The organism is Bradyrhizobium sp. USDA 4449, assembly GCF_054056275.1.
The window spans coordinates 4,265,439-4,320,261 of record NZ_JBSRYD010000001.1; the positions used below are offsets into that span (position 1 = coordinate 4,265,439).

The following is a 54,823-nucleotide window of genomic DNA, read 5'->3' on the forward strand; positions in this document are numbered from 1 at the left end:
CCAGACAAGCCCGCCGTCAGCAAGCCGGCGGAGGTTGCGCCGCCTCCCGAGAAGCAGCTGTCGGCCTGTCGATCGGCGCTGACCGAAGACATCGCGATCGCGCCTTCCATTCCCGATATCCGCGGCCCAGGCGCCTGCGGCGGTGTGGATCTGGTGCGGCTGGAGGCGATCGTGCTGCCGGACAAGCGCAGGGTCGCGGTCAAGCCGGCCGCGATCCTGCGCTGCACGATGGCCTCGGCGATCGCGGATTGGGTGCGTACCGACATGGTGCCGCTGGCCACAAGCCTCGGCTCGACCATCACCGAACTCGACAATTTCGATAGCTTCGAGTGCCGCGGCCGCAACCGCGTCGTCGGCGCGATGCTGTCCGAGCACGGCAAGGCCAATGCACTCGACGTCCGTTCGCTGAAACTAGCCAACGGGCAGTCGATCGGTCTGACTGACCGCACCGTATCGCGCGATGTGCGCGAGCGCGTGCTGCATTCGGTCTGCTCGCGTTTTTCCACGGTGCTAGGGCCCGGCTCGGACTGGTACCACGAGGACCACATCCATCTCGATCTCGCGCAGCGCCGCAACGACTACCGGATCTGCCAGTGGAACGTCTGGGATCCCTTGCCCCAGGTTGCCCCCCTCCTGCCGGCCGAGCGCCCCGAGGAGGCCCCGCCGCGCGAGGTCGCAGCAAAATCCGAGGGCAGCAAGGATGGAGCCGACGATCGGGACAGCACCAACCCTGCTGCGCCGGCGGACAAACCGGCAGCCGAGTCCGGCAGGAGCAAGCCGACAGCAAAAAGGCGCCGGTAAACCGGCGCTTTTCAAAAATCTTTTGATCAGCCGAAGGTTAGTTCGGCGTCGGAACACCGCCGCCCTGGAGCGCGAGACGCGAATTATAGGGCGAGTCGCCGTGCTTCGGCTCCAGCACCACGACGATGGTGCCGATCTTGACGCGGTTATAGAGGTCGATCGCGTCCTCGTTGGTCAGGCGGATGCAGCCCGAGGAGATCGAGGCGCCGATATATTCAGGCTGGTTGGTGCCGTGAATGCGGAACAGCGTGTCCTTGCCGCCCGAGTACAGGTACATCGCGCGCGAGCCCATCGGATTGTCCGGACCGGGGGCGACGTAGGTCGGAACGCCGAGGCGCGAGATCTCGCCCGGGGTCGGGTGCCACGCCGGCCATTCGGTCATGCTGCCGACCTTGGCAATGCCGGACCAGGCCATGGCCTCTTCGCCGACGGTGATGCCGTAGCGGATCGCCTTGCCGCCATCCATGACGTAATAGAGGTAGTGGTTGTCGGAATCGACCACGATCGAGCCCGGCGACTCCTTGCGGTGGTAGTCAACGATGGCACGACGGAAAGGCTCTGCGACCGGCGTATTCTCGTACCGGATCTTGGCAAGGAGTTCCTTGTCCTTCGGCTTGAAATTCTGAGTGTTGGTGGCTTCGTAATGCGTGGCCTGCATGCAGCCCGACAGCATGAAGCCGGCAGCCAAAACTCCCAACATAACCTTCAGCGACGACATGGTTTGGTTCCAATCAAGACAATACCGCGCAGGTCCTCAAGCGTAGCGCCAAGGCCTTCGACTCCGTTGATTTCATTATCTTTGAAATCTGCCACAATTCCAGCATTTAGGGGCTTATCCCGCGCTGCGAGACCCAACCTGTGGCTTTTTTGCCGCAAGTTTTGCGTCTTTAGGCGGCCTTTTTGGCGCGAAAAGCACAGCTGTCGATTCCGTGCCACAGTTACGCCGCTTTGTCGCCACAAATGCAGCCGCCCCGTTAATGTGCTTGTCATCATGAACTTGTCAGAATCGCGCTAAGGGGCTGTCATTCTGTCGCAGGCGCTCTCCTGGAGTTGTTCATGTTTTCTGTGTTCGTTCCCTCCGACTCCTCCCTGAAGAAGGCCGTCGTCGACGATCTCGAGGCCGTGCCTGATCACGCCGTGTGGGTTGATCTGGTCAACCCGACCGCGGCCGAGGACAAGGCTGTGGAGCGCCTCCTGGGCATTGCGATCCCGACCCGGGAGGACATGCAGGAAATCGAGATCTCCAGCCGCCTCTATATCGAGAACAGCGCGCGCTACATGACCGCGACGCTGATGTGCCACTCCGATACCGACATGCCCCGCACCACGGCGGTGACCTTCATCCTCGGCGACCACCGCCTGGTCACGGTGCGCTACGACCAGCCCAAGCCGTTCGCCCTGGTCGAAAACAAGCTGGCGCGGTCCTGCACCCCCGCGATCACAGGCGAGATGGTGCTGATGGAGCTCCTGGATGCCGTAATCGACCGCTGCGCCGATATTCTCGAACGCTGCGGCATGGAGATCGACCAGGTCAGCCACGACATCTTCGAGCCCGAGAGCGAGCGGCACGGCCACGCCAAGCAATACTCGCAGATCCTGATCTCGATCGGCCGCAAGGGCGATCTGACCTCCAAGGTTCGCGAGAGCCTGGTCTCGATCGGCCGCGTCGTCACCTTCCTCTCCGCGGTCGTGGAGGGCGTGAAATGGTCCAAGGACATGCGCGAGCAGCTCAAGACCATGCAGCGCGACGTCGCTTCCCTGACCGACCACGCCTCCTATCTCTCCAGCAAGATCACCTTCGTGCTCGACGCCATGCTCGGCGTCGTCAATCTCGAGCAGAACAACATCATCAAGCTGTTTTCGGTCATGGCTGTTGTCCTGATGCCCCCGACGCTGATCGCCTCGATCTACGGCATGAACTTCAAGTCGATGCCGGAGCTGGAATGGGCGCACGGCTATCCGTTCGCGCTGGTGCTGATGGTGTTTGCCGCGATCGTCCCGTACTGGATCTTCAAGTGGAAGAAGTGGCTGTGAGCGTGCGCTTTCGAAAATAGTGAGCGAGACCTTACGCCGGTTGCAGAGACAGGGCGGATGGTGTCGCAGAATAGATCGTCATTGCGGCTGCGCCGTGATGTGTGGGCCGTGCCCCAATTCCTCCGGTAAAATTTGAGCGGTGGGCTGAACGTTTGCGCGAAACTTGTCTGCGATAAGCAGCCGGTTAGCCGCGAGGAACAGCCATGGTTGAAAAACAAATAACGACGCCCCGCAACGTCATTGATCTGACGAGCTATCGCCAGCTCATGGCGAGCGGCAAGGCGCCGTCGTTGTCGACGCGCATGTGCCGGCACTGTGGTGCGCCGCTGCTCGATGGCGAGAGCGATGACGACTGTTCGACGGCATTCAACGAAGCTGCACCACGGTTGCGCGACCGGTCGCGTCGCATTCGCCTGGATTGAGCAGCGGAAGGAACGGCAGGCGATCCAGTGTTGCGGCGGCGTTCTCTGGATGGCCTGGCTTCCCCGACCACGTCACCATTCGTCATTGCGAGTAGCGAGAAGCAATCCAGACTGTCTCCGTTGAGGCCGTCTGGATTGCTTCGCTTCGCTCGCAGTGACCAGACCCTAGACGTGCTGGCCGCCGTTGATGTGGATCTCGGCGCCGTTCACGTAGGAGCTGGTGTCCGTGCACAGCACGTAGATGATCTTGGCGACCTCGTCGGGCGTACCAAGGCGGTGCATCGGAATCTGCTGGTCGACGATCTTCTCGGTGCCCGGCGACAGGATGGAGGTATCGATCTCGCCCGGCGCGATCGCGTTGACGCGGACACCGATGCGGCCGAAGTCCGAGGCCATCTCGCGCGTCAGCGATGCGAGCGCGGCCTTCGAGGTTGCATACGCCGCGCCCGCGAAGGGATGCACGCGCGAGCCCGCGATCGAGGTGACGTTCACGACCGAGCCCTTGGCCGCCTTCAATTCATCGATCAATCCGCGCGCGATCATGATTGGCGCGAAGAAGTTGACGTGGAAGACATGCGTCCAGGTATCGAGATCGGTGTCGACGGAACCGAGCCTTGAGCCGCCGGGACCTTTCGGCGAGATCGCGGCGTTGTTGACCAGCGCGTGCAACATGCCGCCTTCGAGCCGGTTGCGGATGTCGGAGATCGCGCGAGCGGTGTCGGCGGGGTTGCCGAGGTCGACCTGGATGTGGTCCTCGGGGCCTGCATCCCACGGGCAATCCTCCGGGAACGGATGCCGCGAGCAGGTGATGACGCGCCAGCCCGCCGACGAGAAGCGGATCACCGTGGCGTGGCCGATACCGCGGCTCGCTCCGGTCAGGAGCAGCGTGCGGCGCGGCGCATTGGACGAATGCGGCATGGACATCTTTCAGGTCGGCCCAAAGATCAAGATGAGGATCGAGAGAAGGCGCTAGGGATACATCCGTGTCTTGGACCATTTCTGGCCGGCCGCGTCACGACGAAATTCGATGCGGTCGTGCAGGCGGAATGGGCGGTCGTGCCAGAACTCGATGCGCGAAGGCACAATACGCCAGCCGCTCCAGCCCGGCGGCCGCGGCACCTCGCCGATCACGTGCCTGGCCGCGACCTTGGCGATGGCCTGCTCGAAGGCGAAACGGCTCTCCAGCTCTTGCGACTGCTTGCTGGCCCAGGCGCCGATCTGTGCCTGCTTTGGGCGCGTCGCGAAATAGGCGTCGGCCTCGGCATCGGTCACCGGCGTCACGTTGCCGCGGATGCGGACCTGACGGCGCAGCGACTTCCAGTGAAACAGTAACGCTGCCTTAGGGTTTGCGGCGAGTTCGCGGCCCTTCTGGCTCGCGATGTGGCTGTAGAAGACGAAACCCCCGGTATCGAAGCCTTTCATCAGCACCATGCGTACGTCAGGCAGGCCCTCCGGATCGACGGTTGCGAGCGCCATTGCGTTGGGATCGTTCGGCTCGCTCTTGATCGCCTCGTTCAGCCAGGCCTCGAACAGCGCGAACGGCTCGTCGGCGGCGGTAAAATCACCGGATGTTAAGGGTGTCTGGTGTTTCATCGAGGTCGTGTCGGTCATGCCTGGAGTCCGAATTGCGTCCCGCGGCCCAAAGCGCGCTGTTGTCGGCTACTGCCCTATATAGGGCATGGGAACGCGTTGGCCTATCGGCGATGCGGCTTTCGAGCCTCGCCATGGCGATGATTCTGGTCGGGCTCGGCGCCGGCGGCTGCAGCCTGTCCCGCCCGGACATCAATGCCTACGCCAAGACCGACGGCAACGACCTCACCGGCTCGATCTCGCGACGGGCGAAGGATGCTCCGCCAACCGAGAGCGATCTCGCCTTCGCCCGCAACGCCGCATCGGACGTGCTGAGCATGGGCGACAAGGACGCCAGCCAGCACTGGGAGAATCCGGAAACCGGCGCGCGCGGTTCGGTGACGCCGATCGCGCAGTCCTATGCCGCCGAGGACGGTCGCAGGTGCCGCGACTTCCTGGCGAGCTACGTCAACGGCAACACCGAAAGCTGGCTCGAGGGCGCGGGCTGCCAAAGCAGCCATGGCCGTTGGGAGATTCATACGCTAAAGCCGTGGCGCAGCTAGGATTCGGCTCGACTGACTAGTTGCAAAAATACCACTCAAACCCCACATTGATCGCAGGTGGGGCGGCGAGCCCTTTGAACAATTCGATTTCTTGAAGGAGACGTGACGGATGCGCGACCCCTATGAGGTCTTGGGGGTGCCGCGGAGCGCGAACGCTGCCGCGATCAAGAGCGCCTATCGCAAGCTGGCCAAGAAGCATCATCCCGACAGTAACAAGGGTGATCCCAAGGCCGCAGAGCGCTTCTCCGAGATCAATTCGGCCAACGAGATCATCGGCGACGAGGACAAGCGCAAGCAGTTCGATCGCGGCGAGATCGACGCCGAGGGCAAGCCGCGCTTCCAGGGCTTTCCGGGCGGCGGGCCGCGCGGACGTGCGGGTCCCGGCGGGTTCGAAAGCTACAGTTTCCGTGGCGGCGGCGCGGGCCCCGGCCAGGGCGCGGGCGCGTTCGAGGATATCCTCAACAGCATGTTCGGCGGCGGGATGCGCGGTGCACGGCCCGGGGCCGGCGGCGCCCAGTTCGAATTCGATACCGGCGGGATCGGTCTCGATCTCGACGTCAACGTCGCGATGTCCGTCACGCTGGAAGAGTCGGTCAAGGGCGGCGAGAAGCGCGTCCGGTTGCCGAATGGCAAGGAACTGAACGTCAAGATTCCGGCCGGCGTCATCGAGGGTCAGCAGATCCGGTTGCGGGGGCAGGGCGAGACCGCACAGGGCCATCCGCCCGGCGATCTCCTGATCACCATCGGCATCGCGCCGCACCCGTTCTTCAAGGTCGAGGGCGCCGATCTCAGGATCGAGCTGCCGGTCACGCTCTACGAGGCCGTCCTCGGGGCCAAGGTCCGCGTGCCTACGCTCGGCAATGCGGTGGAACTGTCGGTCCCGAAAAATACCTCCAGCGGCCGGACCTTCCGCCTCAAAGGTAAGGGCTTGCCGAAATCCGGCGGAACCGGGGATCTTTTTGTCACCGTCAGGATTATGCTACCGGACGGGAACGACGCCGAGCTTGAAGCATTGATGGAGAAGTGGCGGAACCAGCACCCCTACAATCCACGTAGCGGGCTTGGCTAGAGATCGACCCAAGGGGTTCTCCTAAAGGCCTACGGCATCATCCGGGACATGATGCTGATCATATGCCTGAAGCGTGGTAGCGCTTCATGTACTCGACCTATCGGCTGTCCGGCGGGGCCGCCGACAAAAAGGTGCGGCCTCGAGAGGGGGACCAGCGCGGTACCAAAAACCCCAATCGAGGCCGCCCGCGTCGATCGGCGGATCGAACGCCACTCATATCGCGTGAGCACCCGGTGCGATAATGAGACGCATACATGTCTTGATTCCAAATTTTCGATGACGGAATCAGGGCATTGCGCTTGCGCAGTTGTCTAGCCGCCGTTCTTCTCGGCTTGGTCGTACACGGACTGCGCCACCTTGGTCAGCCGATCGCGATCGGTGCCGCCAGTGACGACATAGCCGACGCCGCGATCCGCCCAGAACAGCGATCCGTCCTTGTCCTCCCTGGCATAGCGCATCTGGGTGGCACCGCTCTCGGTCTTGGCGGTGTAGATCGTAAAGCGCTCGCCGGAGGGACCCTCATACATCAGGAACGACGCCGGGCCGCTCGGCCCCGGCAGCAGCCGGCCGCCGACGAGCTTCAACCCGCTCGCCTCGAGGTTCGGTGCGAACACTGTCCAGCCGCACCGCTTGGTCAGCCAGGCCTGGAGATGGTCGCGCTCATTGCCGGGCACCTCGACGGGGTGGCGGACCTCCACGACATACAGGCGGTGAGCGTCGAGCGCGTCCTCCGTGAAGCTCTGAAAGGTCGATGGGGCGGCCTTGACGCCATGCGCGACCCAGCCGGCCGTGCCGCCGGCGACGAAAGCGACGAGCACGGCGGCTGCGGCGCGGTAGAACCATTGCCGGGGACGGCGCTCCAGCCGTTCCAGCTCAAGCCGGACTGGTACCGGCTCCTGGGCCACGCTGTCGTAGCGCGCGTGCAGCATCTCGGCCATGGCGCGCCATGACTGCACCCGCTCGGCATCCTCGGGATGGGCGGCGAGCCAGGCCTCGACGTCTGCGCGGCGCTCGGCCGGCAGCTCGCCGTCGACATAGGCGTGGAGTTCGTCCTCGGTCACTGAAATTCGTTGGTCGTTCATATCGGTCGTCTCTGGCTCTGCGGCCCAAAATATTCCACGCGGTTCGACTGCGCTGCTTCTCGCTTCGCGCAGCGCATGCGGCGTGCGCGGCGCATCAATCCTGCCATCATTTCACCCGCCTGAGTGCGGGGCGCTCACCCTCCAGAGAGGCTTTGACGTGGGCGCGGGCGCGCGCCAGGCGCGACATGACCGTGCCGATCGGCACGGCCTGGATGTCGGCGACCTCGCGGTAGCTCATGCCTTCCAGCATCACCAGCAGCAGCACCGAGCGTTGCTCCTCGACCAGGGTCGAGAGTGCCCGTTCGATATCGCGTCCTTCGGCCTCCGTCCCGCTGGCATCCGGATTGTTCTCCGTCAGCTGCATGAATTGCGGGCGCCTTGCCAGCGAGCGCCGCCGGTTCTTGTTGAGGTTGGTCAGGATCGTGTAGAGCCAGCTCCTGACGTCGCCTCCGAGAAACAATCGCTCCGAGCGCAATGCGCGCACCAGCGTGTCCTGCACCAGATCGTCGGCCGCATCCGCGTCGCGCGTGAGCGCGCGGGCGTAACGGCGCAACGCCGGGATCATGGCTTCCACGCTCTGGCGAAACGCACTCATTGCCTTGATGACGTCCTTCACATCAGGCGCGAGCGCCCATAGCGATCATAACACCCGAACGGAACGCCTATTCCGGCGCTGGAAACAGCGTTAACGCCGCGTATTAGGACTGTACCGCAGGGGAGGGCTGGTGTACCTCCAAACCTCGATCCAGCTCGACGGGACATGAAGAAATGGCGCAGAATTCAGGTCTGATGCAGGGCAAGCGCGGGGTCATCCTCGGCGTTGCCAACAACCGCTCGATCGCCTGGGGCATCGCCAAGGCATGCCAGGCGGCCGGCGCCGAGATCGCGCTCACCTATCAGGGCGATGCGCTGAAGAAGCGCGTCGAGCCGCTGGCCGCCGAGCTCGGCGCGCTCATGCTCGGCCATTGCGACGTCACCGATGCCGCGACCATCGATGCGGTGTTCGACGTGGTGAAGGAGAAATGGGGCAAGATCGATTTCGTCGTGCACGCGATCGCGTTCGCCGACAAGGATCAGCTCGAGGGCCGCTACGTCGACACCACCGCCGACAATTTCTCCAAGTCGATGCTGATCTCCTGCTACTCGCTGACTGCGGTGGCGCAGCGTGCCGAGAAGCTGATGCCCGACGGCGGCTCCATCATCACGCTGAGCTATTACGGTTCCGAGAAGTGGATGCCGAACTACAACGTCATGGGCGTTGCCAAGGCGGCGCTGGAGGCGAGCGTTCGCTATCTGGCCGCCGATCTCGGCGAGAAGGCGATCCGCGTCAACGCGATCTCGGCGGGCCCGATCAAGACGCTGGCGTTCGCCGGCATCGCGGATTCACGCCTTCTGCTCAAATACAACGAGGTGAACGCGCCGCTGCGCCGCAACGTGACGATCGAGGAGGTCGGTGACAGTTCGCTGTATTTCTTGTCCGACCTGTCGCGCGGCGTCACCGGCGAAGTGCACCACGTCGATGCCGGCTACCACGTGCTCGGCATGAAGCGGCCCGACGCGCCTGATGTCTCGCTCGGCGGCAAGGACTGACCGCCACCGGCAATGCCCGTGCCCACGATCTATTATCTTCGCCACGGCGAGACCGAGTGGAATGCGCTCGGACGGCTCCAGGGCACCAGGGACGTTCCGCTGAACGCGCGCGGCCGCGGCCAGGCCTTGCAGGCAGGCGTCATTCTGGCCGATCTCCTCGAGCGCGACGGCCGCGACAAGGCGGCGCTGCGCTATGTGTCGAGCCCGCTCGGCCGTGCGCGCCAAACCATGGAGCTCGCGCGCAGCAAGCTCGAATTGCCAGCGACCGATTATATGCTGGACGATCGCCTGCGCGAGATCGGCTACGGCGTCTGGGAAGGGCTGACGCTCGCCGAGAGCGAAGCGAAGGATCCCGAGATCTACGCGAGACGTCTGGCCGATAAATGGACGGTGGGTCCTGCGGGGGCGGAGACCTATGCCGACGTCCAGGTCCGCGTCCGCGCCTGGTACGACGAAATCCGGACCGACACCGTCGCGGTCGCCCATGGCGGCACCTGCCGGGCCCTGATGGTCTCGCTCGGCCTCGAGACGCCGGCCAGCGCCGCCGAGCTCTACATCGAGCAGGGCGTCGTCTACGTGTTCCGTGACGGCCGGCTGGAGAAGTTCAGCCAGGTCAATTGGCCGTCATGCTAGGGGTTGAACGCCGTGTTTCCCGGCGCTACCACAAATCAGAACTGACTTACGAGCCAGCGAGCAGCAATGTCCTTCAACACCTTCGGCCACATGTTCCGCGTCACCACCTTTGGCGAGAGCCATGGCGTGGCGATTGGCTGCGTGGTCGACGGCTGCCCGCCGATGATCCCGCTCACCGAGGCCGACATTCAGCGGGACCTTGATCGCCGCAAGCCGGGCCAGTCGCGCTTCACGACCCAACGCCAGGAGCCGGACCAGGTCAAGATCCTGTCTGGCGTGATGGCGCATCCGGAGACCGGGGTGCAGGTGACCACGGGCACGCCGATCGGGCTTCTGATCGAGAACACCGACCAGCGCTCGAAGGACTATTCGGAGATCAAGGACAAGTTTCGCCCCGGTCACGCCGACTTCACCTATGAGGCGAAGTACGGCCTGCGCGACTTTCGCGGCGGCGGTCGTTCCTCGGCGCGCGAGACGGCGATGCGCGTCGCGGCCGGTGCGATCGCGCGAAAGGTGCTGCCCGATGTGAAGGTGCGCGGTGCACTGGTGCAGATCGGCCCGCACAAGATCGACCGCGCGAAGTGGGACTGGGACGAGATTGCGAACAATCCTTTCTTCTGTCCTGACAAGGACAAGGCGGCTTTCTTCGAGACCTATCTCGACGGCATCCGCAAGAGCGGTTCCTCGATCGGCGCGGTGCTCGAGATCGTCGCCGAGGGGGTGCCGGCAGGACTTGGCGCGCCGATCTATGCGAAGCTCGATTCCGATCTGGCGGGCGCGATGATGTCCATCAACGCGGTGAAGGGCGTCGAGATCGGCGCCGGCTTTGGCGCCGCCGAGCTCACCGGCGAAGAGAACGCCGACGAGATGCGCACCGGCAATGACGGCACGCGCTTCCTGTCCAATCACGCCGGCGGCGTTCTGGGCGGCATCTCCACGGGACAGCCGATCGTGGTGCGTTTCGCGGTGAAGCCGACCTCGTCGATCCTGCAGCCGCGCCTCACCGTCGATCGCAAGGGCGCCGATACCGAGATCTTCACCAAGGGCCGTCACGACCCCTGCGTCGGCATCCGCGCCGTCCCCGTCGGCGAAGCCATGATGGCCTGCGTGCTGGCCGACCACTTTTTGCGGGACCGCGGGCAGATCGGGCGGTAGCGCATGATCCGCCATGTCATTGAAAGCTCCGGCCGGAGCAACGACCCATCAGCGTCTTGAGAGGTGCGGCTATTCCTCCGGCTCCGTCGTGAACAACAGCGGATAGCCTTTGGTGCGGGCGGCGTCGGTGGCGCGGGTGGCCTTGGTCTCGGCGACGTCCCTGGTGAACACGGCGACGACGCAGGCCCCTAGCTTGTGCGCGGTGATCATGACCTTGTAGGCTTGGTCCTCGGTCATGCGGAATTCCGCCTTGAGGATCATCGTGACGAACTCACGCGGCGTGTAGTCGTCGTTGATCAGGATGACCTTGTGCAGCTTCGGCCGCTCGACCTTGGTCCTGGTCCGCGTCTTGGGTGTGGTGACGGTGTCGTTCATTCCGCCTCCTTGATACGGCGGGGCTCGGTTCCGGGCCGAAGCGATCAGCTCACGGCCCTCGTACCATATTGCAGGACCTTCACCTTCTCCAAGGTGATCAGCCCGCTCGACATCATGCCATCCAGGATGGGCAGGAATGCGTTGATGTTGTCTTCGCTGTCCACGATCTCGATCAGGAGCGGCAGATCCTCCGAGAGCCGCAGGATTTTCGAGGTGTGAAGCCGGCTCGACTTGCCGAAGCCCATGGGACCGCGCAGCACGGTGGCACCGGCGAGATGCCGCTCGCGCGCCGTTGTCACGATGGCTTCATAGAGCGGCCTGCCGCCGTAATGGTCGCTCTCGCCGATGAAGATCCGGAGCGAAAGAGCCTGATTGGGGATTTGCATGGTCAGCTCCTCGTCAAGCGATTGTAGCGATTGGCCATCATATGCCCCGCCCATACCGACACCAGCCAGCAGACGACGGACGCGGCGATATAGGCGAGGGCAGTATATTTCATGCCGCCATGGAATAGGCGGAAGGTCTCGAGGCTGAAGGTCGAGAAGGTGGTGTAGCCACCGCAGAAGCCGGTCATCACGAACTGCCGGTGCTCCGGCCTTGCCAGCACGCGGCCGTCGGGGCCGGTCAGCGTCGCGTAGAACCCGATGACGAGCGAGCCCGTCGCGTTGATGAACAGCGTCGCGAATGGGAAGCCGGGGCCGGTATCGAGGGCAAGCCCGACCAGATAGCGCGTCAGCCCGCCGACGATACTGCCGGCAGAGACCCAGGCATAGAGGATTGCGGTACGCCAGCGGTCGGCGGAGGAGGGCTTCATTTGCCTCTATCCCCCGAGACTGTCTGCAAGGAGGAAACCGCAGCTCACCGCCGCGAGGCACAGTCCAACCGAGAATACGACATTGCCGAGCGCGTGAAGCGGCTCGCCGTTGCGCGCCAGGGTCAGCGTCTGCAGGCTGAACGAGGATACCGTGGTGTAGCAGCCGAGGAAGCCGGTCACCGCGAACAGCCACGGATTGGGCGAGGCGAATACAGAGCCGGGATGTGTCGCCAGCGCGCCGAAAATACCGATCAGGAAGGCGCCGCTGACATTGATCGTCATGGTACCCCAGGGAAACGTCTCGCCCAGCCGCCGCGCGATCGCGCCGGAGACGAAATAGCGGGCGCAGCCGCCCAGCACGCTGCCGATCACGATGGCGATCACCCCGCTCAGCACGATGAATGGTCTCCCGTCATGACTTGTTCTCCATCGCCAGCCCGTTGCCGACGGTAAGCAGTCCCGCCAATGCCGCCAGCACGAAGCCGAGCCCGGCGAGAAACGTGCCCGCCGGACCAAAGGCATCCCATAGCGCGCCGGCGATCACGCTCGCGGCCAGCATTGCAAGGCCAGTGGACAGATTGAAATAGCCGAACGCGGTGCCGCGCAGCGCCGACGGTGCAGTATCGGCGACGAGTGCCGAGAGCAAGCCCTGCGTCAGTCCCATGTGCAGGCCCCACAGGATGACGCCGAGGGCGAGGCCGGGGAGATGAGGCAGCAGCGCCAGCGCGAGGTCGGCGCCGGCAAGACAGACGAGGCCTAGCTGTGGAGCCTCAAGAGGTTGTCCTCAGTCAGACCGAGGCGGCTGATCGGGGTTTGTGACTTTATACCACCATGAGGCCGGTGCCAGTTGTATCGATGCAGCCAGATCGGCAGCTCTTGGGCGCGGCGATTGGAGGTTGGATAGGCTTTGGCATAAGCCCATTCCCGTAGTGCGGTTTGGATGAAGCGCTCTGCCTTGCCATTCGTTCTCGGCGTGTAGGGTTTGGTGCGGATGTGCTTGATGCCCAGGTCGCGGCACGCCTCGCCGAAGGCGTGAGATCGGTAGCAACCGCCATTGTCGGTCATGACGCGCGTGACGGTGACCCCAAGGCCTCCATAATAAGCCACAGCCGCCTTGAGAAAAGACACCGCGCTGTCCACCGTCTCGTCCGGTTTGATCTCCGAGAAAGCGACGCGGGAATGGTCGTCAATGCAGACGTGGACGAACTCCCAGCCGACGCCTCGGCTCCTGTTTGGACCACTTGAATCGCCGGTGATGCGATGACCAACCCGCTCGAAACGCCCCAGCTTTTTGATGTCGATGTGAATGATCTCGCCTGGAGACTCACGCTCATAACGGCGCTCCGGCTCGGCCGGTTCAAGATCGCGGATCCGGTTCAAGCCCAAACGACGAAGCACTCGGCTGACCGTGGCTGGCGACACCTTGACCTCGATTGCGATTTGCTGGCCGGTGTGGCGCTGCCGGCGCAAGGCCTCGATGGCGGTGCACGTGGCCGGCAGGGTTTGGCTCGGCGATGAATGAGGTCGAGACGAGCGGTCGAGCAAGCCAGCCACACCGTTCTCGCGGAAGCGCTTGACCCATTTGGCGACCGTCTTCGGCGTCGTGTTGAAAAGGTCAGCCGCGCCGGCCTGGCTCAACCCACCCTCGACCACGCTTCGCACCATCGCCTCTCGACCTTTGGGCGTCAAAGGCGCATTCTTGTGGACGTTCATCTGGTCTCTCCTTGGAACACTGAAGCTTCGCAACCTCAGCTTCCTCGGTTCAGACCAGATGGACAACCTCTTGAGAGACCACACCTAGCGCGAGCAGGGCGGTCCGGTTGATGCGGTCCGACAGCACGCCCGCCGGATAGGCCGAGAGCGCGTAGGTGACGTTCATCAGCACCAGCACCGCCGGCACCCACATCGCATTGAGGCCGATGTTCTGCGCGCGCAGGATCAGGAAGGCTTCGCTGAAACGAGCGAGCGTGAAGACGACGCCCACCGCGACGACGCGCCAGTAGACGGGCCCGAGTTGCCGCATCGCGGCGGTGTTGAGCGGGTTCTTCGCAGGCTCTCGGTCCGCGTCCGGCTCCGGCTCGCTCACGGCGAACGCGATCAGTCCGAAGGACAGGAACGCGGGCAGCACGGCCACCCAGAACACGGTCGCAAAATGATCCGACGTCCACCACATCAGGCCGATCGCGGCGAGCGGCCCAATGAAGGCCCCGATCGTGTCGAGCGACTGTCGCAGGCCGAAGCTCGCGCCGCGCAGGCCGGCAGGGGATATATCGGCGATCAGCGCATCGCGGGGTGCGCCACGAATGCCCTTGCCGACGCGATCGATGAAACGCGCCGCGACCAGCCAGCCGACGCTGGGGGCCAGCGGGAACAGCGGCTTCGTCGCCGCGGCCAGTCCGTAGCCGAGCGCGGCGAGCAGCTTGCGGCGGCCCAGCCGGTCCGACAGCGCTCCGGAGAAGATCTTCGTGATCGAGGCGGTCGCCTCCGCGACGCCCTCGATGAAGCCGACGGCCAGGGTGGAGGCCCCGAGCACGGTGACGAGATAGACCGGCAGCAGCGCGTGGATCATCTCGGAAGAGATGTCCATCAGCATCGAGACGAGGCCGAGCACCCAGATTGCTCTGGGCAGCCCCGCGCGCGCAGCATTCGATGTGGTCGTCACGTTCGCAGACTTCTCCTTCGCCTACGCTTTCAGGCAACAAAAAACCCGCCAGCTGCGGGTTTGTCCATGCTCCCGCCAAAGAGAGGCCGATGGCCTCACCTCGAGCAGGAGTCATCAGCCCATCACAGTCATTCGACCGCCGGGCGGTTATCGGGGGACTCCATCCCCATCTGTGTCGTCAACGTAGCATGGAATTGGCGGGGAATAAATGGCGGGGGATCTGTCTCCGCATGTCGTTCGGATCGATGCGGCGTATCGCGGGCAATGACGGTGCTCGTGTTTTGCCCGCATATTTCCGCGTCATCGCTATGGCCAAACGACGGGCAACGTGCGGCAGTGATGCACTCGAATGTGAAGCAAGGGCGATCTTCGCGCTTTGCGGCAAGGCGTTTGCATGTCACCATCGCGTCATACGACGGGAGACTGCGATGCGGTTGCTGTTCTCGATCGGGGCTGTGCTGGTGGCCGGCATGCTTGCCGGAGGGGACGTCGCGGGCGTCGCGGCACCAAGTCCCAAACTTGAACCGCCGAAATTCGAACCGCCAATACAGCCGCGACAGGCGGCCGACCGTGATGCGCAAGCGGTCGATATCGAGCTGATCCTCGCGGTCGACGTCTCCTACTCCATGGACATGGATGAGCTTGCGGTCCAGCGCGAGGGTTACGCGCAGGCGATCCAGTCCAAGGAATTCTTGCAGGCGCTGAAGGCCGGGCCCACCGGCAGGATCGCGGTGACCTATTTCGAATGGGCCGCATCCAGCGACCAGAAGATCATCATCCCCTGGCGGCTCATCGACGGGCCGGAGAGCGCGGACGCGGTTGCCGGTGAGATCTTGAAGACGCCGATCCGCCGCGCCTCGCGCACCTCGATATCAGGTGCGATCGGATTTGCGATGCCGCTGTTCGACGAGGATCCCTATCACGGGCTCCGCCGCGTCATCGACATTTCAGGCGATGGCCCCAACAACAGTGGCGGTCCGGTCACCGTCGCACGCGATCTCGCGATCGAGAAGGGCATCATCATCAACGGTCTGCCGATCATGGTGAAGGAGCCGTCCTATTCGACCATGGATATCGACAATCTCGACTACTACTACGAGGATTGCGTCATCGGCGGTCCCGGCTCCTTCGTGATTCCGATCAAGGATCGCGAGAAGTTCAAGGAGGCGATCCGCACCAAGCTGCTGATGGAGGTTGCCGGGCGCATGCCCGAGCGACCGGTGATGCGCGTCGCGGACAAGGAGCCGCGCGTCAGCTGCTTGATCGGCGAGAAGATCTGGTCGGACCGCTCGGGTCGCTGAGCCCATCCCGATAGGACGATTCGCCTCGCGATTATGGCATGCGCGACTTCGACGCGGTCGATGCCGACGGCAACCGGGTCACATTCGGGATGGGGACGGGCGCCGCGGCCCGACATGGTCAGACGGCGGCGTCCAGTGAGGATCAGATCCGTGCTTCCAGGATCAGGTTGAACGGTGTCTCCGCGGCGCGGCGGAAGCGCGACAGGCCGCCTTCGCTGGCGACCTTGCGCAGCCTCGCTTCGCCGGCTTGCGCGCCGAGTGCGAGGCCCACCTCCTGATCGAGCGAGGCCGGCGTGCAGATCATCGTCGACGCCGCGTAATAGACGCGCCCGACCGGGTTGAGGTTGTCCTCGAGACGGTCGCCCGCGAACGGCTCGACCAGCATGCAGGTGCCGTCCTTCGCCATGGTTTGGCGCACATGGCTGATGGCGCCGACGGGATCGCCCATGTCGTGCAGGCAGTCGAAGAAGCAGACGAGATCGTAGCCCTCGGCCGGATAGGTCTTGGCCGAATGAACGGCAAAGCTGACTCGATCACCGAGCTTGGCCTCGCTTGCCGCCTTGCGTGCCGCCTCGATCGAGCCCTCGTGGTAGTCGAAGCCGTAGAAGCGGGAGTTCGGGAAAGCCTCCGCCATCAATCTCGTCGAGACGCCGTGCCCGCAGCCGACATCGGCGACCTTGGCGCCGCGCTTCAGCTTGTCGACGACGCCGTCGAGCGCGGGCAGCCACTCCTGCACGAGGTGATGCATGTAGCCGGTGCGGAAGAAGCGGGCGGTGCCGCAGAACAGGCATTCGCTGCGGCGGTTCCATCCGACGCCCTTGCCGCTCTTGAATGCATCCGAGATCTTCGGCTCGTCGAGAAATGTCGAAGCAATGAGGTTGCCGAAGGCGCCGAGGAAGACCGGACTGTCCTCGTCGGCGAGCGCCATCGCCTGCTCGGGCAGCATCGAGAACTTTCGCGATCCGGAATCGTATTCGATGTAGCCGGATGCCGCCTGGCTCGACAGCCATTCGCGAACATAGCGCTCCGTCGTTCCGGTGGCGCTCGCGAGTTCGGCCGAACTCATCGGCCCCTTGGCGGCGAGAGTGCGGTACAGGCCAAGCTTGTCCCCGAGCAGAACCAGCGATGCGTTCATCGCCGCACCGAATTCGGTGACCATCTTGCCCATAAAGGCATTCAACCTGTCGGAATTGACCTCCATGACAGCCTCCATGCAATGTCAGGCATTTTCAAAGGTCTGCGCAATTGCGCGTGGTCGGACTGTGCCAGGCCCTCTGCGGTCAAAGCCGCGGCCTCAGCTTGCACGTCCTTTCGATGTGTCAGTCCGGCCCGGAAGGAGGTTCAAGCCCCCAGCAAGAACCGATCCGGAACCTGAGGCGTGATCGGCATGATCGCAAACGCTGGCATTCGCACGAGGCTGAGAGTATAATTCGCGCTCACTCCGACGGTTACCTGAATGCCCGGCCTTCTTCGTCCCTGCGGTCTTGCAACCCTTCTCGCAGTGCTCTGCTTCTGCCTCGGTGGAACACCGGCTCATGCGCAGGTCGCGCCCCTGCAATATTGGATTCCGGGCGGGGCATTCGGCTATGGCGGCAGCGCCGACACTTACGGTAATTTTCCCGGCTTCAATACGGGCGACGCCAACAGCGGTTATGAATTCCGCCCCGGCTTCTTTGTCGGAAGCCAACACGCCGATCTCGGCTCGAGCGGTTTCAGCCAGGCAGGATTTTCGGGCAATTTCAGCGCGCTCTCCTACGACAGCACGCGGTTCGGTTACAACATGAAGACCGCGGGCGGCTCGCCCGTGACGTTCTTTGCCGGGGTCGACACCATGAAATACGGCAATGGCATCGGCAGCTCGGTCGCGCCGCTGACCTCCGCGGCCGCGCCTGGCTACGGCGCATTTGCGGGCGTCGAGTTCAAGCCGACCTCCAACCTCAGCCTGTCGTTCGGTGCCGGATTCACCCAGCGGGACTCGGGCCGCATGGACAGCGATATCAGGTCAGACATGCTGCCCGGCGAGTCGCCGGCGCTTGGCGTGCTTCGGCGCTAGCGCGTGAACTTCGCCACCAGTTCGACATGCGGCGTGTGGCGGAACTGGTCGACCGGCACGACGCTCTCGATCTTATAGCCGCCGTCAATCAGCAGCCGCGCGTCGCGCGCGAAAGTGGCGGCGTTGCAGGACACGGCGATCACCACAGGCACCTTGCTCGCCGCGAGTTTCAGCGCCTGCGCCTGTGCGCCCTGGCGCGGCGGGTCGAATACCACGGCGTCGAAATCGCGTAGTTCCGGCGGCACCAGCGGGCGGCGGAACAAATCGCGCGGCTCGGCCCTGATCGGCTTCAGCCCGGGCGTGCGCGCCGCCTTTGCGAGCGCGGCAATCGCGCCGGCATCGTTGTCGTAAGCGGTGAGGCGCGCCTTCTCTGCGAGCCTGAGCGCAAACGGACCGACACCGCAGAAGAGGTCGAGAACGTCCTTGGCCTTGCCGACGCGTTCGGCAACGAGTGCCGCCAGCGTCACTTCGCCCGCAATGGTCGCTTGCAAGAACGAGCCCGGCGGCAGCGCCACCTCCGCGCGGCCCATCGTGACCGTCGCCGGCAGCCGCTGCAGCACCAGCTCGCCATGCCGCGTCAGCCGCGCCAGACGATGCTGCTCGGCAACGCGCGACAGCGCCGCAACCATCGGCGTCGGCAGCGGGCCGGAGCCGCGCAGATCGACATCGAGGCCGTTGGCGGTCGCGGTGACCTGGATGTCGAGCGGCTTCGTCACCGGCATTTTTGACGTCAGCGGCTCGGCGAGGGCCCAGGCGGCATCGAGGGCGCCTTCGAGCGCAGGATCGAGGATCGGGCAGCGATGAATTGGGATGACGTCGTGTGAGCTCGCGGCCGAGAAGCCGACCTTGAGCACGTCATGCGTGCCGAACCGTCCGTGCAGCGTGACGCGCCTGCGGCCCGCGCCATGGGCATCGACCAGCGGCGTCACCTCGCATGCGATGCCGGCCTGCGCCAGCGTCTCGACCACGATGTTGCGCTTCCAGGCTTGATACGGCTCCGCGGCCCAATGCTGGATCGCGCAGCCGCCGCAGATGCCGAAATGCGGACAGAACGGCTCAACGCGCTCGGGGCTTGCCACGTCGACCGCCAGAAGCTTGCGGCGGTCAGGATGATGACCGGCGACGTGATCGACCTCGACGATCTCGCCTCGAAGCGTATAGGGCACATAGACCGCATCGCCCGTCGTGAGCGAGACGCCGTCGCCGCGATGGCCGACGTGATCGATCGTGACGCGTTCAACCACGGCGCGCGCCCAGGAAGAATTCGATGTTGCCGTCGCCGCCTGATATCGAGGAGGGAAACACCTCGATATCGCTGCAGCCGAGCGAAGCGGCAAAGGCCGCGATGTCGTCGCAGATCTCCTTTTGCACGGCGGCGTCGCGGATGATGCCCTTCTTGTTGTGCTTCCGGTCAGCCTCGAACTGCGGCTTGATCAGCGCCAGCAGGCTCATCGGGGCGGCAGCCAGCGATAACGCCACCGGCAGCACTGCCTTGAGCGAGATGAAACTGACGTCGATGACGACGACATCGGGCCGCGTCGGCAGCCGCTTGCCTTCATAGCTGCGAATATCGGTCTCTTCCATCGACACGATTTTTGAATGACCGCGGAGCGAAGCGTGCAGCTGGCTGGTGCCGACGTCGACCGCAAACACCAGGCTCGCGCCATTCGCCAACAGCACCTCGGTAAAGCCTCCGGTGGAGGCGCCGACGTCGAGGCAGACATGGTCCTCGATTTCGATCGGGTACCGCTCCAGCGCGCCGGCGAGCTTGACGCCGCCGCGCGAGACATAGGGGTGCGCTGGCTCAGCCTGGATCACAGCATCCTCGGCGATCGTCTCCGACGGCTTTGCCACCTGCTTGTCGTCAGCCGTGACCAGCCCGGCCTCGATCGCCGCGCGCGCCCGCGCCCGGCTCTCGAACAGGCCACGCTCGACCAGCAGAACATCCGCGCGCTTGCGGGCAGGGGACATCGGATCTCCGACTGAACGATTTATGGTGCGATCAATCGCGCGGCTGCCATCCGGACGCAAGTCTCGAACGCGGCGAGATCGTGCCAGATGTCGACCGGCTGCCTGGCCGGCGTCACCAGCGGGCAGCCATGCAGCTCCAGCGCATGGATCATCATGAGATTGTCGACGAGGCCGAAATCCTCGACCGTCAGCCCCTGCGCATCGACCAGCCGCCCCTCCTCGAAGGCGACATGCATGAAGCGGCCGACGCGGTCGGCATAGGTGGCGCCATCGTTGGAATAGGCCAGGCAAACCCTGCGGCGGCCCGCCATGTAGCCGAGTTCGTAAACGGTGCCAGGATCGGCGCCGGCGCCACGAAACGGGGTGAGGTTGGCGATGATGGCGTCGGCTGCATCCATCATCGCCTCGTTGCCGCAGAAGATCTGCCGCGAGGCGTCGGGCGCAGTGAGGTCGACCGTGTTGTCGAGCGGATAGAGGCCGGTGAGGCCGTAGCGGCCACAGATGGCGGCCTTACGGCGACCGATCTCGACCGCATCCGGCAGGAACACGTCAGGACCTGCCAGATAGATTTTCATGGAGCTAAGCCGGACAAGTTTGGATCAAGGTGCGAGCCGCATCGCGTGCTCTGCTCCCTCTCCCGGTCGCGGGGGAGGGGCGGGAGGGGGCATCTCCGCTCGCGAGACCCCCGGAGGAGAAAACCCTCACCCGGCGCTTTGCGCCGAGCTCTCTCCCGCAAGCGGGAGAGGTGACCAGATCAGGCGAGCTTGACCGTCTCGGCCTTGGCGTCCTTGCCGAGCGCTTCGAACACCTTGGCGACGATGCCCTTGGCGTCGAGGCCGGCGCGAGCGTACATCGCGGTCGGCGTGTCGTGATCCTGGAACACGTCGGGCAGGACCATCGTACGGAACTTGACCAGGCCGGTATCGAGCACGCCCTGATCGGTCAGGTACTGCGCGACATGCGAGCCGAAGCCGCCGATCGAACCTTCCTCGATGGTGATGAGGACGTCGTGGTCGCGGGCGAGCTTGAGCACCAGCTCGGTATCGAGCGGCTTCATGAAGCGCGCGTCGGCAATCGAGGTGGAGAGGCCGTGTGCGGCGAGCTCGTCGGCCGCCTTCTCGCATTCGGCCAGACGCGTGCCGAAGGAGAGCAGGGCGATCTTGTTGCCCTGGCGGATCATGCGGCCCTTGCCGATTTCAAGGGGAACGCCGACGTCGGGCATCTCGATGCCGCGGCCTTCGCCGCGCGGATAGCGCAGCGAGCTAGGACGGTCGTTGATCGCGACCTGGGTCGCCACCATGTGCACGAGCTCGGCTTCATCAGCCGCGGCCATGATCACCATGTTGGGCAGACAGCCGAGATAGGCGTTGTCGAACGAGCCGGCGTGGGTCGCGCCGTCGGCGCCGACGAGGCCGGCGCGGTCGATGGCGAAGCGCACCGGCAGGTTCTGGATCGCGACGTCATGGACGATCTGGTCGTAGCCGCGCTGCAGGAAGGTCGAGTAGATCGCGCAGAACGGCTTGTAGCCCTCGGTCGCAAGGCCGGCGGCGAAGGTCACCGCGTGCTGCTCAGCGATACCGACGTCGAAGGTGCGGTCGGGGAAGGCCTTGTTGAAGATATCGACGCCGGTGCCTGACGGCATCGCCGCGGTGATGGCGACGATCTTGTCGTCCTTCTGCGCTTCCTTGACGAGGCTCTGGCCGAACACGTTCTGGTAGGCCGGCGCGTTCGGCTTGGCTTTCGCCTGGGTGCCGGTGGCGACGTCGAACTTGGCGACGGCGTGGTACTTGTCGGTGGACGCTTCCGCCGGGCCGTAGCCCTTGCCCTTCTGCGTCACGACGTGAACCAGGATCGGGCCGGTCTCCATGTCGCGAACGTTCTTCAGCACGGGCAGAAGATGGTCGAGGTTATGGCCGTCGATCGGGCCGACGTAATAGAAGCCGAGTTCCTCGAACAGCGTGCCGCCGTCCATCATGAAACCGCGGGAATATTCCTCGACGCGGTTGGCGCGGTTGGCGAGGATCTTGGGCAAGCGCTTGTTGATCTGCTTGGCCGCATCGCGCAGCGTGCGATAGGTCTTGCCGGAGTAGAGGCGCGACAGATATGCGCTCATTGCGCCGACCGGCGGTGCGATCGACATGTCGTTGTCGTTGAGGATCACGATCAGGCGCGAGTTCATCGCACCCGCATTGTTCATGGCCTCATAGGCCATGCCCGCCGACATCGCGCCGTCACCGATCACGGCGATGACGTTGTTCTTGCCGCCGGAAAGGTCGCGCGCGACCGCCATGCCGAGGCCGGCCGAGATCGAGGTCGAGGAATGCGCGGCGCCGAACGGATCGTAGTCGCTCTCGGTGCGCTTGGTGAAGCCGGACAGGCCACCGCCGGTGCGGAGTGTGCGGATGCGGTCGCGCCGTCCGGTCAGGATCTTGTGCGGGTAGGCCTGATGGCCGACGTCCCAGATCAGCCGGTCACGCGGGGTATCGAAGACGTAGTGGATCGCGGTGGTCAGCTCGACCACGCCGAGGCCCGCGCCGAAGTGACCGCCGGTCACCGAGACGGCGTCGATGGTCTCTTGACGCAGCTCGTCGGCGACCTGGCGAACCTGCTCGATCTTGAGCTTGCGCAGGTCTTCCGGTGTCCGGATGGTGTCGAGAAGCGGCGTTTTACTGTATGCGTTCACAGCGATTTCCAATTTGTCAGCGCCGGAAGTTCGTTCCGGTGCGCGATGGGTTTGCACAATATCGGCGCAGCGCGAGTCCTTAAACCGTCGGAGCCACCTGCATGGGGCAGAGCCCCGTCTTCAAGCTTAGGTGAGCTTAAGTGCGCTTCGGTTCAGTCTCTGTGATCCCTGTGTGATCCCAGCCATTTAGATCGGCTTCGTCCGTCCCAGCCAATTTCATCAGCAATTTGAAGCGCTTGTCGTCGGAGTTCAATGCCTACGCAAGGCTAACAAAAAGCCACACTGCGCGCAGCTTTACACCAAAGCTTTGCCCAAAGCCAACCCGCCCGGCCGATTACGGGTATGCACCTGCAACCGGCGGGCCAAGTTGGTTAATCGCGGCGCCGGAGGGGAAGTTCCAATCCTGCCAGGTTCCTTGGCAGGATTCTGGCGGGAAGAACAGCATTTTTGGTGGGATTCGCGACGATAAAGGCCGCCGGCGCGGGTATCCTTCAGTCCTGAGGCCGGCTCGCCCGGTCCGAGCCCGGAAACGCGGCGTGTGATCTCGGAAATTGCGGGCTGCCGATGCGCAGGACGGGTGGCTGCTCGCGTCCTTATTGCACGTCGAGTGGTGCGGTGCCGGCGGCCTGGCCGCTTGCATCGGTGGTGATCTTGTCAACGCGGGCTTCGGCCTGACGCAAAAGCTCCTCGCAACGCCGCTTCAGGGCTTCGCCCCGCTCGTAGATCGTCACGGATTCCTCGAGCGGCACCTTGCCGTCTTCGAGCCGCTTCACGATCGTTTCGAGTTCCTCGATCGCGCGCTCGAAGGTGAGCCTGGAGACGTCGATTTGGGTGTTTTCGGCCATATAAGTTTCCGATTGCCCGTTTCGCTGCTGTTGCAAAACAGCAGGGTTTTGCGGGCTTAATGTGGCGGGTCGATCAAGCGCCCATCAAGGCGCCGACATGCGCCGTAACAGATTCTTTCAATCCTTGCAGGTCGTAGCCGCCTTCCAGCACAGAAACAACGCGGCCCCCCGCGCTCTTGTCGGCGAGCTCCATCAGCTTCCTCGTGACCCAGGTGTAATCCTCGGCGCGCAGGTTCAGCGAGGCGAGAGGATCGCGGTAATGCGCGTCGAAGCCGGCTGAGATGATGAGCAGCTCCGGGCTGAACTTCCTCAATTGCGGCAGGATCAGATCCTCGAACGCGGACCGGAATTCGGGACCGCCGTCCTCGGAGGCGAGCGGTGCGTTGACGATGGTGTCGTGATCGCCGCGCTCGCCCTTGGCGCCGGTGCCCGGAAACAGCGGCATCTGGTGCGTCGAGCAGTACATCACTGATGGGTCCGACCAGAAGATGTCTTGCGTGCCGTTGCCGTGATGAACGTCAAAATCGACGATGGCCGCACGTTTGATGCCGTATTTGCGCTGCGCGTGGCGGGCGGCGATCGCGACGTTGTCGAAGAAGCAGAAGCCCATCGGCTTGCCGATCTCGGCGTGATGGCCGGGCGGTCGCACCGCGACGAAGGCGTTGCGGTGCTCGCCATTCATCACGGCTTCGGTCGCCGCCACCGCGCCGCCGACGCCGCGCATCACCGCTTCCCACGTCCCAGGGGACATCGAGGTGTCACCGTCGACATAAACCTGACCGCTGGTCGGCGCGATGTGCCGCAGCTCGGTGACGTAATGCTCGTTGTGGCAGAGCGTGACGAGATCGAGGTCGCCCTCCGGCGCGAGGTCGCGCGCCAGGAACTGGAAGCGTTCGTGCGACAGCGCTTCCTCCACCGCGCGCAGGCGGTCGGGCCTCTCAGGGTGTCCCGGCGGCGTGACATGGTCGAGGCAAGCCTTGTGGGAGAGAAGAAGCGTGCTCATCAGGTCGGCCTCACAGGGAACGAACTCTCGACGTCGCTTGGCGCATCCGGCGCCCGAACGCAATGCCAAACCCAATCTAGGCGTTCCCACGGGAATGGCAAAGAGTGGTCCGCAACCGCCCGTTTGATCCGGATCAATTCACGCGCAGGATGCGGGTCGGCGGCAGCGGACCGATCGGACCGTGTGCCTTGAAGAAGGCAAACAGCGCGTCGGCGTCATAGCCGCCATATTGCGGCGAGGCGCCCTGTTTCGCGGCCGAAAAGCCGTCGCCGCCGGCGGCCAGATAGTCGTTGAGGGTGACGCGATAGCCTGCGGCCGGCTCGATCGGCTTGCCGTTGAGAATCATCTTGTCGGCCATGACGCGCTCGCCGAACGGCTTCGATGCGTCCCAGGTATAACTGAATCCGTTCGACACCTGGAGGATCCGCGGCCGCTTCGGATCGAGCCATTGCTGCTCCAGCAGGTCCTTGAGCTGGCCGCCTGACAGCGTCATGGTGACAAGGCGGTTGCGGAAGGGCTGGCTCGCGAACAAATCGCCGTAGGACACCGCACCGTTCTCCTTCGGGACGAGGTCGGTGCGGATGCCGCCGGGATTGGTGAACGCGATGACGGCGCTTCCATCCTTGGCGTCCCTGGTCGCGGCCAGCTGGGCATCGGCGATCACGTCGCCCAGTGCGCTTTCGCCGGCGTCATCAGGCACGCGGGACAGCGTCTGCGTCACCGATCCGGCCGGACGGTTGGCAATCGGCGCCGAAAGCTTGTCATAGGCGTCGATCAGCGCGGTCTGCTCGGGATCCCTGGCGAGCGAGGCGGTGGCGACGATGATGTTCTCGGCTCTCGCGCCGACGATGTCGCGGGTCACAGGATCGAGCTTGAGGTCGATCGCGGTGACCAGCGTGCCGTATTTGTCGCCGCTGGTGACGAGCCGCCCGTCTATATTGCAGACATAAGCGCGATGCGTATGACCGCTGACGACGAGGTCGACCGCACGGTCGAACTTTTTCACGATGTCGACGATCGGCCCGGTGATATCAGGACATTCATTGTAGTCGCCCGAGGGCTCGCCGCCCTGGTGGATCAGCACCACGATGGCCTCGACGCCGCGGGCCTTCAGTTGCGGCACGAGCGCATTCACCGTCTCGGCCTCGTCGCGAAACTCCAGTCCCGCAATGCCTTTGGGCGAGACGATGCCGGCGGTCTCCTTCAAGGTCAGCCCGATGAAGGCGACCGGGATGCCCTCGAATTCCCGGATCTCGTAGGGCGGCAGCACGCTCTTGCCGGTCGCAGTCTCCACGGTGGACGCCGCGAGATAGTGGAATTTTGCGCCGGTGAAGGGGTGCGGCCCCCGGCAGCCGTCCTCCGGATGGCAGCCGCCGTTCTGCATCCTGAGCAGCTCGGCCTTGCCCTCGTCGAATTCATGGTTGCCGACCGACGTGATCGCTAGCCCCATCATCGAGAGCGACTCGACGGTCGGCTCGTCGTGAAACATCGCCGACAGGAATGGGCTCGCGCCGATCAGGTCGCCGGCCGCGACGAAGATCGTGTTCTTGTGTCCTTCGCGCAATTGCTTCACCAGCGTCGCCATGTATTCGGCGCCCCCGGCGGCCACCATCACCTTTTTGCTCTTGTCTTCCGGGTCATTGATGCGGATGCCGCCCGGCGGCGGACGGAGATTGCCGTGGAAATCGTTGATCGCGAGAATGCGCAACTCGACGGGTGCTGCGGTCTGGGCCGCGGCGGGGAGGGCGGCGAGCGCGAAAGCGAAGCCGGACAGGCGGAGAAGATGTCGCATGGAACCAGATTAGTCGTTCCGCGCGAAGATTTCACGAAGTTCTCGTTGTCTACCGCTTCTTCCTGTTCGCGAACGCATTGAACGCAGCGACGGCCTCGTCCGATTTCAGTTTCTCGCCGAACAGATGGCCTTCCTGGTCGATGCGGCGGGTGAGCTCTTCCGGCGGAGCCCGCAGCAGCTTGCGCGAGGTCGCGACCGCCTCGGCCGGCAGTCGGCAGATCTCGCGTGCCACCTTGCGGGCCTCGACCTCGGTATGACCAGGCGAGACCACGGTGTTGACGAAGCCGGCGGCATGGGCCTCGGCGGCCGTGAAGCTGCGGCCCATCACCAGCATGGCAAAGGCGCGCTGGTAGCCCATGGTGCGCGGCATCAGCAGGCTGGCGGCGCCGACCGGAACCAGCCCGAGATTGATGTAGGGCGCCGAGAACGTGGCTGCGTTGGAGGCGAGCACGTAGTCGCAGTGAAACAGCATCACGGTGCCCATGCCGATCGAGGCCCCGTCGACGGCTGCGATGATCGGCTTGACGTTGAGCGCCAGCGAATAGAGGAATTTGACGCCGTCCGACAACGTTTCTGGACGCGAGGCGTCGGCCCTCATGAAATCGTCGACGTCGTCGCCGGCCGTGAACACGCCCGAGCCGCCGGTGATGATCATGCAGCGGATGTCGGGATTGTTCTGCGCGGTATCGATTGCGCGGCTCATCTCGCGATACATGTCCTGCGTGATCGCGTTCTTCTTGCCCGGACGGCGCAGGGTGATCACGCGGGTCGCGCGCTCCTCCGTGACGATGATGTTGCCGTTCGGCATGAGCACTCCCTGCGGGCCGCCGCGGCGCCTGCCAACGGCGAGTCTTGCGATGTTGAGCCTACATGATCCGTCAGGCGTGCCAATCCTGCGGCTGACCAATTTCGGCCGTCACACCCGTGAGGGGTTGCATGACACCCGCGCGAAGATTGCATTTCGTCCCGGCGAACTGCGGCCCAAACGGGGTCGCATAGTCCGTGAGGTTTTGCGCGTTGCAACAATCGGCTACATCTTTCATTTGAAAAACCGGTGGTTGTGCGGCACGATCAGCGTCTCGTTCCATTATGCCGATACTTGATCGATGATTGTCGCAACGGAGGCCGACGAATCCTCGCTGCATTATCGCGGCTGGCGCGTCGTGCTGGCCTGTTTCCTGATGGCCTTCTTCATGTTCGGCTTCGGCCTCTACGGCCAGGGCGTCTATCTTGCCGAACTGCAGCGCGCTCATGGCTGGCCCGGCACGCTGGTGTCGGCGGCGAGCACATTCTCGTTCCTGTTGACCTCCGTGCTCGTCATCTTCACCGACGATCTGCTCGCCCGCATCGGGCTGCGGGCGTTGATCCTGTTCGGCCTGGCGGCGCTCGGTGCATCGACTGCGCTGCTGGGGCTGATGCACTCGCCCTGGCAGCTTTATCTCGCCTATGCGCTGATGTCGGTGGGCTGGACCGGAATGGGCTCGGTGGTGATCGCGACGGTGCTGAACTCCTGGTTCGAGCGGCGCCGCGGGCTCGCGCTGAGCCTTGCCTTCAATGGCGCCACCTGCGGGGGCATCATTCTGGTTCCCGCCTTGCTGGCGTTGAGCGCCAGTATCGGCTTCCGCTCCGCCATGCTGGCGGCCACCGCCGTGATGGTGGTGCTGGTCTTGCCCGTGATTGTCGTCTTCACCAGCTGGCCGGTCGAGGCGCCGCGGCATGCGGCGGCAACTGTCCCCGGGGATCGGGCAGCCCGACATTCCCGCAAGGCCTTGCTCGCCAGCGCGTCTTTCTGGACCATGGTGCTGCCGATCGCGATCGCGCTGCTGGCGCAGATGGGTTTCATCATCCATCAGGTGTCGTTCCTCGAACCGCTGATCGGCCGCGCCAGTGCAGGTCTCGCGGTCACCGTCATGGCGACGATGGCCGTGGTCGGCCGGCTGACGCTCGGCGCGTTCGTGGACCGGCTCGAACCGCGGCTCGCGTGTGCCGCGTCGATGACGAGCCAGGCGGCCGCGTTGTTCGTTCTCCTGCAAAGCCAGAACCCGATCGTTCTGCTCGCCTGCTGCGCCGCTTATGGCTTCTCGATCGGCAACATGATCACGTTTCCCCCCTTGATCATCCAGCGCGAGATCGGCAGCGCGACCTTCGCGGCCGCGATGGGGTTGGGGACGTCGATCAGCGGCATCGTCAGCGCATTCGGACCCGGCATCGTCGGCCTCGTGCACAGCATGACCGGCAATTACACCACGGCGTTCGGGATGTGCGTGGTGCTGGATGTGATCGCGGCCGGCATTGTGCTGTGGCGGCCGGGGAAACGCGCGAAGCTCGCAGCCTCGTAGCCGAACGACGCTGCGCGACGCGGCTGCAACTTACCCCAGCAGCACCGCATCCGCCGCCGCGACCGACTCCGCGCTCTCAGTCACAGTGCGCTCGAGGCTGCCGGCCTGTACGGTGATGTTCTCGGCGAAGAAGCGCGCCAGCGCGACGTAGCGCGCGGCATGGGTGTTGCCGTCGGACTTCGCGGCGAGTGCTTCGGAGGCCAGCATGCAGCCGCCGAGCGTCGCGCCGAACTGTTGCAGATAGGGCGTCGCGCCGGCGAGCGCCTCGTTCGGTGCCGTCGTGACGCGTTCGAGCAGCCATTTGCTGGTGCGCGTCAGCGCCTCCAGCGCCTCGCGCAACTTCACGCCCGTGGTGCCGAAGGCGGGATCGTTTGAGGCTTCGACCTGCTTCACGATTGCCGACAATTCCTCGATCAGCGTCCAGACCGACGCGCCGCCATTGGCCGCAAGCTTGCGCGTGACGAGGTCGATGGCCTGGATGCCGTTGGTGCCCTCGTAGATCGTGGTGATGCGGGCATCACGATAATGCTGCGCGGCGCCGGTCTCCTCGATGAAGCCCATGCCGCCATGGATCTGCACGCCGAGATAGGCGACCTCGTTGCCGATATCGGTGGAATAGCCCTTGGCCATCGGGGTCAGCAGCGCCGCGCGCGCGGCGGCGTCAGCCCGCACCTTGGGGTCCTTGGCGCGCAGCGAGACGTCGAGCGCGACGGCGGTGGCGTAACAGATGGTGCGGGCGGCGGCGGTCTGCGCCCGCATCCGCATCAGCATGCGCTTGACATCGGGATGCACGAAGATCGCGTCCGAGCCGTCGCCCTTCTTCCCAACGGCGCGGCCCTGCTTGCGCTCCTGCGCATAAGCCAGCGCCTGCTGATAGGCGCGTTCGGCGATGCCGACGCCCTCGAGGCCAACGCCGAGGCGGGCCTGGTTCATCATCGTGAACATGCAGCGCATGCCCTGGTTCTCTTCGCCGATCAAGAAGCCGATCGCGCCGCCATGATCGCCCATGGTCATGGTGCAGGTGGGCGAAGCGTGCATGCCGAGCTTGTGCTCGACGCCGCTCGCAAAGATATCGTTGCGCGCACCGAGCGAGCCGTCTTCATTGACCATGAATTTCGGGACGAGGAACAGCGAGATCCCCTTGGTGCCGGCGGGCGCGTCCGGCAGGCGCGCCAGCACGAAATGCACGATGTTGTCGGTCATGTCGTGCTCGCCATAGGTGATGAAGATCTTCGTCCCCTTGATGCGATAGGTGCCGTCGGCCTGCCTTTCCGCACGGGTGCGCAGCGCACCGACGTCGGAGCCGGCCTGCGCCTCGGTGAGCTGCATCGTGCCGGTCCATTCGCCGGAGACGAGCTTCTCGAGATAGATCGACTTGAGCTCGTCGCTGCCATGCGCCTCGAGCGCTTCGATGGCCGAGGCCGTCAGCAGCGGGCAGAGGCCGAAGGCGATGTTGGAGGCGCTCCAGATTTCGGTACAGGCGGCGTTGATCGCCAGCGGCAGGCCCTGGCCGCCGAAATCCTCAGGCCCCGAGACCGCATTCCAGCCACCCTCGGTCCAGCGCCTGTAGGCGTCGGGCCAGCCCGGCGCGGTCGTGACCTTGCCGTCATCGAGCTTGATGCCGTGCTCGTCGCCGACCTTGTTGAGCGGCGCCAGCACGTCGGTCGCGAACTTGCCGGCTTCCTCCAGCACGGCCGCGACGATATCGCCGTCGAAATCGCCGTAATGGCCGGCGTCCATCGCGGCCTTGAGGCCGGCGCCGTGGTTGAGCGACAGCAGCATGTCAGAGATCGGCGCGCGGTAGGTCATGGCTCACTCCCGAGGACAGGTTTGGCGCCGTATTCCCATGAAACGGGGGATGTCTCAATGGGCCGGGCAGGGCAGGCGCGGGCGGCGGCATCGGGCCATGATGAGTGTGGCCGGGCCGGCCCCGGCCCCGTGGTATTTTGCCCCTCCAGGCGGTTGAAATGCCGCGTCGCACCCTATAGACCGGCTGCGACCAGAGGGATTCTGCGGGTGTCGGTCCGTCCGCAGTGCCCTTCGTAGCCTGATGGGGCGTAGCCAAGCGGTAAGGCAGCGGATTTTGATTCCGCCATTCGGAGGTTCGATCCCTCCCGCCCCAGCCAGATTCTAAGCGGTTCGATTCATTGTCGAAACAGGTGAATTTCAGCCAAACATTTGACGCGCATTTGGAGGAGGTTTCGATTCCCGATCCGAAATCATCTTAGGCTGCATCGGGCCTGAAGGGTGAGCGTTGGACGAACGGTCCCGCCCGATTGCGGACATGGGCTGGTGGCAGTAGATTCCGTCCTTGGCATCCATTGGCTCGCTGGAATCGCATCTGGGAGAAGCGTCATGCAGGTTGCCGCGGCACGCCGAGGCCGAAGAGGTGCCGAATCTTCGGCCTGCCTGAAGGCGGCCCTCGCCGGCGCAATCTGCCTCTGCTCAACGGGCTTTGTCCTTGCCAAGGATGACGATGATGGCGATGGCGCCGCGAAGACCCCCAACATTTACCTAGATCTGAGAACGTCGTACGCTCGCGTACCTGCCGGCGCGCTGCCGATCGGTTTTGGCAACCCTGCTCTCGTCACGGCACTGCAATCACTTGCGCTATCCAGAGCCAACAGTTCGGCGCCCCTAGGCGCCTTCTCGCTGCCGTCGGCTCAGAGCGCTGTGGTCGATCTTCCCATGACCGTTGATGTAACTGATGGCGTCTCACTCTATGCCGGTTTGTCAGCCAGTTCGACCAGTACCGACCTGGCCGGCTGGTCGCCATTGACATTAAGCAGCTGGAACATCGGGTTTCAGGCCGATCTCCACAAGCAGAATGGTGGGGCCATTCCAACCCTGACTTGGCAATCAACGATCACACGGGCGATCCCCAACGGGCCGCTAGCCACGACGACGTTCAACAACATCTTCGAGTTCGACTACGCATTCGACAAGGACGAGACCCGCGGATTGCTCGCCGGAGTTCAAGATGTACATGTTGCAATCGGCAACCAACTGGCTCGCATCCATCCGAGCATCACTGGCTATGTCGGCGGCTACTACCAATGGCCCAACAACTGGAAATTCATCGGCCGCGTCGGTGTACAGTCGTTCGGGGGCGCTGAGCTTCTGAGTCTCGTACGTGTACAGTCCTTTACCGAGCCCGTCGTGCGATTCGACCTCGATCGTATGGATGACAATGACAACCGCCTGTTCGGCGTGACCGCAGAGATCATGTGGGTGCCAAAGCCGGCCTACCAAGTCACTTTCAGGACGCCGCTTTATTTCGTGCGCAACTGAGCACGCGCGACCGTCAGCGGCCTGATGCTTGTCGGCGAAGTTCGTCGATAAGGGACGACAATGTTCAATCGTCCGGCGTCAACCATGCATCTCATACTCGTGCAACGAAATCCGGGTCTCGCGCCGCTTCCATGATAATCGAAATCGCAGTGAGCCCGATGAGCGCTTCGGCCTGTTCGGGCTCACATGCTTGAGCCTAAGTGCCGGCTACCTTTTGAACGCCGGGCGGCGACCAGCTGCCGTTAATGATCGATGGCGACTTCTCGTTCGGCCAGTACATCCGCAACATCAACACGAACTTGCCGGCTGGCGCCGGCGGCCAGTTCGATTCCTTGTCAGTTCCAGGCGATTCTTTCTGAATGTAAATATCCGTGGAACCGTCTGCATTGGGCTTGAGGCTTTGCCGGGCACTGATCGAGTAGCGGTTGATCGGATTCGCCACGAAGAAATAGTTCTCGTCGTACATTGTGAGTGACCAGAAGCCGCCAACCGGCGGAAGTTGTCCCTTGGGAAAACGCAGGACATACCTGTTGCTTCCGACGTAAGCCTTACCATCGGCCCCTTTCTGAGACGTCGGATAGCAGGCGTCCTGAATGCGATTGGCACCGAGACCAATTGCCGTGACGAAGGCGCGATTGAGATACTCGGTGCCGTAGATGCCGGTTTCCGTGTCGAACATCCAGCCATTGACGTTCTTGACCGCCTTGTTGGCCTTGAACTGCAGCATGATCCGGTCGAAGGCGACCTGCGGAATGCGCTTGGCAAATGCGGCGTCGAGCTTGCTGGCATCGAAATCTTTGCCGGGAACCAGGCCGATCCCCGCAAATTTCGCCATTTCCGCTGCATCAGCCGGGGCGGGTGGATTGCGCTTCATCAACTGAGCAAGAAGCGTGAAATAGGCAACAGCGTCCATGCGGTTCACCTGATCGCGCACCGCCGTCTTCATGTCGATGGAAGGATCGACCTTGCCCGCTGGCGGCGCGAACGTCTTGCCATAGGAGCTCAACGGCACGAGCTTGAACTCATCCTGCGCAGCATGAACGGCCGCATAGTCTTCGGGTGTGCCCGTGCAATAGATGCGCCCCAGAATCCAGACGATGCTGGTCGGCGACTTGTACTCCTTGACGCCTGCCGGAAGCGTCCCCTTCCATCCGGGGCCCGTGATTGCGTACGTCTGAGCCTTGGTGCCCGTGGTTCGTTTTCCGGGGACCTGGAAGACGTTCGTCCATCCATCAAGCATCGGAAACAGGAAATAACGGTCCTTCATGTCGGGCATGCTCAGGACCCACGGCTCGTCTCCGACATCGAGCCATGCCGTGGTGTAGAGTGTGTCGGCATTCGGAGCTGTGACATCCCGGAAGCTGGCATCGGGATAGGAGCGGAGCTTGATGAATTGCCCCATCGGACCTCGTGTGCCCTCGACCGCGGAGACGTTCGTGATCACCCGGCGGGTCACCTCCATCGTCACCAGCGGATAGCCATAGACATAGGCATCGGTGGCGAGCCAGAAGTCTTCACCGCCCTCGATCGCACGAAGTAGCGGACCTTCAAAGTCGGCGCGGCTCGAAGATAGCGCGAGAGTGGAAAGCGCGGTGCTCAAAGCAGCGGTCATAAGACGGCGGCGTGTGAAACGCATGAGCTTGCTCCGGTGTTTTGACTATAGATACGGCATGAGAGAGTCAGACCTGAGGTCTTCGAGCGAACTTTCATTCGTTGTAGGCGCACGCTGACCTGGCGCGTAACTGCACGCTTGTAGTGAAGGCCTGCGAAACATGTCGCGCGTTGATGCAAGTCAACGGCGCTGCTCGTCGCGTCTCCGCGTGCGTGCTGCGTCGAAAATGCGTTGTGGGACGCGGGCATGAAATCTCATCTTGGTGTCCCGATACTGCCTACGCACCGCTTCGGCTGATCGTCACGCCTGAACGGTGGGTATGGCTGGGACAGCCACGATCCGCTAGATCTGATTTCCACCGCCTTCGACGCTGGCAGAAGCTTCAGCACGAGCGGCGACGTCTTTGGTGGCACGATTGGCGCCCAGATACAGCAGGGCTATGTGTCGGACAGCCATTCACGCTCCGTGACCATAATCGTGTCTTGCGCGCTGGCCGTCGCAACGACAGCCCCTGCATACGCCGAGAGCAGCGCAAAGCCCGCGTACTGGTCTCACGGACGGGACAATCCGAGCGGGACCGGGTCTGCTTTGCGCCAGGATTTATTCGATCGTAACAACCCGAATAACTTGCGATCAGACCTGCCTAGCCCCGCCAGCTCAGCCGGCGCAGTCTCGCTGAACTGATCGGAGTGTCGTGATTTTCCGATGGTTCGTTTGCGCTAGGTCAACGTCTGCGGCGTCTGGGCAGATAACATCATCACGACGCATTTCGTCTCTGGTGAAGGGAGAGTAAAATGCTACTTGCGCTGTTTGCCACCGCTTTGTCAGCAAGTGTGCCCGTGACACCTGTTTCCGACCGCGTTCCTTCATTGAATGTCGAGGCGCTTTGCAAGGCGACAGCCGACACTGACAAGGCGATGAACCTTGCCGAGCCTCAAAGCGCAGCCAATTGCATGCGGGACGAGACCGCTGCCAAGCAACAGCTTGATTCCATTTGGCAGGCCACGTCCGTTGCACTCCGCAATCGGTGCGAGGGCGAGGCCACGGCCGGCGGCTTCCAGAGCTATGTCGACCTTCTCACCTGCATCGAGATGGCCGACACGGCAAGTGCGTTGTCGCCGACGAGTCCTCTGAAGGGAGCGAGCAGGAACCGCAACAAGCAATAAAGACGCCCGACCCTTCAATGTCGCCACTGGCGGTGTTTTAACACGAAATTCCTGTGGGGTGCGCCAGCGTACGACGACGTTCCTGACCTGCGCTAGAGTTGTTTGATCTGGTGCTCGTCGGATCGCGCATTTTGCAACAGTCGAAGACTACGTTCAGGTCCCGCCGCCGCAAGCCTATTTCGAACCCCATCGCACCGCGTTGGATGAGCTCGCCTCGGCGAGCTTGGCCAGCTTGTAGGTTTTGATGTGGGGGCGAACGGCCAGACCTGCTCGGTCAAATGACCTTGTGCGCGGGCGATGTTCCGCAGTGCGACGGCGAGATCGATCACCCACCGCCGAGTGTCAACTTCAGCTTCCACCGTGTGCGCCCAAAGCAGTTGACAAAGATCAAGGCATGACCATTGATAAGGCAATCTGCTGTAGCGGCTATGTGTCTGCTATAATGGACATAGAGGTGTGACATATGGCAATGAATGTGAAGGCAGTAGTGCTGGGTCTCATGGCGACCGCGTCCGTCGCCCTTCTCCCGAACGGCGCGATGGCGGCCAAGCTCGACGACGTGCTGGCACGCGGCAAGCTCGTGGTGGGCACCGGCTCGACCAACGCGCCCTGGCACTTCAAGGACGCCTCCGACACCCTTCAGGGCTTCGACATCGACATGGCCAAGATCATCGCCAAGGCACTGTTCGGCGACGCGAAGAAGGTCGAGTTCGTCAACCAGTCGTCTGACGCGCGCATCCCCAACATCACCACCGGCAAGGTCGATATGACCTGCCAATTCATGACCGTGACCGGCGAGCGCGCCCAGCAGGTCAACTTCACGATCCCGTACTACCGCGAGGGCGTTGGCCTGTTGCTAAGGGAAGGCGGCCAGTACGCCGACTATGCCGCACTGAAGGCGGCCGGCTCGTCCGCGACCATCGCCGTTCTTCAGAACGTCTATGCCAAGGAACTCGTCCACAAGGCGCTTCCCGAGGCGAGCGTCGACCAATACGAATCGCAGGACCTGCTCTACCAGGCGCTCCAGTCGGGCCGCGCGGACGCCGCCGCCACCGACCAGTCGTCCATCGCCTGGTACCTCACGCAGAACCCCGGCCAGTACAAGGATGCCGGTTACGGCTGGAGCCCGCAGACCTACGCCTGCGCCGTCGCCAAGGGCGATCAGGACTGGTTGAACTTCGTCAACACCGCTCTGCACGAGGCGATGACGGGCGTCGAGTTCGACACCTATGCGGCCTCCTTCAAGAAGTGGTTCGGCAAGGATCTGCCGCCCCCGGCGATCGGCTTCCCGGTCGAGTTCAAGTAACCGACTGGGCCGGAGGTCCAGGCTCCGCGCCCGCACCGCCCCCACGCCCGAGCGAGTGATCCCGATGGGATACACCCTGAACTTCAACGCCGTCTGGCGGAACTTTGACGACCTCCTCTGGGGTCTGGGCCTCAGTCTCACCCTGGCCTTTGTGGCGATCGGGATCGGCTGCGCCCTCGGCCTGATACTCGCCTTCGGGCGGATCAGCCGATCGCGGCTCCTGTCGGTGCCCTCGGGCGCCTACGTCACCCTGTTCCGCAACCTGCCGCTTCTCGTGATCGTCCTGTTCTCCTTCTTCGCGCTGCCCCAGCTTGGGCTGCGCCTGTCGAAGGGGAACTCGTTCGTGCTGGCGCTGGCCCTGTATTCGGCGGCCTATCTGGCCGAGGTGTTCCGCGGCGGCCTTCTGGGCGTCCCCAAGGGCCTGCGCGAGGCGGGCCTCGCTATCGGCCTGACGGAAGGGCAGATCCGCTGGCACCTCGTCCTGCCGGTGATGTTCCGAGCCGTCTTGCCGGCGCTGGGGAGCACCTTCATCGGCCTGTTCAAGGACACCTCGCTCGCCGCCGCGATCGCGGTGCCCGAGCTGACCTTCGAGGCGCGTAAGATCAACGTCGAGACCTTCCGCGTGATCGAGACCTGGATCGTGGCGAGCGGGCTCTACATCGCGACCTGCTCGATCCTGGCCGCCCTTCTGCGCCGCGCCGAAGTGCGGCTCGCCGTTTCGAGGTAAGGCCGCGTGAACCCTCCTCTCTCCTTCTTCGAGATCGTCTGGCTCGCGCGCTGGCCGTTGCTCTATGGCCTCGGCACCACGGTCGCGATCTCCGCCCTTGCCATTCTGGGCGGCACGGTGCTCGGCACCGGCCTTGGCCTCGCTCTCACCTATGGCAACCGTTCCGTGCGGGGGATCGCCCGCGTCTACACAGACGTGATCCGGGGGACGCCGGTCCTCGTCCTGGTGCTTGCGAGCTTCTACATTCTCGGCACGGTCGGCCTCGACCTGTCCGCCTTCCAAGCTGGCGTCCTTGCGCTCACCCTGTTTTGCGCCTCGCATGTCGGCGAGATCACACGCGGGGCGCTGCAAACCCTGCACAAGGGACAAACGGAGGCCGCCAAGGCGATCGGCTTGACATTCGGGCAAACCTTTCGCTACGTGCTCGGCCCGCAAGCGTTGCGTCTGGCTCTCCCGCCGCTCATCAACACAGCGGCTGAGATGGTGAAGGCGTCGACGCTTCTCTCGGTCATCGGTGTTGCCGAGCTTCTCCTGCGCACGCAGGAGGTCATCAGCCGCGCCTTCCACAGCCTCGAGTTCTATCTCCTCGCCGGCTTCCTATACTTCCTCGTCAACTTCGCCATCGAGCGCCTCGGCCGGTACGTCGAGCGCCGCGTGAGCCTCGCGTGAAAGGCGATTCCATGACCGCGAACCTTCTGGAAATCCGGGACCTACGCAAAAGCTACGGTCCGGTCGAGGTGCTCAAGGGCGTCGACTGCGACGTACGGGCGGGCGAGGTGATCTCGATCATCGGCTCGTCGGGCTCCGGCAAGACCACGATTCTGCGCTGCGTCAACATGCTGGAGGAGTTCGATGGCGGCACAATCCGCGTCGACGGCGAGGAGATCGGCTATTCCACCGCCGGCGGTCAGCGCAAGCGCAAGGCCGAGAAGGAGATCGCCCGCCAGCGCGCGCTCACCGGCATGGCCTTCCAGCAGTTCAACCTGTTCCCGCACATGACGGCGCTGGAGAACGTCACGCTCGGCCTGACGCTCGTGCGCAAGATGGGCCGCGAGGAGGCGCGCGCCCTCGGGGAAAAATGGCTCGACCGCGTCGGTCTCCTCCAGCGCAAGGACCACTACCCCGCCAAGCTCTCCGGCGGCCAGCAGCAGCGTGTGGCCATCGCGCGCGCCATAGCCATGAGCCCGCGCCTGATGCTGTTTGATGAGGTGACCTCGGCGCTCGACCCCGAACTCGTGGCGGAGGTCCTGCAGGTGGTGCGCTCGCTCGCCGAGGACGGCATGACCATGCTTCTCGTCACCCACGAAATGCGTTTCGCCTACGAGGTGTCGAGCCGCGTCATCTTCATGAACGGCGGGCGCATCGGCGAGGAGGGGAACCCGCGCGAGATGTTCGCTGCCCCGAAGACCGAGCGCCTCGCCGCCTTTCTCCAATCCTCCCGCTTCAACTGACAACTACATACAGCATGACTCTCAAGCTATGGAGCCGGCCTACACATCCGTCGTGTCGCGCGGATTTTCTGAGTTATTTAGGTAGCCCGCTAGCAGTCGCTTTCTAGCTGAGTACCCTCCCGCCCCAGCCACGGACTCGCCATAGGGCCGTGTTGAAGCACTCGGTGGTCTGCCACTCCCGCGCTGCGTCGTTATTCGCCTGATGATCCATCGTGATCAGTGCCACGTCGAAAGCAATCCGCCGATGCAGCACGATTTGCGCCTGGCGCCCCGGTTTCGCTCAAATGCCGAAGGTCAGTTGCGGCTCGGCATCGTCTCCGACCTGCAGGGACGACAGCGACACCCCCAGGAGCCTGACGCGCTTCGGCAACGGCATCTCGATTTCGAGCAGGCCGCAGGCGAGGCGCTCCAGTTCGTCCCGGCCTCCGACCGGCGCAGGCACGGACCTGCTGCGCGTGATGATCTCGAAATCGGCGAACTTGATCTTCAAGATGACGGTGCGGCCGCGGCTGCCTGATGTCTCGCAATGGCGCCAGACCTTGTCGACGAGAGGACTGAGCTTGACGACCAGCGTGTCGAAGTCGTCGAGGTCGGTCGAGAACGTGGTCTCCGCGCCGATGGATTTGCGGATCCGGTTGGCCCGCACCGGCCGTTCGTCGACACCGCGGGAGATCCAGTAGTAATAGGCGCCCGACTTGCCGAAATTCGCGTTCATGAACTCCAGCGTCTGGTTGCGGATGTCGAGACCGGTAAACAGGCCGAGCGCATTCATCTTCGCGCTCGTCGCCGGTCCGATCCCGTGGAATTTGCCGACGGGCAGCGTCTCGACGAAGGCGGCTCCCATCTCGGGCGAGATCACGAACTGGCCGTTGGGCTTGCGGTGATCGGAGGCGAGCTTGGCCAGGAACTTGTTGTAGGAGATGCCCGCCGACGCGTTGAGGCCGGTCTCGGCCTTGATCTTCTCGCGGATTCGTAGCGCGATATCGCGAGCGAGGGGAATGCCCTGCAGGTTCTCCGTCACGTCGAGATAGGCCTCGTCGAGGGACAACGGCTCGATGATCTCGGTGTGCTCGGCGAAAATCTCGCGGATCTGCCGGCTGATCGCCTTGTAGATTTCGAAGCGCGGCTTCACGAAGATCAGGTCGGGACATTGCCGTTTCGCGGTGACCGACGGCATCGCGGAGCGAACGCCGAATTTGCGCGCTTCATAGCTCGCCGCCGCGACCACGCCGCGCTCGGCCGAGCCGCCGACGGCGACCGGCTTGCCGCGCAGCTCAGGATGATCGCGTTGTTCCACCGACGCGTAGAAGGCATCCATGTCGATATGGATGATCTTGCGAACGCGCGCTGCCTCGCCTTCCATGATGCCGGATTCTCTCATACGCCAATGATACAATCCGGCCGAGAGAATCGCGAGGTGGCCCGTGCTTCAGCTGTTGATCCTGGTCGTCGTCGTGGTCGGACTCGGCTGGCTCATCGGCGTCACCAATCTTCCTGGTCCTTGGTATGCGGAACTGGCAAAGCCTTCCTTCGTGCCGCCGAACTGGGCGTTTCCGGTCGCCTGGACCATCCTCTACATCCTGATCGCCGTCGCCGGCTGGAGAACGCTCCGACGCGAGCCCCGAGGGAGAGCCATGGCGTTCTGGATCGCGCAGCTCGTCCTGAACTTCGCCTGGTCTCCTCTCATGTTCACCATGCACCGGATCGGAACTGCGCTCGCGATCCTGTGCGGTCTGTTCGCAGCGATCGTCGCCTATATCGCTCTCGAACTGTCACGAGACGGGCTGGCGGCCGCACTGTTTGTGCCCTATGCCGCCTGGGTTGCCTTCGCCGGCGTCTTGAATGCCGCGATCTGGAGCCTGAACTGAGGTGCCGGTTTTGCGGCCGCAGTCCTACCCTTCGTATTGATCCGGCCCCATCGCCCAGAATGCCTGATCGTGGCCGTAGGCATAGTTGCGGTTGTTGACCGCAGGATTGCGATTGACCATCGGCCGCATGAACATCGGATGCGTCGCGCTGCGCACCTCGTGCTCGACCGTGAACAGAGGCTTGCCGCTGTCGAGATCGACGATGTCGCAGAAGCGGTATTGATATTGATTGTCCTCGCGGGAGATCAGGTCGCGCGCCAGCAGCTTGCGATAGGGGCCGGAGAAATCGGTGATGTACATCTGCACATGGTGGCCGTCGTAATCGGGCTGTGGCCGATCGGTCTCGCGGAACAGGAGATGCTGGTCGCGGCCGGTCTGCACCGCCGCAACCTTGCCGTCACCGTTCCGAAGGGTCGCGGGCATGCCCATGATCTCAGGATAGAAGACGCAGATCGCCTGCGCCGCTCCGGGCGGTACGTCGAACTCGACATAGGGGATGCCGAGCGCGATGCGCCCGAAGCGCGCCGCATCGGGCTCGTGGACGCGGATCCGGTTGCCCCAGGGACAGACTGCTTCGACATAATCGTTATGCTCGGCATACGCGAAGGCTGTGCCTTCGAGCTTGTTTTTGACCGAAGCCAGGCGTGCCAGCAGCGCTTCGCGGCCCTCGATGACGAGCCCGGTATGGCCGCGCAGGACCTGCGGCTTGCCCTGGGGCAGATGAAACTGGCTCCGGCCAGCGTTGACCCACATGTTGGTGTCCGACACCATCAGATAGGGATCGCGCGTCAGCCCGAGTCCGGTGACATAGAACAGCGTGGCGAGGCGCTGGTCCGGAACGGTGATATTGACGTGCTCGAAATGGATGGCGTTGCCGAGATCTTCTGCGGATCGATCGAATTGTTGCGGCATGGCTGTGCGCTTCTCGCTGGAGGGACTGCTGGCGCCATACTAGAGCAGAATTTCCGCCAGCCGAAACATTTGGCCGATCACATCTTGTCGGCGGGGCGTGGCGAGTGCTGCCACCTTGCCGTCGCACCCATTCCCTGTAATCTCGACGGAAACAGATAGGGAATGAGGTCGATGGGGGGAGTACTGCAGGGCGTGCGCGTCCTTGATTTCGGGCGCTATATCGCGGGGCCGTATTGCGCGACCTTGCTGGCCGAATTCGGCGCCGAGGTCATTCGCGTCGAAAAGCGCGACGGCAGCGAGGATCGCTTCGTGGCGCCGGTCGGCGAAGGCGGCGAGGGCGCCCTGTTCCTGCAGGTCAACCGCAACAAGAAGTGCATCACGCTCGATCCGATGAAGGCGGAGGGGCAGGAGGTGATGCGCAAGCTTGTGGCGACCGCCGATGTCGTCGTCGCCAATCTGCCGCCGCAGACGCTTCATGCGATGAAGCTCGATTACGACTCGCTGAGAGCGATCAAGCCGGACATCATCCTGACCACCGCCACCGCATTCGGCGGGCCTGGCCCCTGGTCCGATCGCGTCGGCTTCGATGGCGTCGGCCAGGTCATGTCGGGCTCGGTCTACATGACCGGTGCCGGCGACCCGCCGTACCGCGCGGCGGTGAACTGGGTCGATTTCGGCACTGCGCTGCATTGCGCGTTCGGAACGCTCGCGGCCCTGATCGAGCGCGGCAAATCCGGGCGCGGGCAGATCGTCGAGGGCGCGTTGCTGGCGACCGCTTTGTCCTTCACCAATGCGACGCTGATCGAGCAGGCCGTCATCAACGTCAATCGTGTCCCGACCGGCAATCTCGGCCAGACTGCGGCGCCTGCGGATATCTACCGCACGAAGGATGGTTGGGTCTTGTGCCAGGTCACGGGCCATCCGCTCTTCAAGCGCTGGGCCAGGCTGATGGGGGAGGAGGAGCTGTGGTTGAACGATCCGCGCTTTGCCGACGACATCAGCCGCGGCAACAATGGCCCTGTCATCAGCGAGCGGATGGCACGCTGGTGCGCCGAGCGTAGCACGCAGGAGGCGGTCGACACGCTCGGCAAGGCAATGATTCCGACCGGGCCTGTTCTGAGCCCGCAGCAGGCGCTCGATCATCCGCACATCCGCGCCGCCGGCTTCCTCCAGGACGTCGACTATCCCGGTCTGCCGAAACAGGCGCCCGTCGCGCGCGCCGCGGTCCGGCTGTCGGAAACGCCGGGCGAGATCGCATCGCGTCCGCCGACGCTCGGTGAGCACACCGATTCCGTCCTGGCGGAACTCGGCTACGACAAGGCGGCGATCGCAACGCTGCGGCAGAGCGGCATCATCTAGCCGCGCGAGCGGCGCTGCTTGCGCAGCCGCCGATCCCTCTCTGTCCGTCGATCGCCCGATAAAGCCGTGGAACACAGGCGGCCGCTTGCCGTTCCTACACTCGGGGCGCGCGCGCACACAGGGAGTATCGACATGGCCGACGACCGCTTTGCCGAATTGCTGGGCCGTGCCGCCATGGACGTCTGGGGCGATATGCCGCGCGAGGTTCAGGAGGCGCTGTTCGAGACGGCGATGAAAGGCCGCGCCTCCGAGCGCGAAGCCCTTGCGCGGCTGCTGCATGATCGCCACCCGCGGACGGCCCATCCCGCCAAGCCGGCCTGAGAGGAGCGGACGCGCGTTGACGTTTCAAGCCTGCGTCGAGTGTCGAACATGGAGCTGATGGAAGCCGAGTCTGTCGCCGAGCTTCCCCGCGGGACGCAATGGCAATACGAGCCGAAATGGGATGGCTTCCGTTGCCTGCTGGTCCGTGACGACAGGCGCGTCAGGATGCAGTCGAAGGGTGGTCGCGATCTCGTGCGCTATTTTCCTGAAATCGCATCCGCGGCATCAGCTCTATCCGCCAGCTCGTTCATCCTCGATGGGGAACTGATCATTGAGCTGGAGGGCGGATACTCGTTCGATGCCTTGCTTCAGCGCATCCACCCGGCGGCCAGCCGCGTGAAGCGCCTGGCCGTGGAGACGCCGGCCAGTTTCATGGCTTTCGACCTGCTGCGATCGGAGGACAGGGACCTCACCGGGCTTCCGCTCGACGAGCGACGGTCCGCACTCGAGCAATTCGCGCGGCGCTATTTCAGGGGCAACCGCGTGTTTGCGCTGTCGCCGGCCAGCCGCAGCCTCGCCGGCGCGAAAAAGTGGCTGCAATCCGTCAGGGAAGGCCACGACGGGGTGGTCGCGAAGCGTCTCGATCTCGCCTATCGCGGCGGTGCGCGCGACGGAATGCAGAAGATCAAGCTGATGCGGTCGGCCGATTGCGTGGTCGGCGGCTTCAGGTATGGCGAGAAAAAGCAGGGCAGGCGAAAGGTGATCGGCTCGCTGCTGCTCGGACTCTACGACGACTCCGGACTGCTGCACCACGTCGGCTTCACCTCGGCCATCAAAACGGCCGATCGGCCGGGCTTGACCGAGACGTTCGAGGCCATCGCGAGCGGAAGCAGCTTTACCGGCAAGACGCCCGGCGGTCGGAGCCGATGGTCGACGAAGCGGTCCGCCGAGTGGCAGCCGGTGCGCCCCATTCATGTCGTCGAGGTTTCCTATGACCACGTCAGCGGTGGCCGGTTTCGCCACGGCACGAAAATCGTGCGCTGGCGCCCCGACAAGAAGCCCTCGCAATGCCGCATGGATCAGCTGGCGCAGAAATCAGCGAATGGTGGAGGGCGATGAGAGACAGCACCTCGGAGATCGCTCCGATCAGTGATGCCGTTCACCTCTGCGTCGACATGCAGAATATCTTTGCGCCCGGCGGTCTCTGGGCAACGCCGTGGATGGAGAGGGTGTTGCCGACGATCGTCTCGATCGTGTCCCGCCATCAGATCAGGACCGTCTTCTCGCGCTTCATCACGCCGCAGGATCCCGAAGATCGTCCCGGACAGTGGCAGAGTTATTTTCGGCACTGGCGGCAGGCAACCCGCCGGCAGCTCCCGGCATCCGCGCTCGAACTGGTGCCGGCGCTCGCGCGCTACGTTCCTCCGGCCCGCATGGTCGACAAGCCGGCCTATTCCGCATTCAGCAATCCGGGCCTCTGCAGCCTGCTGATGGAAAAGAACGTCGGCACGGTGGTGATCACCGGTGCGGAGACGGATGTCTGCGTCCTCTCGACGGTGCTGAGCGCCGTCGATCTCGGCTTCAGGGTCGTGATCGTGCAGGACGCGCTATGCAGCTCGTCCGACGTCGGCCACGACGCACTCATGACGATGTACCGCACCCGATTCCACGGTCAGGTCGATCTGGCGACCGCGGAGGAGCTGACGGAGTTTTGGCAGGAATAGAAGGTGCCCGGCCGAGGCCGCGGGGGCGGTTTGGGGTTCCGATGTGAAGTCTGGACACGTGCGTTCGCGCGGCAAATCCCCTATGGATGACGAGGCGCAGCCGAATCGCGATGGATCCGGCGCGCCTTTTGACGCCTGTATGCGACCAGAAACGGATTAACGTGCGGCATTCCAAAAAAGCGCGGCCAGCGGCCAAAGGTGCTCCGAACAAGAGCGCGCTCAAGAAGAATTCGTCAGTCAGGCGTTCGCCGAAGAAGCGCGCGCCGGCCAAGAGCTCGACAGGCAGACGCGCGCCAGGCAAGGCGGCGCCGAAGCAAGGCAAGGCTTCGCAACGCGCCACCATCGCATCGTCATCGCCGCTCGGCATGATGGCGCTGCATCTACTGGGGCAGTGGAAGGAGTCCGGCCGCAATGGTCTCGTGTTCCTCGCTGAAAGCGAGAACAGGGCGGAGCGGCTCGGCAGCGTCATTCATGCGCTCGACCCGTCCTGCGAAGTTCTGGTGTTTCCGCGGCTGAACACCCTGCCGTTCGATCAATTGGAACCATCGCGCGAGATCGCCGGCCGCAGAGCCTCGGTGCTGCGGCGGCTTGCGAAATCGAAGCATCCAATCTTTCTCGTCTCGACCGCGGAAGCCGTGATGGAGCGCTTGCCGCCGCCCGCGAGCCTGTTGCGGCTGAACACGGCTCTGAGAGTCGGCGGCACCTTCTCCGAGGGCGAGCTTCGCGTTCGTCTCGAAGAACTGGGCTATGACCTCGACGACGAGCCGGATTATCCGGGCGGCGCCCTGTTTCACGGCCAGACCTTCGAGATATTTCCGGCCGGAGCATTGGGGCCGTTCCGGGTGGAGCATTCGGCGCGCACCATCAAGCGGATCGTGGCGTTCGATCCGCAGGAGCACGACATCATCTTCGAGACCAGTGAGCTTCTCGTCGATCCCATGTCGGAACGAACAGCCCTGTCAGGCGCGCGGGCCAGGCGCGCGACGCTGTTCGACTATTGCGGAAAGGCCAAGTGGATCGCGGATGCCGGCGTGTCGGTGCATGCCGATGCCTGGCTGAGCACGATCGAGGAGGCCGCGGGCCGCGCCGACAGGGAGCGCGAATATCTGGGACGCCCTGACTGGAAGCAGGCGACCCGCGGCATGAAGGTGCTGCCGCGCAACGCTCCGTTCCAGCCGACGCCGGAATTCTCAAAACTGTCATCCGCCCGGAAAGCGCTTCGCGCCTTCGTCGAGGATGTCAGGCACGACGGTTCGCGCCTGATCTTCGCCGCGGCGCAGGAGGAGGATTTGCGTGCGATGGAGCGCATGAGCGGCGTGCGGGTGGAGCGCGTCGCGGACTGGGCGGAGGCCGAGGACGGGCGCCATCGCGACGTGGCGCTGCTGGCCGATCTCGACGGCGGCTTCGTCATTCCAGGCAGGAAATCCACGGTCGTTCTGACGGCAACCGACGTGCTCGGCAGCCGTGCGCATCATCCGCAACCGATGGCGCGAAGCTGGAGCGCGGCCTTCGACCATGCCGACGTGCCGGAACCGGGTACAGTGGTGGTGCATCTTCAGCGCGGTCTCGCCGTGCTCGATGGCCTGCAGACGGTGAACACCGGCGGCGGCGCATTGCGCGAGATGGTCAGGCTGTCCTTCGCGGGAGACAACGCGGTCCTGGTGCCGCCGCCCGATCTGGCGCTGATGTGGCCCTATGCGACGGAACTCGGCAAGCTCGCCCTCGACAAGGCGGATGGCAGCACATGGTGGGCCCGCCGCAGCGAGGCTGAGCAGGAGATCCAGGCCGCGGGCAAGGTGCTTGCCAAGCACATCAGCCAGCGCAAGCGGCGGAAGGCGGCAAAGCTGGTGCCGCCTGGCTCGGCCTACGAAAAATTCGTGGCGCGCTTTCCCTATTTCACCACCATCGATCAGGCCAAGGCCATCAACGACGTGCTCGATGATCTGGCATCCGGCCATCCCATGGACCGGGTGATCTGCGGCGACGTCGGCTTCGGCAAGACCGAGGTGGCGCTTCGGGCGGCGGCGGCCGTGGTGCTGTCAGGCAAGCAGGTGGCGATCGCGGTGCCGACGACAGTGCTGGCGCGACAACACGTCGCGACCTTCCGCAAGCGCTTCGCGGCGGTTGATATCGAGGTGGGCAGCCTGTCGCGCGCGACATCGGCTGCGGAGGTCAGGGAGACCAAGGAAGGCTTGCGCAGCGGCCGGATCAAGGTCGTGGTCGGCACGCAGGCGCTGACCTCGAAGGACGTCAAGTTTGACGATCTCGGCCTCGTCATCATCGACGAGGAGCAGCATTTCGGCGCCGCCGAGAAGGCAAAGCTCTCCGGTCTCGCCAAGAATCTCCATACGCTCTGGATGAGCGCCACGCCGATCCCGCGCACGCTCGCCGCGGGCCTTGCCGGGTTCAGGGATCTCAGCGTCATTGCCTCGCCGCCGGTTCACCGTCTTCCGGTCGCGACCAAGATCGCGCCGCTGTCGGATGCCGCCATCGCCTCGGCCTTGCTGCGCGAGCAGCGACGGCACGGGCAGAGTTTCCTGATCTGCCCGCGCATCCAGGATCTGGAGCCGATGCTGGCGCGCGTACAGGCGGTCGCGCCCGATCTCAAGATCGTCTGTCTGCACGGCAAGCTGCCGGCCGACGAGATCGACGAGCGCATGATGACATTCGTCGAAGGCAAGGCCGATGTGCTGCTTGCCACCAACATCGTCGAGAGCGGCCTCGACATCCCGCGCGCCAACACCATCGTGGTGTGCTGGCCGGAAAATTTCGGTCTCGCCCAGCTTCATCAGCTGCGCGGGCGCGTCGGCCGCGGCGGCATCCGCGCCTTCGCTTATCTCCTGACGGAATCGACCTCGGGGCAATCAGAGAAGCGACTCGCCGTGCTGGAGGAGTTCAGCCGGCCCGGCGCGGGCTTCGCCATCAGCGAGCGCGATCTCGACCTCCGCGGCGCGGGCGATCTGTTCTCGGAGCAGCAATCCGGCCACGTCCAGGTGTTCGGCCCCGTGCTCTACAGTCATCTGCTGAAGATGGCCTCGGAGAAGGTCGATGACGGCATGTCCGTGGTGTGGGTGCCCGATCTCAACTTGCCGGTCGCGGACATGCTTCCCGCAAGCTACGTGCAATCCGCGCCCGTACGGCTCGAGCTCTATGCCCGCGCCGCGCGTTGCGCCAGCGAGGACGAGCTCGACGATCTCGAGGAGGAAACCGCCCGCCGCTTCGGGCCATTGCCGCAGGCCGCCCGCGATGTCTTTGCGGCTGCGCGACTGAGGCTGGATTGCAAACGCCGGGGCATCATTCGCCTGGACGTCGGCCAAAGCGCCGTCGCCGCGACGTTCCTGCCGGGACGGCTGCGGAAGTCCAAGGGCAAGTCGCTGCAGCGCGATGGCGATCGCGTCGTCTATCACAGCCCGATGCGGGATGCGCCGTTTGAGCGGGTCGACGAATTGCTGGAGCTTCTCGACGAGTCGTGAGCCAGGGCGTGTAGTCGGCGAGCACCAGACATATTTCGCTCGATGGCTACCGCACCTGCTAAGTTCAGACGGATACACTGGCCGTTCGTACCTGGGAGGCGGACATGCGACGACGGGAGTTCCTTGCTCTTGTAAGCTGCGTGGCAGCAGCTTGCCCCCTTGCCGCGCGTGCTCAGACCGCGAGGATTTATCGCGTTGGGACACTTACTGCGGGCCCCCCAATCTCTGCTGCAGCGGATCGTGGTGAGGTGTTCTTCAACGAACTGGCGAAACGTGGCTACGTGATTGGACGCAATTTGGTCCACGAGGCGCGTGGCGCGTCGGGCAAGCTTGAGCTGGTTCCGCAGCTGATGCAGGAGCTCAAGGCCGCGGGAGTGGACGTTGTTGTCACGATCAGCTATCCGGCAGCATCCGCCGCCAAAGTATCGGGGGTTCCGACGGTCCTGGCGTCCGGCTCCGGCGATCCGGTCAAGACCGGCCTGGTCGAAAGTCTCGCGCATCCGGGCGGGAACGTGACAGGAATAGCGGATGACGCATCGACACTTTCCACCAAACGCCTTTCCTTGCTGACGGCCTTGTTGCCCCGACTTCACCACGTCGCGATGATTTGGAATAAGGATGATCTCGGCATGTCGATGCGTTACGAGACATCAGCAAAGGCTGCGCAGGGGCTCGGAATTACAGTTCAGCCGCTTGGCGTTCGGGAACCCGATGACTTCAACGAAGCTTTCGAGGCGATGACGCGCGATCCGCCCGACGCCATTTTGATGGTTTCGGATTCACTAACTCTGCTCAATCGCAAGCGAGTGATCGACTATGCTGCCACACACCGGCTGCCGGCGATCTACGAGGCAGAATCGATCGTTCGCGACGGCGGCTTGATGTCCTATGGAGCCGATTCAAGCGAATCCTTCGAACGCGCTGCAGCGATGGTCGATCGCATTTTCAAGGGTACGACACCGGCCGACCTCCCGGTGGAACAGCCAACACGCTACCAGTTCGTCATCAATCTAAAGACTGCGAGGTCGATAGGGCTCGAAATTCCGTCGACCCTGGCGGCGCTCGCGGACGAAGTCATCGAATAGGCCAGCGACTTCCGTTGATGGCCCGGTTGCGACGCTCAGGGAATGTCCGGTCTCGATCCGGTGTTCGAAGTTGAATATCAGTCGGCCTGCCGCTTGAGGAGTACATGCCTTGGCTCAAAGCGAGCTGCCGCCGCAGATCACGAGCTGCTGCCCGGTGATGGCGGCCGCATCCGCCGAAAGCAGGAAGGCGACGGCAGCCGCGACTTCCTCCGGCCGAATGAAGCGGCCGATCGGTGGCAGCTTTGGTGTGACGTTGGCGCGCGTCGGATCGTGGAGCATCGGCGTTTCGGTCGCTGCGGGCGCAATGACATTCACTGTTATGCCGCGGGACGCCAGTTCACCTGCCCAGGATCGCGCGAGTGCGACCAGCGCGGCTTTTGTCGCGGCATATTGACCTCGGCCGGCTGCGCCAGCTGCGGTGCGACTGCCGATGAACACGATGCGGCCGCCCTGCGGCAAGCGTGACGCCAGCGCATCGGCGAGGCGTTCGGCCGCGTCGACATGCAGCCGCCACATCGCGGCGCCCGCGTCATGGTCGAGCGATCCGAGCGGGGCGACTTTCAGCATGCCGGCCGCATGAACCAGCGCGGTCGGCGCGAGATCGGCGACGGCGGCTGCAATCGCATCGACATCGGCGAGATCCAGCGACAAGTGCTCGAATGCCGGATGATCGAACGTTACAGCGCGCCGGCTGATACCGGTAACGCGCCAGCCGTCGCGCAGCAGGCGCTCGACGATCGCCGCGCCGATGCCTGAGCTGGCGCCGGTGACGAGCGCGTGCGGCCTCTTGTCCATCGCCTCAGCCCTGCTTCACCCACGCTTCGGTCACCCTCACATGTTTGATCGCGCGGCGATGAAAGGTGAAGGCCATGTGGATCGCGCCATCGGCGGTCTGCTTGACGCTAGGGTAGGACAGCTCGCGATTGGTCTGGTCTCGCGAATTGTTGGTCATGCAATAGCCGTCGCCGGTCTCGACATCGCGCTTGGCCCACGAGCGACCGCCGTCGGTCGAGATCGCCAGCGTCATCGGCGCTCTTGGCGCGCCCCAGAACGCGGTGCGTCCGTCCGCGTTGCCGCCGTCGCCGGCGAGCACGGGCGGAAGATCGTCCTCGATTTCGTCATAGAGCGAGAGCCGGCGGCCGGTCGCATCCTTGGCGCTGGAATCGTTGAAGACCAGCGCGAGATGGCCGTTGTCGAGCCGGGTCAGCTGGATCGAGGAGTTGTTGTTGGGCAGTGCGGTCGCTTCGGGCGCCGACCAGCTGCGGCCGTGATCGGTGGAGCGGCTTTGATAGATGTTGTCCGCCCAGCGGCTGCGATACATCGCCAGCAGCGAGCCGTCGTCGAGGCGCGCGATGCTCATATGCACGCAGCCGCGGCTGCCCGGCACCTCGATGTCGCGCCAGGTGGCGCCCGCATCGGAAGAGATCTTCACCGCGCTGGTGTCCCCGTCGCCGTTCCATTTCCGGCCCGGCGTGCTGTGGCAATAGAATACGGGCAACAGCCAGTCGCCATTGTCGAGCACGACGATCGGCTGGCGGATGAAGGTGCCGCGGCCGCGATATTCAGGGAACAGCGTCTCGATCGGGCTCCAGCTCTTGCCGTTGTCGTGCGAGAGGCGGCGGCGGATGATGGCGGTATCCTGGTTGCCGGCCAGCTGCGCCGTCCACATCAGCCACAGCGTGCCGCCGGGAGCAGGGAACAGCACGGGGTTCTGCTCCGAGCGGCCGGGATCATCGGACAGCTTTTCCGCCTCTGACCACTCTGTCGCGCCGCGGGGCAACCGCGAGAAATACACCGAGATGTCGGACATGCCCTCCTGCGTGCCGCCGAACCAGACGCAGGCGAGATCGCCATTGGCGAGCGGCATCAGATTGGCGGCGTGGTTCTGCACGCAGGGCGAGGGAATGAAAGCGTCGAACCTGTCAGGGTCGCCGGTGGCCTGACGCACGGCGCCGTCGGCGGCGATCTCGAGGTCGGCCATCATGTCGAAGTCCTTTCGACGAATGCATTTGGTTGCGCGGCCTGCGGCATGGCGGGGGCCTGGCCCATCGCCACGCGCTCGATCGCCATCACCAGCAGCGGGGTCGCGGCGGCGATGTACATGTTGTCGATGCCGAAGGGGTTGCCGAGCAGGTACCAGACCGTGGTCGAGATTGCGGCGCCGATCAGGCCCGCGGTGGCGCCGCGATTGCTGGCGAACAGCGGCAGATAGAAGCCCATCATCGCCACCATCGTGACCGACAGGCGCAGCGCGCGCGTGAAGAACGACAGCTTCAGGATCTCCGGAATGAAGAACACGAAGAGCAGCGGCGCGATCGCGATCAGAACCGAGAACACACGCGTCATCTTCAGCTCGCGCTCCGGCGTCGGCTGCCAATGGGGCACGTAGAAGTCGCGTACCACCAGCGAGGCGATCGCGAGCGCGACGGTGCAGACGCTGACGAAGATCGACGCGACCAGCGACGTCGTCACGAAGGCGGAGGCCAGCGGCGGCATCTTTTCCAAAAACACCGGCAGCGCGTAGAGGCTGTTCATGTCAGGGTAGAGATATTTTGCGGCGACGCCGATCAGCGCGAGCAGGAAGCCGAGCGGCAGGCAGAACGCCGCCGCGTAATAGGTCGCCCTGCGGGCCTCATCGGCGCTCGGGGTCGAGGAGATCGCCTGCACGATGAATTGCGTCGAGAAGATCGCGCCGACGGTGCCGAACGTCCAGGCGAAGATGGTGGTGAAGCCGATCTTGCCGTCCCAGCTGAAATAATAGGCGGGCAGCTTGGCCTGCATCGCCGCGATGCCGCCGGTGAGCGACATCGCGACCGCGAAGATGATGATGACGCCGACGACCTTGAAGGCACTGTGCAGGATCGTCACCCAGGCGACGCCCTTCAACCCGCCAAACACGTAATAGAAGGTCGAGACCACGGCGATGACGCACATCGCGACCGGCAGGCTGACATGCAGCGCGGTGGCGATCGCAGCCGCGCCGCTGACGTAATTGCCGACATTCACCAGCAGCAGCGCGTAGATCATGATCACGGAGACGGTGAGCATGGTCGACCTGCCGTATTTCTGCGCGATCGCAGCCGAGATGGTGTATTCGCCGGAATTGTAGAGCTTCTTCACCATCAGGAGGCCGAACAGCAGGAAGCCGATCGAGGCGCCGAGCACGGCCCATCCGGCCGCCATGCCTGACTGGAACGCTTCCTGTGCCGTGCCCACGGTCGATTTGGCGCCGACGAATTCGCTCATCATCAGCACGCCGACGACGACGGCGGGCATCGCGCGCGACGCGGTCATGAACTGATCGCTGGTTCGGCTGCGCAGCTTCAGCGTGAGCCAGGACGTGAAGGCGATGTAGGCTACGATCATCGTGACGATGAGCGTGCTTTCGCCGTTGAGCAGGGCTTGCATCTCCAACGTTTCCTCTGGTGGCGCGGGATGCGGTGTCGAGGCCCGCTTCTGCCCGGCATGCAAAATGTTCGGAATGCGAACAATTGTTGTTGGAGTTCATTAAACCCGCCCGCGGGCGATGCGTCAAGCGCACGCGTCCGCGCCCGCGGGGCGGCGACCCGGCGGACGGTCATCTCCTCCTGATATTGATGAGGTTCCAGCGAGGCGGATGTTACGTCGTGCCGACGTGAGCGGGCTCAGTGCCCGAGGCGGCGGCCGATGGCCGCCGCAACCGCATGGCCGCGCCGCCGCGCGGCGGCGGATCGTCGTCATCGAGCTTGCGCAGTGCAGCGAGGATGTCCGTCAGTCGGATCGGATGGCCCATGCCGGGGATCTCGCGTAGCGCGGGCTGGGATTCGACGGCGTACATATCCGAAGCCCAGGACGACAGGATGATCCGTTTTTCCGGCGTTGAAAGACCGGCGTCGTCGAGAACGGCGCTCGCAGAGGCATAGTGTGCTGCGGGATGGAATAGCGGCTTGAAACCGGTCACGTTCGCTTTGGCATTCATTGACGCTTTGGCATTCATCGGTCGTCTCCCTCACCACTCCTTTCAAAAAGGGATGCCGTCACCGGCGGACGGCGAGCCGCGCCGTCCGCCATGCTGGTCCGTAATGGCAGAGCTTTCGACGCTCAGGCCGCCTTCTGCTGGTCAATCTGCGGCGGCGTGCTCGCGATCTGGATGCGGCGCGGCTTCATGGCCTCTGGAATCTCGCGCAGGAGATCGATGACCAGGAGACCGTCCTGGAAAGCGGCTTGCTTGACCTGAACGTAGTCGGCGAGATTGAACACACGACGGAACGGCCGCGCCGCGATACCCTGGTACAGATATTCGCCGGAGGCTGACTCGGGCTTCTTGCCCTCGATGGTCAGCGTGTTCTGTTCGGCAGTCACCGTGATGTCGTTGGCGCCAAAGCCTGCCACGGCAAGTGTGATCCGGTACTGGTCTTCGCCGAAGCGCTCGATGTTGTAGGGGGGATAGTTCTCTTCGCCGGCCTGACGCAACGTGCTGTCCACGAGGTCGGCAAGATGGTCGAAGCCGATGGTGGAGCGCCAGAGGGGCGCGAAGTCAAAGGTGGTCCTCATACCAAGTCCTCCTAGGAGCAAGATGGTTAAGAAGGAGCGCAAGACGGGGTTCAGACCGAATCCGGCGGACCCCGGCCCGGCGCCCGCACCGGACCCCTGGCGGGCATCCGGCACACCGCTCTCGCGGCGAAAAACGACTTAGAGCGACGGAAGAGCCTTGCAAGAGGGGGCAGTAAAAAAAATTGAGAGGCGGCTTGGGAACCCGAACGAGCGATGTGAGAGAATCTTGACAGCACAAGAGGCGCGAATATTTTTTTGCGCCGGAAGTCTGCCCTTCCACCCTGGACAATCGAAAAGGATTTTGAAAGACCGTCAGGAGCGACGACGATGCTCGATCTGGAATTGGCCCGCATTCGCACGCACCGAAACAACATCTCCCGCTATCGACGCCTGCTGAAGACGAAGCTGTCGGAGCTTGAACGTCAATTCATCGAGCGGCGCCTTGCCGAGGAGCAGGCCGCCCTCCAAGCTCTCGCTGCCGAGGCTCTTCCCGCCGCATTTACACTACCGAGAGACTCGGCGCGCCCCGCCCTTCGGGGAGCCGAACGATGAACGACTTACGCAATCTCCTGGTCCGCACCGGCGTGAGCACGCGCCGCTCTAATTCGCCGACAGCGCCGTCTTGGCGACCTCCGCCATCCAGCTCGATGCGACCGGGAGGATCGCGTCGTTGAAATCGTAGCGCGGGCCATGTAGTTCGGCGCCGTCGCGCAGGGGCCCGTTGCCGATCCACACGAACGCGCCGGGCCGGTGCTGGAGATAGAACGCAAAATCCTCGGCGGCCATGCTGGGCGCGAGATCGCGCCTGACCGGTGCCCGCACCTTCTCAGCGGCCATGCGCGCGAGGCCCGCTTCCTCCGTCGAATTGACCGTGGCGCCGACGCCCATGACGATATCAGGGGTGACCTTGACGTCGAAGCTCGTGGCGATGCCGGCGCAGATCTCGCCGATCCGCGCCAGGATGACGTCCTTCACGTCGTTGCGATGATGCCGCAGCGTGCCGCGGATCACGACCTTGCCCGCGATTTGATTGGGCGCGGTGCCGCCCTCGATCGTGCACAGCGAAAGCACGGCGGTGTCGAGCGGATCGACGCTGCGCGACACGATCCCCTGCATCGCCACGATCAGATGGCCGGCCGCCACCACCGGATCACGCGTCAGATGCGGCATGCCGGCATGTCCCGCATGGCCCTCGATGGTGATGGTGACGCGTCCGCCTGACGCCATCACCACGCCGTCGTGGACCGCGATGGTGCCGGCCTCCAATCCGGGCCAGTTGTGGAAGCCGAACACGCGATC

The 54,823-nt window shown here is 64.0% G+C and carries 55 protein-coding genes, 1 tRNA gene, 3 pseudogenes and 1 riboswitch (2 of these 60 only partly in view); of the genes and pseudogenes, 28 read left to right on the forward strand and 31 right to left on the reverse strand.

The window, feature by feature from the left end:
* Positions 1–801: the 3' portion of an extensin family protein gene (locus ACVIIW_RS19905; RefSeq protein WP_456702278.1), read on the forward strand. It extends 279 nt beyond the left edge of the window; the window shows 801 of its 1,080 coding nt (coding positions 280–1,080); its start codon lies beyond the left edge, outside the window; its stop codon occupies positions 799–801.
* 37 nt (positions 802–838) lie between these two features.
* Here the strand turns inward: ACVIIW_RS19905 and ACVIIW_RS19910 are convergent, their stop codons facing one another.
* Positions 839–1,519: a L,D-transpeptidase gene (locus ACVIIW_RS19910; RefSeq protein WP_456702279.1), complete on the reverse strand. Its 681-nt coding sequence runs from the start codon at positions 1,517–1,519 to the stop codon at positions 839–841.
* 338 nt (positions 1,520–1,857) lie between these two features.
* On the opposite strand from ACVIIW_RS19910, the gene ACVIIW_RS19915 reads away from it, so the two are divergent.
* Both ACVIIW_RS19915 and ACVIIW_RS19920 read left to right on the forward strand, forming a co-directional pair.
* The gene (locus ACVIIW_RS19915) at positions 1,858–2,835 is read left to right on the forward strand and encodes a magnesium transporter CorA family protein (RefSeq protein ID WP_456702280.1); all 978 of its coding nucleotides are present in this window, start codon (positions 1,858–1,860) and stop codon (positions 2,833–2,835) included.
* A 203-nt stretch (positions 2,836–3,038) separates the two neighbouring features.
* Positions 3,039–3,257, forward strand: a complete 219-nt coding sequence (locus ACVIIW_RS19920) for a hypothetical protein (RefSeq protein ID WP_456702281.1) — start codon at positions 3,039–3,041, stop codon at positions 3,255–3,257.
* A 165-nt stretch (positions 3,258–3,422) separates the two neighbouring features.
* Here ACVIIW_RS19920 and ACVIIW_RS19925 read toward each other — a convergent pair whose 3' ends face one another.
* Positions 3,423–4,175 (reverse strand): SDR family NAD(P)-dependent oxidoreductase, encoded by a 753-nt coding sequence (locus ACVIIW_RS19925; RefSeq protein ID WP_456702282.1) that lies wholly within the window; start codon positions 4,173–4,175, stop codon positions 3,423–3,425.
* Between the two features lie 51 nt (positions 4,176–4,226).
* On the reverse strand, positions 4,227–4,868 hold the full coding sequence (gene pdxH / locus ACVIIW_RS19930) for a pyridoxamine 5'-phosphate oxidase (RefSeq protein WP_456702283.1): 642 nt from the start codon (positions 4,866–4,868) through the stop codon (positions 4,227–4,229).
* 113 nt (positions 4,869–4,981) lie between these two features.
* Between pdxH and ACVIIW_RS19935 the strand changes: the two genes are divergently transcribed.
* Positions 4,982–5,389 (forward strand): RT0821/Lpp0805 family surface protein, encoded by a 408-nt coding sequence (locus tag ACVIIW_RS19935; RefSeq protein ID WP_456702284.1) that lies wholly within the window; start codon positions 4,982–4,984, stop codon positions 5,387–5,389.
* Between the two features lie 109 nt (positions 5,390–5,498).
* Positions 5,499–6,458 (forward strand): DnaJ C-terminal domain-containing protein, encoded by a 960-nt coding sequence (locus ACVIIW_RS19940; RefSeq protein WP_456702285.1) that lies wholly within the window; start codon positions 5,499–5,501, stop codon positions 6,456–6,458.
* Positions 6,459–6,769: 311 nt separating this feature from the next.
* Here ACVIIW_RS19940 and ACVIIW_RS19945 read toward each other — a convergent pair whose 3' ends face one another.
* Both ACVIIW_RS19945 and ACVIIW_RS19950 read right to left on the reverse strand, forming a co-directional pair.
* Complete coding sequence (locus ACVIIW_RS19945) at positions 6,770–7,540, reverse strand: anti-sigma factor family protein (protein WP_456702286.1); 771 nt, start codon at positions 7,538–7,540, stop codon at positions 6,770–6,772.
* 106 nt (positions 7,541–7,646) lie between these two features.
* Positions 7,647–8,135: a sigma-70 family RNA polymerase sigma factor gene (locus ACVIIW_RS19950; RefSeq protein WP_092227756.1), complete on the reverse strand. Its 489-nt coding sequence runs from the start codon at positions 8,133–8,135 to the stop codon at positions 7,647–7,649.
* 173 nt (positions 8,136–8,308) lie between these two features.
* Here ACVIIW_RS19950 and fabI point away from each other — a divergent pair, with 173 nt between their 5' ends.
* The 3 genes from fabI (at position 8,309) to aroC (ending at position 10,918) form a co-directional block, all read left to right on the forward strand.
* Positions 8,309–9,130 (forward strand): enoyl-ACP reductase FabI, encoded by an 822-nt coding sequence (gene fabI / locus ACVIIW_RS19955; protein ID WP_456702287.1) that lies wholly within the window; start codon positions 8,309–8,311, stop codon positions 9,128–9,130.
* Positions 9,131–9,142: 12 nt separating this feature from the next.
* Positions 9,143–9,763, forward strand: a complete 621-nt coding sequence (locus tag ACVIIW_RS19960; protein ID WP_456702288.1) for a histidine phosphatase family protein — start codon at positions 9,143–9,145, stop codon at positions 9,761–9,763.
* A 66-nt stretch (positions 9,764–9,829) separates the two neighbouring features.
* Positions 9,830–10,918 carry a chorismate synthase gene (gene aroC / locus ACVIIW_RS19965; protein ID WP_456702289.1) on the forward strand — a complete coding sequence of 363 codons (1,089 nt, stop codon included), beginning with the start codon at positions 9,830–9,832 and terminating at the stop codon, positions 10,916–10,918.
* Between the two features lie 69 nt (positions 10,919–10,987).
* Here the strand turns inward: aroC and clpS are convergent, their stop codons facing one another.
* The 7 genes and pseudogenes from clpS to ACVIIW_RS20000 form a co-directional block, all read right to left on the reverse strand.
* Positions 10,988–11,293, reverse strand: a complete 306-nt coding sequence (clpS, locus tag ACVIIW_RS19970; RefSeq protein ID WP_354086251.1) for an ATP-dependent Clp protease adapter ClpS — start codon at positions 11,291–11,293, stop codon at positions 10,988–10,990.
* 44 nt (positions 11,294–11,337) lie between these two features.
* Positions 11,338–11,679 carry a DUF190 domain-containing protein gene (locus ACVIIW_RS19975; protein ID WP_456702290.1) on the reverse strand — a complete coding sequence of 114 codons (342 nt, stop codon included), beginning with the start codon at positions 11,677–11,679 and terminating at the stop codon, positions 11,338–11,340.
* A gap of 2 nt (positions 11,680–11,681) precedes the next feature.
* Positions 11,682–12,107, reverse strand: coding sequence for a fluoride efflux transporter CrcB (crcB, locus tag ACVIIW_RS19980; protein ID WP_456702291.1), 426 nt, complete (start codon positions 12,105–12,107; stop codon positions 11,682–11,684).
* A 6-nt stretch (positions 12,108–12,113) separates the two neighbouring features.
* Positions 12,114–12,503, reverse strand: coding sequence for a fluoride efflux transporter CrcB (gene crcB / locus ACVIIW_RS19985; RefSeq protein ID WP_456702292.1), 390 nt, complete (start codon positions 12,501–12,503; stop codon positions 12,114–12,116).
* Positions 12,504–12,519: 16 nt separating this feature from the next.
* A pseudogene (locus ACVIIW_RS19990) lies at positions 12,520–12,867 on the reverse strand (MFS transporter); the annotation flags it as partial.
* Positions 12,864–13,820 carry an IS481 family transposase gene (locus ACVIIW_RS19995; protein ID WP_456701608.1) on the reverse strand — a complete coding sequence of 319 codons (957 nt, stop codon included), beginning with the start codon at positions 13,818–13,820 and terminating at the stop codon, positions 12,864–12,866. The gene ACVIIW_RS19995 and the pseudogene ACVIIW_RS19990, both read right to left, overlap by 4 nt.
* 76 nt (positions 13,821–13,896) lie before the next feature.
* A pseudogene (locus tag ACVIIW_RS20000) lies at positions 13,897–14,700 on the reverse strand (MFS transporter); the annotation flags it as partial.
* Between the two features lie 167 nt (positions 14,701–14,867).
* Positions 14,868–14,946, reverse strand: a riboswitch (Fluoride riboswitch).
* A gap of 251 nt (positions 14,947–15,197) precedes the next feature.
* On the opposite strand from ACVIIW_RS20000, the gene ACVIIW_RS20005 reads away from it, so the two are divergent.
* Positions 15,198–16,070, forward strand: a complete 873-nt coding sequence (locus tag ACVIIW_RS20005) for a DUF1194 domain-containing protein (RefSeq protein WP_456702293.1) — start codon at positions 15,198–15,200, stop codon at positions 16,068–16,070.
* A gap of 142 nt (positions 16,071–16,212) precedes the next feature.
* Here the strand turns inward: ACVIIW_RS20005 and ACVIIW_RS20010 are convergent, their stop codons facing one another.
* Positions 16,213–17,271 (reverse strand): methyltransferase domain-containing protein, encoded by a 1,059-nt coding sequence (locus ACVIIW_RS20010; RefSeq protein ID WP_456702294.1) that lies wholly within the window; start codon positions 17,269–17,271, stop codon positions 16,213–16,215.
* 255 nt (positions 17,272–17,526) lie between these two features.
* Between ACVIIW_RS20010 and ACVIIW_RS20015 the strand changes: the two genes are divergently transcribed.
* On the forward strand, positions 17,527–18,123 hold the full coding sequence (locus ACVIIW_RS20015) for a hypothetical protein (protein ID WP_456702295.1): 597 nt from the start codon (positions 17,527–17,529) through the stop codon (positions 18,121–18,123).
* On the opposite strand, the gene ACVIIW_RS20020 is transcribed toward ACVIIW_RS20015, so the two are convergent.
* The 8 genes from ACVIIW_RS20020 to ACVIIW_RS20055 all read right to left on the reverse strand — a co-directional run bounded on the left by ACVIIW_RS20020 (position 18,120) and on the right by ACVIIW_RS20055 (position 27,225).
* The gene (locus ACVIIW_RS20020; RefSeq protein WP_456702296.1) at positions 18,120–19,367 is read right to left on the reverse strand and encodes a class I SAM-dependent RNA methyltransferase; all 1,248 of its coding nucleotides are present in this window, start codon (positions 19,365–19,367) and stop codon (positions 18,120–18,122) included. The genes ACVIIW_RS20015 and ACVIIW_RS20020 overlap by 4 nt on opposite strands.
* The gene (locus tag ACVIIW_RS20025; protein WP_456702297.1) at positions 19,360–20,094 is read right to left on the reverse strand and encodes a TlyA family RNA methyltransferase; all 735 of its coding nucleotides are present in this window, start codon (positions 20,092–20,094) and stop codon (positions 19,360–19,362) included. Before ACVIIW_RS20025 ends, ACVIIW_RS20020 begins: the two co-directional genes overlap by 8 nt.
* A gap of 20 nt (positions 20,095–20,114) precedes the next feature.
* Entirely contained in the window at positions 20,115–20,669 is a 555-nt protein-coding gene (locus tag ACVIIW_RS20030) for a nucleoside 2-deoxyribosyltransferase (protein ID WP_456702298.1), read from the reverse strand.
* A gap of 179 nt (positions 20,670–20,848) precedes the next feature.
* Positions 20,849–22,777 (reverse strand): 1-deoxy-D-xylulose-5-phosphate synthase, encoded by a 1,929-nt coding sequence (gene dxs, locus ACVIIW_RS20035; protein WP_456702299.1) that lies wholly within the window; start codon positions 22,775–22,777, stop codon positions 20,849–20,851.
* A 593-nt stretch (positions 22,778–23,370) separates the two neighbouring features.
* Positions 23,371–23,622 (reverse strand): exodeoxyribonuclease VII small subunit, encoded by a 252-nt coding sequence (locus ACVIIW_RS20040; protein WP_027554315.1) that lies wholly within the window; start codon positions 23,620–23,622, stop codon positions 23,371–23,373.
* A gap of 73 nt (positions 23,623–23,695) precedes the next feature.
* Entirely contained in the window at positions 23,696–24,625 is a 930-nt protein-coding gene (locus ACVIIW_RS20045) for a histone deacetylase family protein (RefSeq protein ID WP_456702300.1), read from the reverse strand.
* A 133-nt stretch (positions 24,626–24,758) separates the two neighbouring features.
* The gene (locus ACVIIW_RS20050) at positions 24,759–26,417 is read right to left on the reverse strand and encodes a bifunctional metallophosphatase/5'-nucleotidase (protein WP_456702301.1); all 1,659 of its coding nucleotides are present in this window, start codon (positions 26,415–26,417) and stop codon (positions 24,759–24,761) included.
* A gap of 49 nt (positions 26,418–26,466) precedes the next feature.
* Entirely contained in the window at positions 26,467–27,225 is a 759-nt protein-coding gene (locus tag ACVIIW_RS20055) for an enoyl-CoA hydratase-related protein (RefSeq protein WP_456702302.1), read from the reverse strand.
* 49 nt (positions 27,226–27,274) lie between these two features.
* Here ACVIIW_RS20055 and ACVIIW_RS20060 point away from each other — a divergent pair, with 49 nt between their 5' ends.
* The gene (locus ACVIIW_RS20060) at positions 27,275–27,520 is read left to right on the forward strand and encodes a hypothetical protein (RefSeq protein ID WP_456702303.1); all 246 of its coding nucleotides are present in this window, start codon (positions 27,275–27,277) and stop codon (positions 27,518–27,520) included.
* Between the two features lie 3 nt (positions 27,521–27,523).
* A complete protein-coding gene (locus tag ACVIIW_RS20065; RefSeq protein ID WP_456702304.1) occupies positions 27,524–28,756 on the forward strand; it encodes an MFS transporter in 1,233 nt (410 codons plus the stop codon).
* A gap of 30 nt (positions 28,757–28,786) precedes the next feature.
* On the opposite strand, the gene ACVIIW_RS20070 is transcribed toward ACVIIW_RS20065, so the two are convergent.
* A complete protein-coding gene (locus ACVIIW_RS20070; protein ID WP_456702305.1) occupies positions 28,787–30,565 on the reverse strand; it encodes an acyl-CoA dehydrogenase in 1,779 nt (592 codons plus the stop codon).
* A 242-nt stretch (positions 30,566–30,807) separates the two neighbouring features.
* Between ACVIIW_RS20070 and ACVIIW_RS20075 the strand changes: the two genes are divergently transcribed.
* Positions 30,808–30,882, forward strand: a tRNA-Gln gene (locus tag ACVIIW_RS20075).
* 229 nt (positions 30,883–31,111) lie between these two features.
* The gene (locus ACVIIW_RS20080; protein WP_456702306.1) at positions 31,112–32,047 is read left to right on the forward strand and encodes a hypothetical protein; all 936 of its coding nucleotides are present in this window, start codon (positions 31,112–31,114) and stop codon (positions 32,045–32,047) included.
* Between the two features lie 196 nt (positions 32,048–32,243).
* Here the strand turns inward: ACVIIW_RS20080 and ACVIIW_RS20085 are convergent, their stop codons facing one another.
* Positions 32,244–33,683, reverse strand: coding sequence for a DUF1254 domain-containing protein (locus tag ACVIIW_RS20085; protein WP_456702307.1), 1,440 nt, complete (start codon positions 33,681–33,683; stop codon positions 32,244–32,246).
* A gap of 770 nt (positions 33,684–34,453) precedes the next feature.
* Here ACVIIW_RS20085 and ACVIIW_RS20090 point away from each other — a divergent pair.
* From ACVIIW_RS20090 to ACVIIW_RS20115, 6 genes and pseudogenes are all read left to right on the forward strand, one after another.
* Positions 34,454–34,825: a hypothetical protein gene (locus ACVIIW_RS20090; RefSeq protein ID WP_456702308.1), complete on the forward strand. Its 372-nt coding sequence runs from the start codon at positions 34,454–34,456 to the stop codon at positions 34,823–34,825.
* Positions 34,826–34,949: 124 nt separating this feature from the next.
* A pseudogene (locus tag ACVIIW_RS20095) lies at positions 34,950–35,048 on the forward strand (antirestriction protein ArdC); the annotation flags it as partial.
* A gap of 276 nt (positions 35,049–35,324) precedes the next feature.
* Entirely contained in the window at positions 35,325–36,131 is an 807-nt protein-coding gene (locus ACVIIW_RS20100) for a transporter substrate-binding domain-containing protein (protein ID WP_456705204.1), read from the forward strand.
* Positions 36,132–36,195: 64 nt separating this feature from the next.
* The gene (locus ACVIIW_RS20105; protein WP_456702309.1) at positions 36,196–36,858 is read left to right on the forward strand and encodes an amino acid ABC transporter permease; all 663 of its coding nucleotides are present in this window, start codon (positions 36,196–36,198) and stop codon (positions 36,856–36,858) included.
* Positions 36,859–36,864: 6 nt separating this feature from the next.
* Complete coding sequence (locus ACVIIW_RS20110) at positions 36,865–37,527, forward strand: amino acid ABC transporter permease (RefSeq protein WP_456702310.1); 663 nt, start codon at positions 36,865–36,867, stop codon at positions 37,525–37,527.
* 11 nt (positions 37,528–37,538) lie between these two features.
* Entirely contained in the window at positions 37,539–38,309 is a 771-nt protein-coding gene (locus ACVIIW_RS20115) for an amino acid ABC transporter ATP-binding protein (RefSeq protein WP_456702311.1), read from the forward strand.
* Between the two features lie 280 nt (positions 38,310–38,589).
* Here ACVIIW_RS20115 and dinB read toward each other — a convergent pair whose 3' ends face one another.
* Positions 38,590–39,690: a DNA polymerase IV gene (dinB, locus tag ACVIIW_RS20120; protein WP_456702312.1), complete on the reverse strand. Its 1,101-nt coding sequence runs from the start codon at positions 39,688–39,690 to the stop codon at positions 38,590–38,592.
* Between the two features lie 43 nt (positions 39,691–39,733).
* Here dinB and ACVIIW_RS20125 point away from each other — a divergent pair, with 43 nt between their 5' ends.
* A complete protein-coding gene (locus ACVIIW_RS20125; protein WP_456702313.1) occupies positions 39,734–40,177 on the forward strand; it encodes a TspO/MBR family protein in 444 nt (147 codons plus the stop codon).
* A gap of 24 nt (positions 40,178–40,201) precedes the next feature.
* Here the strand turns inward: ACVIIW_RS20125 and ACVIIW_RS20130 are convergent, their stop codons facing one another.
* The gene (locus tag ACVIIW_RS20130; RefSeq protein ID WP_456702314.1) at positions 40,202–41,089 is read right to left on the reverse strand and encodes a VOC family protein; all 888 of its coding nucleotides are present in this window, start codon (positions 41,087–41,089) and stop codon (positions 40,202–40,204) included.
* Between the two features lie 171 nt (positions 41,090–41,260).
* Here ACVIIW_RS20130 and ACVIIW_RS20135 point away from each other — a divergent pair, with 171 nt between their 5' ends.
* From ACVIIW_RS20135 to ACVIIW_RS20160, 6 genes are all read left to right on the forward strand, one after another.
* Positions 41,261–42,448, forward strand: a complete 1,188-nt coding sequence (locus ACVIIW_RS20135) for a CaiB/BaiF CoA transferase family protein (RefSeq protein ID WP_456702315.1) — start codon at positions 41,261–41,263, stop codon at positions 42,446–42,448.
* A 132-nt stretch (positions 42,449–42,580) separates the two neighbouring features.
* The gene (locus tag ACVIIW_RS20140; protein WP_456702316.1) at positions 42,581–42,769 is read left to right on the forward strand and encodes a hypothetical protein; all 189 of its coding nucleotides are present in this window, start codon (positions 42,581–42,583) and stop codon (positions 42,767–42,769) included.
* 48 nt (positions 42,770–42,817) lie between these two features.
* Positions 42,818–43,828 carry an ATP-dependent DNA ligase gene (locus ACVIIW_RS20145; protein ID WP_456702317.1) on the forward strand — a complete coding sequence of 337 codons (1,011 nt, stop codon included), beginning with the start codon at positions 42,818–42,820 and terminating at the stop codon, positions 43,826–43,828.
* Positions 43,825–44,433 carry a cysteine hydrolase family protein gene (locus ACVIIW_RS20150; RefSeq protein WP_456702318.1) on the forward strand — a complete coding sequence of 203 codons (609 nt, stop codon included), beginning with the start codon at positions 43,825–43,827 and terminating at the stop codon, positions 44,431–44,433. The genes ACVIIW_RS20145 and ACVIIW_RS20150 overlap by 4 nt, the downstream gene beginning before the upstream one ends.
* Positions 44,434–44,798: 365 nt before the next feature.
* Positions 44,799–47,906, forward strand: coding sequence for a DEAD/DEAH box helicase (locus ACVIIW_RS20155; protein ID WP_456705205.1), 3,108 nt, complete (start codon positions 44,799–44,801; stop codon positions 47,904–47,906).
* Between the two features lie 248 nt (positions 47,907–48,154).
* Complete coding sequence (locus ACVIIW_RS20160) at positions 48,155–48,991, forward strand: ABC transporter substrate-binding protein (protein WP_456702319.1); 837 nt, start codon at positions 48,155–48,157, stop codon at positions 48,989–48,991.
* Between the two features lie 114 nt (positions 48,992–49,105).
* Here the strand turns inward: ACVIIW_RS20160 and ACVIIW_RS20165 are convergent, their stop codons facing one another.
* The 5 genes from ACVIIW_RS20165 to ACVIIW_RS20185 form a co-directional block, all read right to left on the reverse strand.
* A complete protein-coding gene (locus tag ACVIIW_RS20165; protein WP_456702320.1) occupies positions 49,106–49,786 on the reverse strand; it encodes an SDR family NAD(P)-dependent oxidoreductase in 681 nt (226 codons plus the stop codon).
* 4 nt (positions 49,787–49,790) lie between these two features.
* Complete coding sequence (locus ACVIIW_RS20170) at positions 49,791–50,975, reverse strand: sialidase family protein (protein ID WP_456702321.1); 1,185 nt, start codon at positions 50,973–50,975, stop codon at positions 49,791–49,793.
* Positions 50,972–52,399: a sodium:solute symporter family protein gene (locus ACVIIW_RS20175; protein ID WP_456702322.1), complete on the reverse strand. Its 1,428-nt coding sequence runs from the start codon at positions 52,397–52,399 to the stop codon at positions 50,972–50,974. Before ACVIIW_RS20175 ends, ACVIIW_RS20170 begins: the two co-directional genes overlap by 4 nt.
* A 211-nt stretch (positions 52,400–52,610) precedes the next feature.
* Positions 52,611–52,967: a hypothetical protein gene (locus ACVIIW_RS20180; protein WP_456702323.1), complete on the reverse strand. Its 357-nt coding sequence runs from the start codon at positions 52,965–52,967 to the stop codon at positions 52,611–52,613.
* Positions 52,968–53,071: 104 nt separating this feature from the next.
* Positions 53,072–53,524, reverse strand: coding sequence for an Hsp20 family protein (locus tag ACVIIW_RS20185; protein WP_456702324.1), 453 nt, complete (start codon positions 53,522–53,524; stop codon positions 53,072–53,074).
* Positions 53,525–53,851: 327 nt separating this feature from the next.
* Between ACVIIW_RS20185 and ACVIIW_RS20190 the strand changes: the two genes are divergently transcribed.
* A complete protein-coding gene (locus ACVIIW_RS20190) occupies positions 53,852–54,076 on the forward strand; it encodes a hypothetical protein (RefSeq protein ID WP_456702325.1) in 225 nt (74 codons plus the stop codon).
* A gap of 48 nt (positions 54,077–54,124) precedes the next feature.
* On the opposite strand, the gene ACVIIW_RS20195 is transcribed toward ACVIIW_RS20190, so the two are convergent.
* On the reverse strand, positions 54,125–54,823 hold the 3' portion of the coding sequence (locus ACVIIW_RS20195) for an amidohydrolase (protein WP_456702326.1). It continues 450 nt past the right edge of the window; only the last 699 of its 1,149 coding nucleotides appear in the window; its start codon lies beyond the right edge, outside the window — the gene reads right to left on this strand; its stop codon occupies positions 54,125–54,127.

What these genes read in the sequence shown, in the direction of transcription:
- ACVIIW_RS20165 (WP_456702320.1), bottom strand. Translation starts at nt 49,786, where the DNA reads ATGGACAAGAGGCCGCACGCGCTCGTCACCGGCGCCAGCTCAGGCATC.
- clpS (WP_354086251.1), bottom strand. Translation starts at nt 11,293, where the DNA reads ATGAACGACACCGTCACCACACCCAAGACGCGGACCAGGACCAAGGTC.
- ACVIIW_RS20185 (WP_456702324.1), bottom strand. Translation starts at nt 53,524, where the DNA reads ATGAGGACCACCTTTGACTTCGCGCCCCTCTGGCGCTCCACCATCGGC.
- ACVIIW_RS20065 (WP_456702304.1), top strand. Translation starts at nt 27,524, where the DNA reads ATGATTGTCGCAACGGAGGCCGACGAATCCTCGCTGCATTATCGCGGC.
- ACVIIW_RS20045 (WP_456702300.1), bottom strand. Translation starts at nt 24,625, where the DNA reads ATGAGCACGCTTCTTCTCTCCCACAAGGCTTGCCTCGACCATGTCACG.
- ACVIIW_RS20155 (WP_456705205.1), top strand. Translation starts at nt 44,799, where the DNA reads ATGATGGCGCTGCATCTACTGGGGCAGTGGAAGGAGTCCGGCCGCAAT.
- ACVIIW_RS19925 (WP_456702282.1), bottom strand. Translation starts at nt 4,175, where the DNA reads ATGCCGCATTCGTCCAATGCGCCGCGCCGCACGCTGCTCCTGACCGGA.
- aroC (WP_456702289.1), top strand. Translation starts at nt 9,830, where the DNA reads ATGTCCTTCAACACCTTCGGCCACATGTTCCGCGTCACCACCTTTGGC.
- ACVIIW_RS20005 (WP_456702293.1), top strand. Translation starts at nt 15,198, where the DNA reads ATGCGGTTGCTGTTCTCGATCGGGGCTGTGCTGGTGGCCGGCATGCTT.
- ACVIIW_RS20080 (WP_456702306.1), top strand. Translation starts at nt 31,112, where the DNA reads ATGCAGGTTGCCGCGGCACGCCGAGGCCGAAGAGGTGCCGAATCTTCG.
- ACVIIW_RS20015 (WP_456702295.1), top strand. Translation starts at nt 17,527, where the DNA reads ATGCCCGGCCTTCTTCGTCCCTGCGGTCTTGCAACCCTTCTCGCAGTG.
- ACVIIW_RS20190 (WP_456702325.1), top strand. Translation starts at nt 53,852, where the DNA reads ATGCTCGATCTGGAATTGGCCCGCATTCGCACGCACCGAAACAACATC.
- ACVIIW_RS20180 (WP_456702323.1), bottom strand. Translation starts at nt 52,967, where the DNA reads ATGAATGCCAAAGCGTCAATGAATGCCAAAGCGAACGTGACCGGTTTC.
- dinB (WP_456702312.1), bottom strand. Translation starts at nt 39,690, where the DNA reads ATGAGAGAATCCGGCATCATGGAAGGCGAGGCAGCGCGCGTTCGCAAG.
- ACVIIW_RS20030 (WP_456702298.1), bottom strand. Translation starts at nt 20,669, where the DNA reads ATGAAAATCTATCTGGCAGGTCCTGACGTGTTCCTGCCGGATGCGGTC.
- ACVIIW_RS20115 (WP_456702311.1), top strand. Translation starts at nt 37,539, where the DNA reads ATGACCGCGAACCTTCTGGAAATCCGGGACCTACGCAAAAGCTACGGT.
- ACVIIW_RS19920 (WP_456702281.1), top strand. Translation starts at nt 3,039, where the DNA reads ATGGTTGAAAAACAAATAACGACGCCCCGCAACGTCATTGATCTGACG.
- ACVIIW_RS20150 (WP_456702318.1), top strand. Translation starts at nt 43,825, where the DNA reads ATGAGAGACAGCACCTCGGAGATCGCTCCGATCAGTGATGCCGTTCAC.
- ACVIIW_RS20130 (WP_456702314.1), bottom strand. Translation starts at nt 41,089, where the DNA reads ATGCCGCAACAATTCGATCGATCCGCAGAAGATCTCGGCAACGCCATC.
- ACVIIW_RS20055 (WP_456702302.1), bottom strand. Translation starts at nt 27,225, where the DNA reads ATGCCGAACGGCAACATCATCGTCACGGAGGAGCGCGCGACCCGCGTG.
- ACVIIW_RS20060 (WP_456702303.1), top strand. Translation starts at nt 27,275, where the DNA reads ATGTTGAGCCTACATGATCCGTCAGGCGTGCCAATCCTGCGGCTGACC.
- ACVIIW_RS20140 (WP_456702316.1), top strand. Translation starts at nt 42,581, where the DNA reads ATGGCCGACGACCGCTTTGCCGAATTGCTGGGCCGTGCCGCCATGGAC.
- fabI (WP_456702287.1), top strand. Translation starts at nt 8,309, where the DNA reads ATGGCGCAGAATTCAGGTCTGATGCAGGGCAAGCGCGGGGTCATCCTC.
- ACVIIW_RS20135 (WP_456702315.1), top strand. Translation starts at nt 41,261, where the DNA reads ATGGGGGGAGTACTGCAGGGCGTGCGCGTCCTTGATTTCGGGCGCTAT.
- ACVIIW_RS20105 (WP_456702309.1), top strand. Translation starts at nt 36,196, where the DNA reads ATGGGATACACCCTGAACTTCAACGCCGTCTGGCGGAACTTTGACGAC.
- crcB (WP_456702291.1), bottom strand. Translation starts at nt 12,107, where the DNA reads ATGAAGCCCTCCTCCGCCGACCGCTGGCGTACCGCAATCCTCTATGCC.
- ACVIIW_RS20085 (WP_456702307.1), bottom strand. Translation starts at nt 33,683, where the DNA reads ATGCGTTTCACACGCCGCCGTCTTATGACCGCTGCTTTGAGCACCGCG.
- ACVIIW_RS19945 (WP_456702286.1), bottom strand. Translation starts at nt 7,540, where the DNA reads ATGAACGACCAACGAATTTCAGTGACCGAGGACGAACTCCACGCCTAT.
- ACVIIW_RS20040 (WP_027554315.1), bottom strand. Translation starts at nt 23,622, where the DNA reads ATGGCCGAAAACACCCAAATCGACGTCTCCAGGCTCACCTTCGAGCGC.
- ACVIIW_RS20100 (WP_456705204.1), top strand. Translation starts at nt 35,325, where the DNA reads ATGGCGACCGCGTCCGTCGCCCTTCTCCCGAACGGCGCGATGGCGGCC.
- ACVIIW_RS19935 (WP_456702284.1), top strand. Translation starts at nt 4,982, where the DNA reads ATGGCGATGATTCTGGTCGGGCTCGGCGCCGGCGGCTGCAGCCTGTCC.
- ACVIIW_RS20050 (WP_456702301.1), bottom strand. Translation starts at nt 26,417, where the DNA reads ATGCGACATCTTCTCCGCCTGTCCGGCTTCGCTTTCGCGCTCGCCGCC.
- ACVIIW_RS19960 (WP_456702288.1), top strand. Translation starts at nt 9,143, where the DNA reads ATGCCCGTGCCCACGATCTATTATCTTCGCCACGGCGAGACCGAGTGG.
- ACVIIW_RS20025 (WP_456702297.1), bottom strand. Translation starts at nt 20,094, where the DNA reads ATGTCCCCTGCCCGCAAGCGCGCGGATGTTCTGCTGGTCGAGCGTGGC.
- ACVIIW_RS19915 (WP_456702280.1), top strand. Translation starts at nt 1,858, where the DNA reads ATGTTTTCTGTGTTCGTTCCCTCCGACTCCTCCCTGAAGAAGGCCGTC.
- ACVIIW_RS19975 (WP_456702290.1), bottom strand. Translation starts at nt 11,679, where the DNA reads ATGCAAATCCCCAATCAGGCTCTTTCGCTCCGGATCTTCATCGGCGAG.
- ACVIIW_RS19950 (WP_092227756.1), bottom strand. Translation starts at nt 8,135, where the DNA reads ATGAGTGCGTTTCGCCAGAGCGTGGAAGCCATGATCCCGGCGTTGCGC.
- pdxH (WP_456702283.1), bottom strand. Translation starts at nt 4,868, where the DNA reads ATGACCGACACGACCTCGATGAAACACCAGACACCCTTAACATCCGGT.
- ACVIIW_RS20070 (WP_456702305.1), bottom strand. Translation starts at nt 30,565, where the DNA reads ATGACCTACCGCGCGCCGATCTCTGACATGCTGCTGTCGCTCAACCAC.
- ACVIIW_RS20170 (WP_456702321.1), bottom strand. Translation starts at nt 50,975, where the DNA reads ATGATGGCCGACCTCGAGATCGCCGCCGACGGCGCCGTGCGTCAGGCC.
- ACVIIW_RS20175 (WP_456702322.1), bottom strand. Translation starts at nt 52,399, where the DNA reads ATGCAAGCCCTGCTCAACGGCGAAAGCACGCTCATCGTCACGATGATC.
- ACVIIW_RS20090 (WP_456702308.1), top strand. Translation starts at nt 34,454, where the DNA reads ATGCTACTTGCGCTGTTTGCCACCGCTTTGTCAGCAAGTGTGCCCGTG.
- ACVIIW_RS20010 (WP_456702294.1), bottom strand. Translation starts at nt 17,271, where the DNA reads ATGGAGGTCAATTCCGACAGGTTGAATGCCTTTATGGGCAAGATGGTC.
- ACVIIW_RS19940 (WP_456702285.1), top strand. Translation starts at nt 5,499, where the DNA reads ATGCGCGACCCCTATGAGGTCTTGGGGGTGCCGCGGAGCGCGAACGCT.
- ACVIIW_RS19995 (WP_456701608.1), bottom strand. Translation starts at nt 13,820, where the DNA reads ATGAACGTCCACAAGAATGCGCCTTTGACGCCCAAAGGTCGAGAGGCG.
- ACVIIW_RS19910 (WP_456702279.1), bottom strand. Translation starts at nt 1,519, where the DNA reads ATGTCGTCGCTGAAGGTTATGTTGGGAGTTTTGGCTGCCGGCTTCATG.
- ACVIIW_RS20145 (WP_456702317.1), top strand. Translation starts at nt 42,818, where the DNA reads ATGGAGCTGATGGAAGCCGAGTCTGTCGCCGAGCTTCCCCGCGGGACG.